Source organism: Halocalculus aciditolerans, assembly GCF_014647475.1.
GTDB classification, from domain to species: domain Archaea; phylum Halobacteriota; class Halobacteria; order Halobacteriales; family Halobacteriaceae; genus Halocalculus; species Halocalculus aciditolerans.
On record NZ_BMPG01000005.1, the window covers coordinates 1 to 53408 of the forward strand.

64 protein-coding genes and 3 tRNA genes (1 of these 67 running past the window's edge) are annotated in these 53408 nt (G+C 68.0%); 37 read left to right on the forward strand and 30 right to left on the reverse strand.

The features are described 5' to 3' along the window. Positions 1 to 390: 390 nt before the first annotated feature. Entirely contained in the window at positions 391 to 954 is a 564-nt protein-coding gene (locus IEY26_RS14860; RefSeq protein ID WP_188980349.1) for a GNAT family N-acetyltransferase, read from the forward strand. Between the two features lie 261 nt (positions 955 to 1215). Here IEY26_RS14860 and IEY26_RS14865 read toward each other — a convergent pair whose 3' ends face one another. The 3 genes from IEY26_RS14865 to IEY26_RS14875 all read right to left on the reverse strand — a co-directional run bounded on the left by IEY26_RS14865 (position 1216) and on the right by IEY26_RS14875 (position 4108). Further along, positions 1216 to 2508: an RNB domain-containing ribonuclease gene (locus IEY26_RS14865; RefSeq protein WP_188980351.1), complete on the reverse strand. Its 1293-nt coding sequence runs from the start codon at positions 2506 to 2508 to the stop codon at positions 1216 to 1218. Between the two features lie 184 nt (positions 2509 to 2692). Then, entirely contained in the window at positions 2693 to 3760 is a 1068-nt protein-coding gene (gene ygfZ / locus IEY26_RS14870) for a CAF17-like 4Fe-4S cluster assembly/insertion protein YgfZ (RefSeq protein WP_188980353.1), read from the reverse strand. 45 nt (positions 3761 to 3805) lie between these two features. Further along, positions 3806 to 4108 carry a DUF6432 family protein gene (locus IEY26_RS14875; protein WP_188980355.1) on the reverse strand — a complete coding sequence of 101 codons (303 nt, stop codon included), beginning with the start codon at positions 4106 to 4108 and terminating at the stop codon, positions 3806 to 3808. A gap of 129 nt (positions 4109 to 4237) precedes the next feature. Here IEY26_RS14875 and IEY26_RS14880 point away from each other — a divergent pair, with 129 nt between their 5' ends. Next, positions 4238 to 5416, forward strand: coding sequence for a DUF7093 family protein (locus tag IEY26_RS14880; protein WP_188980357.1), 1179 nt, complete (start codon positions 4238 to 4240; stop codon positions 5414 to 5416). A gap of 37 nt (positions 5417 to 5453) precedes the next feature. Further along, complete coding sequence (locus tag IEY26_RS14885; protein ID WP_188980359.1) at positions 5454 to 5846, forward strand: DUF5611 family protein; 393 nt, start codon at positions 5454 to 5456, stop codon at positions 5844 to 5846. A gap of 129 nt (positions 5847 to 5975) precedes the next feature. On the opposite strand, the gene IEY26_RS14890 is transcribed toward IEY26_RS14885, so the two are convergent. Continuing rightward, complete coding sequence (locus IEY26_RS14890; protein WP_188980361.1) at positions 5976 to 6332, reverse strand: cell division protein SepF; 357 nt, start codon at positions 6330 to 6332, stop codon at positions 5976 to 5978. A gap of 112 nt (positions 6333 to 6444) precedes the next feature. Between IEY26_RS14890 and IEY26_RS14895 the strand changes: the two genes are divergently transcribed. Next, positions 6445 to 7236 (forward strand): DUF1028 domain-containing protein, encoded by a 792-nt coding sequence (locus IEY26_RS14895; RefSeq protein WP_188980363.1) that lies wholly within the window; start codon positions 6445 to 6447, stop codon positions 7234 to 7236. Between the two features lie 87 nt (positions 7237 to 7323). Here IEY26_RS14895 and IEY26_RS14900 read toward each other — a convergent pair whose 3' ends face one another. Then, positions 7324 to 7803 carry an RNA-binding protein gene (locus tag IEY26_RS14900; RefSeq protein WP_188980364.1) on the reverse strand — a complete coding sequence of 160 codons (480 nt, stop codon included), beginning with the start codon at positions 7801 to 7803 and terminating at the stop codon, positions 7324 to 7326. A gap of 81 nt (positions 7804 to 7884) precedes the next feature. Here IEY26_RS14900 and IEY26_RS14905 point away from each other — a divergent pair, with 81 nt between their 5' ends. Next, on the forward strand, positions 7885 to 8193 hold the full coding sequence (locus IEY26_RS14905) for a DUF7562 family protein (protein ID WP_188980365.1): 309 nt from the start codon (positions 7885 to 7887) through the stop codon (positions 8191 to 8193). Positions 8194 to 8205: 12 nt separating this feature from the next. Here IEY26_RS14905 and IEY26_RS14910 read toward each other — a convergent pair whose 3' ends face one another. From IEY26_RS14910 to uvrA, 5 genes are all read right to left on the reverse strand, one after another. Further along, positions 8206 to 9303 carry a geranylgeranyl reductase family protein gene (locus IEY26_RS14910; protein WP_188980366.1) on the reverse strand — a complete coding sequence of 366 codons (1098 nt, stop codon included), beginning with the start codon at positions 9301 to 9303 and terminating at the stop codon, positions 8206 to 8208. Positions 9304 to 9341: 38 nt separating this feature from the next. Then, positions 9342 to 10028, reverse strand: coding sequence for an NAD(P)-dependent oxidoreductase (locus IEY26_RS14915; protein ID WP_188980367.1), 687 nt, complete (start codon positions 10026 to 10028; stop codon positions 9342 to 9344). A 47-nt stretch (positions 10029 to 10075) separates the two neighbouring features. After that, positions 10076 to 10738 carry a lactate utilization protein gene (locus tag IEY26_RS14920; protein WP_188980368.1) on the reverse strand — a complete coding sequence of 221 codons (663 nt, stop codon included), beginning with the start codon at positions 10736 to 10738 and terminating at the stop codon, positions 10076 to 10078. 96 nt (positions 10739 to 10834) lie between these two features. After that, a complete protein-coding gene (locus IEY26_RS14925; RefSeq protein WP_188980369.1) occupies positions 10835 to 11551 on the reverse strand; it encodes an HNH endonuclease in 717 nt (238 codons plus the stop codon). Between the two features lie 173 nt (positions 11552 to 11724). Beyond that, positions 11725 to 14682 carry an excinuclease ABC subunit UvrA gene (uvrA, locus tag IEY26_RS14930; RefSeq protein ID WP_188980370.1) on the reverse strand — a complete coding sequence of 986 codons (2958 nt, stop codon included), beginning with the start codon at positions 14680 to 14682 and terminating at the stop codon, positions 11725 to 11727. Between the two features lie 203 nt (positions 14683 to 14885). On the opposite strand from uvrA, the gene IEY26_RS14935 reads away from it, so the two are divergent. Both IEY26_RS14935 and IEY26_RS14940 read left to right on the forward strand, forming a co-directional pair. Beyond that, a complete protein-coding gene (locus tag IEY26_RS14935) occupies positions 14886 to 15458 on the forward strand; it encodes an LURP-one-related/scramblase family protein (RefSeq protein WP_188980372.1) in 573 nt (190 codons plus the stop codon). Between the two features lie 388 nt (positions 15459 to 15846). Further along, complete coding sequence (locus IEY26_RS14940; RefSeq protein WP_188980374.1) at positions 15847 to 16671, forward strand: hypothetical protein; 825 nt, start codon at positions 15847 to 15849, stop codon at positions 16669 to 16671. A gap of 542 nt (positions 16672 to 17213) precedes the next feature. Here IEY26_RS14940 and IEY26_RS14945 read toward each other — a convergent pair. From IEY26_RS14945 to IEY26_RS14955, 3 genes are all read right to left on the reverse strand, one after another. Beyond that, positions 17214 to 17687 (reverse strand): YbaK/EbsC family protein, encoded by a 474-nt coding sequence (locus tag IEY26_RS14945; RefSeq protein ID WP_188980376.1) that lies wholly within the window; start codon positions 17685 to 17687, stop codon positions 17214 to 17216. A 152-nt stretch (positions 17688 to 17839) separates the two neighbouring features. Beyond that, complete coding sequence (locus tag IEY26_RS14950) at positions 17840 to 18604, reverse strand: SDR family oxidoreductase (protein ID WP_188980378.1); 765 nt, start codon at positions 18602 to 18604, stop codon at positions 17840 to 17842. 194 nt (positions 18605 to 18798) lie between these two features. Then, complete coding sequence (locus IEY26_RS14955; RefSeq protein ID WP_188980380.1) at positions 18799 to 19539, reverse strand: SDR family NAD(P)-dependent oxidoreductase; 741 nt, start codon at positions 19537 to 19539, stop codon at positions 18799 to 18801. A gap of 59 nt (positions 19540 to 19598) precedes the next feature. On the opposite strand from IEY26_RS14955, the gene IEY26_RS14960 reads away from it, so the two are divergent. The 5 genes from IEY26_RS14960 to IEY26_RS14980 all read left to right on the forward strand — a co-directional run bounded on the left by IEY26_RS14960 (position 19599) and on the right by IEY26_RS14980 (position 22985). After that, on the forward strand, positions 19599 to 20048 hold the full coding sequence (locus IEY26_RS14960) for a universal stress protein (protein WP_188980382.1): 450 nt from the start codon (positions 19599 to 19601) through the stop codon (positions 20046 to 20048). Between the two features lie 66 nt (positions 20049 to 20114). Further along, positions 20115 to 20807, forward strand: coding sequence for a TIGR00266 family protein (locus tag IEY26_RS14965; protein ID WP_188980383.1), 693 nt, complete (start codon positions 20115 to 20117; stop codon positions 20805 to 20807). Positions 20808 to 20868: 61 nt separating this feature from the next. Beyond that, positions 20869 to 21831: an ROK family protein gene (locus tag IEY26_RS14970; protein ID WP_188980385.1), complete on the forward strand. Its 963-nt coding sequence runs from the start codon at positions 20869 to 20871 to the stop codon at positions 21829 to 21831. A 123-nt stretch (positions 21832 to 21954) separates the two neighbouring features. Beyond that, positions 21955 to 22326, forward strand: a complete 372-nt coding sequence (locus IEY26_RS14975; RefSeq protein ID WP_188980387.1) for a NifU family protein — start codon at positions 21955 to 21957, stop codon at positions 22324 to 22326. Positions 22327 to 22385: 59 nt separating this feature from the next. Beyond that, the gene (locus tag IEY26_RS14980; RefSeq protein WP_188980389.1) at positions 22386 to 22985 is read left to right on the forward strand and encodes a bacterio-opsin activator domain-containing protein; all 600 of its coding nucleotides are present in this window, start codon (positions 22386 to 22388) and stop codon (positions 22983 to 22985) included. Positions 22986 to 23068: 83 nt separating this feature from the next. On the opposite strand, the gene IEY26_RS14985 is transcribed toward IEY26_RS14980, so the two are convergent. The 3 genes from IEY26_RS14985 to IEY26_RS17700 are packed head-to-tail and all read right to left on the reverse strand — an operon-like array spanning position 23069 to position 25117. Continuing rightward, positions 23069 to 24457: a DUF402 domain-containing protein gene (locus tag IEY26_RS14985; protein WP_188980391.1), complete on the reverse strand. Its 1389-nt coding sequence runs from the start codon at positions 24455 to 24457 to the stop codon at positions 23069 to 23071. After that, positions 24454 to 24930 (reverse strand): DUF7532 family protein, encoded by a 477-nt coding sequence (locus IEY26_RS14990; RefSeq protein WP_188980393.1) that lies wholly within the window; start codon positions 24928 to 24930, stop codon positions 24454 to 24456. Before IEY26_RS14990 ends, IEY26_RS14985 begins: the two co-directional genes overlap by 4 nt. Positions 24931 to 24988: 58 nt before the next feature. Beyond that, positions 24989 to 25117 (reverse strand): hypothetical protein, encoded by a 129-nt coding sequence (locus tag IEY26_RS17700; protein WP_268239817.1) that lies wholly within the window; start codon positions 25115 to 25117, stop codon positions 24989 to 24991. Positions 25118 to 25228: 111 nt separating this feature from the next. On the opposite strand from IEY26_RS17700, the gene IEY26_RS14995 reads away from it, so the two are divergent. Continuing rightward, positions 25229 to 26257: a PrsW family intramembrane metalloprotease gene (locus tag IEY26_RS14995; protein ID WP_188980395.1), complete on the forward strand. Its 1029-nt coding sequence runs from the start codon at positions 25229 to 25231 to the stop codon at positions 26255 to 26257. An 18-nt stretch (positions 26258 to 26275) separates the two neighbouring features. On the opposite strand, the gene IEY26_RS15000 is transcribed toward IEY26_RS14995, so the two are convergent. Then, complete coding sequence (locus tag IEY26_RS15000) at positions 26276 to 26866, reverse strand: riboflavin synthase (protein ID WP_188980397.1); 591 nt, start codon at positions 26864 to 26866, stop codon at positions 26276 to 26278. A gap of 87 nt (positions 26867 to 26953) precedes the next feature. On the opposite strand from IEY26_RS15000, the gene IEY26_RS15005 reads away from it, so the two are divergent. Further along, positions 26954 to 27181 (forward strand): DUF7533 family protein, encoded by a 228-nt coding sequence (locus IEY26_RS15005; protein ID WP_188980400.1) that lies wholly within the window; start codon positions 26954 to 26956, stop codon positions 27179 to 27181. Between the two features lie 108 nt (positions 27182 to 27289). Here IEY26_RS15005 and IEY26_RS15010 read toward each other — a convergent pair whose 3' ends face one another. From IEY26_RS15010 to IEY26_RS17845, 3 genes are all read right to left on the reverse strand, one after another. Beyond that, positions 27290 to 28504 (reverse strand): M24 family metallopeptidase, encoded by a 1215-nt coding sequence (locus IEY26_RS15010; protein ID WP_188980401.1) that lies wholly within the window; start codon positions 28502 to 28504, stop codon positions 27290 to 27292. After that, positions 28504 to 30342 (reverse strand): UvrD-helicase domain-containing protein, encoded by a 1839-nt coding sequence (locus IEY26_RS15015; RefSeq protein WP_188980403.1) that lies wholly within the window; start codon positions 30340 to 30342, stop codon positions 28504 to 28506. Before IEY26_RS15015 ends, IEY26_RS15010 begins: the two co-directional genes overlap by 1 nt. An 84-nt stretch (positions 30343 to 30426) precedes the next feature. After that, positions 30427 to 30585, reverse strand: coding sequence for a DUF7563 family protein (locus IEY26_RS17845; protein WP_449405270.1), 159 nt, complete (start codon positions 30583 to 30585; stop codon positions 30427 to 30429). Positions 30586 to 30851: 266 nt separating this feature from the next. Between IEY26_RS17845 and IEY26_RS15020 the strand changes: the two genes are divergently transcribed. Further along, positions 30852 to 31574: a creatininase family protein gene (locus IEY26_RS15020; protein ID WP_188980405.1), complete on the forward strand. Its 723-nt coding sequence runs from the start codon at positions 30852 to 30854 to the stop codon at positions 31572 to 31574. Positions 31575 to 31646: 72 nt separating this feature from the next. Here IEY26_RS15020 and IEY26_RS15025 read toward each other — a convergent pair whose 3' ends face one another. Continuing rightward, positions 31647 to 32051 carry a DUF5790 family protein gene (locus IEY26_RS15025; protein ID WP_188980407.1) on the reverse strand — a complete coding sequence of 135 codons (405 nt, stop codon included), beginning with the start codon at positions 32049 to 32051 and terminating at the stop codon, positions 31647 to 31649. Positions 32052 to 32186: 135 nt separating this feature from the next. Next, entirely contained in the window at positions 32187 to 32531 is a 345-nt protein-coding gene (locus IEY26_RS15030) for a dihydroneopterin aldolase family protein (protein ID WP_188980410.1), read from the reverse strand. 153 nt (positions 32532 to 32684) lie between these two features. On the opposite strand from IEY26_RS15030, the gene azf reads away from it, so the two are divergent. The 4 genes from azf (at position 32685) to IEY26_RS15050 (ending at position 36433) form a co-directional block, all read left to right on the forward strand. Beyond that, positions 32685 to 33443 (forward strand): NAD-dependent glucose-6-phosphate dehydrogenase Azf, encoded by a 759-nt coding sequence (gene azf, locus IEY26_RS15035; RefSeq protein WP_188980412.1) that lies wholly within the window; start codon positions 32685 to 32687, stop codon positions 33441 to 33443. 523 nt (positions 33444 to 33966) lie between these two features. Beyond that, positions 33967 to 35238: an outer membrane protein assembly factor BamB family protein gene (locus tag IEY26_RS15040; RefSeq protein WP_188980414.1), complete on the forward strand. Its 1272-nt coding sequence runs from the start codon at positions 33967 to 33969 to the stop codon at positions 35236 to 35238. A 117-nt stretch (positions 35239 to 35355) separates the two neighbouring features. Continuing rightward, a complete protein-coding gene (locus tag IEY26_RS15045; protein WP_188980609.1) occupies positions 35356 to 36204 on the forward strand; it encodes a M48 family metallopeptidase in 849 nt (282 codons plus the stop codon). A gap of 4 nt (positions 36205 to 36208) precedes the next feature. Then, entirely contained in the window at positions 36209 to 36433 is a 225-nt protein-coding gene (locus IEY26_RS15050; RefSeq protein WP_188980416.1) for a hypothetical protein, read from the forward strand. Here IEY26_RS15050 and IEY26_RS15055 read toward each other — a convergent pair. After that, the gene (locus IEY26_RS15055) at positions 36430 to 37008 is read right to left on the reverse strand and encodes a hypothetical protein (protein ID WP_188980418.1); all 579 of its coding nucleotides are present in this window, start codon (positions 37006 to 37008) and stop codon (positions 36430 to 36432) included. The two genes, IEY26_RS15050 and IEY26_RS15055, sit on opposite strands and share 4 nt — an antisense overlap. Positions 37009 to 37707: 699 nt before the next feature. Further along, positions 37708 to 37780, reverse strand: a tRNA-Arg gene (locus IEY26_RS15060). Positions 37781 to 37913: 133 nt separating this feature from the next. Here IEY26_RS15060 and IEY26_RS15065 point away from each other — a divergent pair. The 4 genes from IEY26_RS15065 (at position 37914) to IEY26_RS15080 (ending at position 41506) form a co-directional block, all read left to right on the forward strand. Beyond that, positions 37914 to 38402 carry a hypothetical protein gene (locus IEY26_RS15065; RefSeq protein ID WP_188980420.1) on the forward strand — a complete coding sequence of 163 codons (489 nt, stop codon included), beginning with the start codon at positions 37914 to 37916 and terminating at the stop codon, positions 38400 to 38402. A gap of 68 nt (positions 38403 to 38470) precedes the next feature. Continuing rightward, positions 38471 to 39907, forward strand: a complete 1437-nt coding sequence (locus IEY26_RS15070) for a single-stranded DNA binding protein (RefSeq protein WP_188980421.1) — start codon at positions 38471 to 38473, stop codon at positions 39905 to 39907. A gap of 157 nt (positions 39908 to 40064) precedes the next feature. Beyond that, positions 40065 to 40496, forward strand: a complete 432-nt coding sequence (locus IEY26_RS15075) for a histone family protein (RefSeq protein WP_188980422.1) — start codon at positions 40065 to 40067, stop codon at positions 40494 to 40496. Then, complete coding sequence (locus tag IEY26_RS15080; RefSeq protein WP_188980423.1) at positions 40493 to 41506, forward strand: histone deacetylase family protein; 1014 nt, start codon at positions 40493 to 40495, stop codon at positions 41504 to 41506. Before IEY26_RS15075 ends, IEY26_RS15080 begins: the two co-directional genes overlap by 4 nt. Here the strand turns inward: IEY26_RS15080 and cca are convergent. After that, the gene (gene cca / locus IEY26_RS15085; protein WP_188980424.1) at positions 41503 to 42855 is read right to left on the reverse strand and encodes a CCA tRNA nucleotidyltransferase; all 1353 of its coding nucleotides are present in this window, start codon (positions 42853 to 42855) and stop codon (positions 41503 to 41505) included. The genes IEY26_RS15080 and cca overlap by 4 nt on opposite strands. A 94-nt stretch (positions 42856 to 42949) precedes the next feature. On the opposite strand from cca, the gene IEY26_RS15090 reads away from it, so the two are divergent. Next, positions 42950 to 43022, forward strand: a tRNA-Asn gene (locus IEY26_RS15090). Between the two features lie 275 nt (positions 43023 to 43297). Here IEY26_RS15090 and IEY26_RS15095 read toward each other — a convergent pair. Continuing rightward, the gene (locus IEY26_RS15095; RefSeq protein ID WP_188980425.1) at positions 43298 to 43723 is read right to left on the reverse strand and encodes a DUF2085 domain-containing protein; all 426 of its coding nucleotides are present in this window, start codon (positions 43721 to 43723) and stop codon (positions 43298 to 43300) included. 1 nt (position 43724) lies between these two features. Further along, on the reverse strand, positions 43725 to 44078 hold the full coding sequence (locus tag IEY26_RS15100; protein WP_188980426.1) for a zinc-ribbon domain and TM2 domain-containing protein: 354 nt from the start codon (positions 44076 to 44078) through the stop codon (positions 43725 to 43727). An 84-nt stretch (positions 44079 to 44162) separates the two neighbouring features. On the opposite strand from IEY26_RS15100, the gene IEY26_RS15105 reads away from it, so the two are divergent. From IEY26_RS15105 to IEY26_RS15120, 4 genes are all read left to right on the forward strand, one after another. Then, positions 44163 to 44237 (forward strand) — tRNA-Ile (locus IEY26_RS15105). Between the two features lie 177 nt (positions 44238 to 44414). Further along, positions 44415 to 44555 (forward strand): hypothetical protein, encoded by a 141-nt coding sequence (locus IEY26_RS15110; protein ID WP_188980428.1) that lies wholly within the window; start codon positions 44415 to 44417, stop codon positions 44553 to 44555. Continuing rightward, positions 44552 to 45370, forward strand: coding sequence for a hypothetical protein (locus tag IEY26_RS15115; protein ID WP_188980430.1), 819 nt, complete (start codon positions 44552 to 44554; stop codon positions 45368 to 45370). The genes IEY26_RS15110 and IEY26_RS15115 overlap by 4 nt, the downstream gene beginning before the upstream one ends. 216 nt (positions 45371 to 45586) lie before the next feature. After that, on the forward strand, positions 45587 to 46141 hold the full coding sequence (locus IEY26_RS15120) for a hypothetical protein (protein ID WP_188980432.1): 555 nt from the start codon (positions 45587 to 45589) through the stop codon (positions 46139 to 46141). 273 nt (positions 46142 to 46414) lie between these two features. Here IEY26_RS15120 and IEY26_RS15125 read toward each other — a convergent pair whose 3' ends face one another. After that, complete coding sequence (locus tag IEY26_RS15125) at positions 46415 to 47224, reverse strand: ATP-binding protein (protein ID WP_188980434.1); 810 nt, start codon at positions 47222 to 47224, stop codon at positions 46415 to 46417. 217 nt (positions 47225 to 47441) lie between these two features. Here IEY26_RS15125 and IEY26_RS15130 point away from each other — a divergent pair, with 217 nt between their 5' ends. The 9 genes from IEY26_RS15130 (at position 47442) to IEY26_RS15170 (ending at position 52389) form a co-directional block, all read left to right on the forward strand. Continuing rightward, on the forward strand, positions 47442 to 48041 hold the full coding sequence (locus IEY26_RS15130) for a DnaJ domain-containing protein (RefSeq protein ID WP_188980436.1): 600 nt from the start codon (positions 47442 to 47444) through the stop codon (positions 48039 to 48041). Continuing rightward, positions 48034 to 48261, forward strand: a complete 228-nt coding sequence (locus IEY26_RS15135) for a hypothetical protein (RefSeq protein WP_188980438.1) — start codon at positions 48034 to 48036, stop codon at positions 48259 to 48261. Before IEY26_RS15130 ends, IEY26_RS15135 begins: the two co-directional genes overlap by 8 nt. Further along, entirely contained in the window at positions 48258 to 48530 is a 273-nt protein-coding gene (locus tag IEY26_RS15140; protein WP_188980440.1) for a hypothetical protein, read from the forward strand. The genes IEY26_RS15135 and IEY26_RS15140 overlap by 4 nt, the downstream gene beginning before the upstream one ends. Continuing rightward, positions 48527 to 48841 (forward strand): hypothetical protein, encoded by a 315-nt coding sequence (locus tag IEY26_RS15145; RefSeq protein WP_188980442.1) that lies wholly within the window; start codon positions 48527 to 48529, stop codon positions 48839 to 48841. Before IEY26_RS15140 ends, IEY26_RS15145 begins: the two co-directional genes overlap by 4 nt. Then, positions 48838 to 49116 carry a hypothetical protein gene (locus tag IEY26_RS15150; RefSeq protein WP_188980444.1) on the forward strand — a complete coding sequence of 93 codons (279 nt, stop codon included), beginning with the start codon at positions 48838 to 48840 and terminating at the stop codon, positions 49114 to 49116. The genes IEY26_RS15145 and IEY26_RS15150 overlap by 4 nt, the downstream gene beginning before the upstream one ends. Before the next feature lie 279 nt (positions 49117 to 49395). Continuing rightward, on the forward strand, positions 49396 to 49650 hold the full coding sequence (locus IEY26_RS15155; RefSeq protein WP_188980446.1) for a hypothetical protein: 255 nt from the start codon (positions 49396 to 49398) through the stop codon (positions 49648 to 49650). Between the two features lie 126 nt (positions 49651 to 49776). Further along, positions 49777 to 50766, forward strand: coding sequence for a tyrosine-type recombinase/integrase (locus tag IEY26_RS15160; RefSeq protein ID WP_188980611.1), 990 nt, complete (start codon positions 49777 to 49779; stop codon positions 50764 to 50766). Between the two features lie 695 nt (positions 50767 to 51461). Continuing rightward, positions 51462 to 51884: a type IV pilin gene (locus IEY26_RS15165; protein ID WP_188980448.1), complete on the forward strand. Its 423-nt coding sequence runs from the start codon at positions 51462 to 51464 to the stop codon at positions 51882 to 51884. 1 nt (position 51885) lies between these two features. Next, a complete protein-coding gene (locus IEY26_RS15170) occupies positions 51886 to 52389 on the forward strand; it encodes a type IV pilin (RefSeq protein WP_188980450.1) in 504 nt (167 codons plus the stop codon). 183 nt (positions 52390 to 52572) lie between these two features. Here the strand turns inward: IEY26_RS15170 and IEY26_RS15175 are convergent, their stop codons facing one another. Both IEY26_RS15175 and IEY26_RS15180 read right to left on the reverse strand, forming a co-directional pair. Beyond that, complete coding sequence (locus IEY26_RS15175; RefSeq protein WP_188980452.1) at positions 52573 to 52923, reverse strand: TRAM domain-containing protein; 351 nt, start codon at positions 52921 to 52923, stop codon at positions 52573 to 52575. A gap of 45 nt (positions 52924 to 52968) precedes the next feature. Beyond that, positions 52969 to 53408 carry the end of a cation diffusion facilitator family transporter gene (locus IEY26_RS15180; protein ID WP_188980454.1) on the reverse strand. The gene runs 517 nt beyond the window's last position, so 440 of the gene's 957 nt are visible here — the last part of the coding sequence; its start codon lies off the right edge, out of view; its stop codon occupies positions 52969 to 52971.

Consider the following 53408-nt stretch of genomic DNA (forward strand, 5'->3'; position numbering starts at 1 on the left):
CCCTCTGTTTCCCCTGGAAAACCCGACGACTGACGGTATAGGGGGTCTCTCTATTCGGTTTCGTCTCCACTCGCACTCTCGGTGGACGACTGTTCTTCGTCGAGAGTCCTTGCGCCGCCCGACTTCATTTCTGTACTATGCGGCCGAAATTTACTAACTGCTCGATGGTGTATCTTAGTGTACGATGACCGGAATCGGCGTTCCACACACGGAGTACACGGAGATACAGATCGGCGGCTGCCAGCTCGAATACAACCCGGAGAACCCGGACAGCTACGTCCTCATCTCCTAGGGTATCTACTCGACGCTCGGCGTGGCAGTCGTCGTCGTGAAGCCCGCGTGATTCGTCCCGGCCCGTAGGTTCTTGGCGGCGCGGTACGCACTCCGCGTATGGATTCTGCCACCGTCCGCTCGGCGAACGCGGGCGACGCACGGGGCGTTCGACACGTCGCGCGCGCCGCTGGTCGCGCCGCCCGCGCCGACGCCGTCACCGACGCTACGCTCGACGACGTCTTCGACGACACCTACACCGAGGACGCGATTCGCACCGCCGTCCGCGAGTCAGCGTGCTACTACGTCGCCGTCCTCGACGCCGACGCCGCCAAGACCACCGACGTCATCGGCTTCATCCACGCCACCGTCGACCCCGACGCACCCTCCACCGCCACCGTCCACGACGTCGCCGTCCTCCCCGAGTTCTGGCGCGAGGGCGTCGGCGCGGCCCTCCTCAAAGCCGCCGAACACGCCCTCCGCGCCGCCGGCGTCACCGCCCTCACCGCCGCCCCGCTCGACGGCAACGAAGTCGGCAGCGCCTTCTTCCGCGGCCGCGGCTTCGACCCCGACGGCGACACCACCGGCTTCGGCGACGCCCCCGCCACGGAACACACGAAGGCCTTCACCGGCCCGCTCGAACCCGAACACGACCACCCCTCTCGCTCCTCCGAATCACTCTAAGCAGCACTCTTCACCCGCTAACCGCTCACGGTCCGAGAGAATACCCCGTCGCAGTGACACACGGCACCCGACGGTGCCCCATCAGTACGTGACTTCTCTCCCCGTTCACGAGAGTAACGCCCTCGCGAGCCGGAGGGGTTCAGCACTCGATCTCCTCTACGTTCACGAGAACGGTTCGCGTTCCGGTTGGCAGACGAGATCGAGTCAGTACTCGATCTCTTCGACGTTCACGAGAACGGAGTTCTCGTGAGCAGACGAGATTCAGTACTGAATCTCGTCGACGTCTTCGTCGACGACGATGCCGCGGTTGTTGACCTGGTTGGGGTCGAGGCCGACCTCCTGGAGGAAGTTCTTGTACTCGCGTTCGCAGGTCTCGCCGGCTTTCTGGCGTTCGCTGGCGTGGTCGCAGAGCTGGACGAGGTCCTCGGGGACGTCGTTCGTGTCGACGATCCAGTGGTTCACGAGGTCGCTCATCCGTCGGATTGGGCTCGTGAAGTGCCCGTAGATTTCGAAGTTGAGGGCGTGGTGGCCGCCGAAGGGGTCGTTCATGTACTTCGCGCGCGGCATGACCTTCATCACCGCCCACTGAATCTTCCCGAGTTGGCGCTCGGGAGCCTGCTCTAAGGTCGCGTTCACGGCCTTCCGCGGGTCGTCCCACGTCGACCCGGGGATTGAGACGCCGTCGAGCTCCTGGATCTCGCGGAGCGCCTCGCCCCACTCGTCGGGCGTGGGCTGCGGGTGGACGCGGTAGACGGCCTCGACGCCGCGGTTCCACATCAGCTCGTGCGTCACGGCCTTGTTCGCTTTCAGCATGCACTCCTCGATGATGGTGTGCGCGCGGTCGCGCCGCGGATTCAGCACGAGCGAGCCGTCCTCCTTGCGCTGTTCGTGCATGCGGTCGGCGATGTCGAAGACGAGCCTGCTCTCCTCGTGGAGCGCCGCGTCCTCGTCGTCGAGGCGCTCTTCCGCCTGCGTGTAGGTGAGGCGTTCGTCCGACTGGATGACGGACTTGTAGATCTCGATGTTCTCGAAGGAGAGATGCTCTTTATCGAGGTGCATCTCGACCGTGTGCGCGAGGCGGTCCTCGTTCGGGACGAGCGAGCACACGGACTCCGCGAGCGTCGGCGGTAGCATGTGAATCGTGTACCCCGAGAGGTAGACGGTGTTCCCGCGGTCGATGGCCTCCTCCCACATCGCCGATCCCGGGTGGACGTAGTGAGAGACGTCCGCGATGTGCACCCAGAGGACGTACTCGTCGTCGCGCTCCTCGACGCTCAACGCGTCGTCGAAGTCCTGGGCGTCCACCGGGTCCGTCGTCCACGTCGTCATCTCCCGGAGGTCCTCGCGCTCCTCGACCTCCGACTGAATCTCTTCTTGGACGCCGTCCGTCCGCTCCTCGGCTTCCTCGAGGACTTCGGGCGGGAACCCGTCCGTAATCTCGAACTTCTCGAAGAGGTCCTCGCGCTTGTTCTCCAGCTGGCGGCCCAGCGTCTCGGAGATCCGCACCGGACCCTGGCCTTCGGCCGTCCCGGCCGCGGCCTGCTCTTCGCTCATACCCCGAATAAGACGAGGCCGTAGTTAGTCGTGTCGCCGCTATGTGTCGAATCGGTCGGACGTACGCGGGGGAGCGCCGACGACTCGCCCCCTTTCCACCCGGAGTGTTCGTCCGGTCGGCTGTTTCCGCCGCGTTCCAAGTGTTCCGAAAACGGGCACACGAGAGAGAGTTCGACTCTGCCGCTCAGTCGTACTGTGGAGTCCGGCCGGAGCGACTCTCCGTCTCGACGAACGGGAGTTTCTCGATTGCGCCCGTCTCGCCGTCGCGGGTGACGTACGGGTCCTCGAAGGTGAAGGGGACGTAGGCGAAGGCGAGCGTGGCGTCGCGCATCGGGCTGTCTGCGACTCTCGTTATCTCGCCGTTCGTGTCGTCGAGCGGGCCGGGGGCGACGTCGCTGTCGCGTTCGAAGGAGACGCCGACGAGGCGTTCGCTCGGCCGGCCGCGGTTGTGGACGCGGGAGACGACTTCTTGGCCGACGAAGCAGCCCTTCTCGTAGTCCACGGCGGCGTCCTGGCCGGCGACGTTCGGAATCTTCCCTTCGAGCTCGGTGTCGAAGAGGGGGGTGCCGGCCTCCAGGGTGAGCGCTTCGTAGACGGTCCGGCCGAACGGCGTCGCGTTGAGGCCGTTCGTCACGAGCGTCGAGAAGACGGGTTCGGCGTCGGCGGCGGCGCAGAAGACCTCGTAGCCTTCGTCGCCGGTCGGGTCGTCGAGGCGCGCGACGTTCACGCCGATGTCGGCCGTGCGTCCGCGGACGAACGTGAAGGCGTCTTCGGGCGCGGTCGCGCCGTGCAGGACGCTCGCGACTTTCTCCGTCGCCTTCGGCCCGTGCACGCCGAACGTCCCGAACTGCTCGGTCGCGGCCTCGACGGAGACGTCCTGGATGAAGACCTTCTCGCTCCACTCGCCGGCGAGGTCGCTCGCGCGGCCCGGCGGCGTGAACACGAGCAGGGAGTCGGCCGTCACCCAGACGGTGAGTTCGTACTCGATGCCGCCCTGGGGGTCGAGGAGGAAGCACCGACAGCCAGCGCCGTCCTCGGTCGGGACTTCGTTCGTGACGGCGTCGTTCACGAACTCGTGGCGGTCGTCGCCGGAGACGGTGACGACGCCGTACGGCGTCTCCGTGACGCCGACGACGTTCCGCACGGCGCGGTGTGCGCGGTTCGAGCGGCCGTACTCAGCGGGGTACTCGCGTCCGCCGACCGTCTCGAAGGACGCGCCGTAGTCCGCGTGCGTGTCGCGGATGAGTGTCATAGTCGAACGTCGGGCGGCCGCGTGGATAAACCGACCGCTCCCGGCCTACAGCCCGAGTTTCCGACGCAGCCACGCGATGACGGACTCCTCGCCGCCGTCAGGCGCGGTGACGTCCTCGGCGACGACGCGGTCGGCCGGCCGAATCAGGGTCTCCTCGCCGTTCGACTCGGCGGTGATGAGGCCGTCTGACTTCAGCGCGCTCAGCGACTCTTCGAGGTCGTCGATGTCGGCGTCGACGCGCGACCGGAGTTCGAACACCGTCATCCCCTCCTCGCGTCGGTCGACGAGCGCGTCGAGCACCGCGACCTCGGTCGTGTCACGGTCCCGGTACTGGCGCTTCGCCTGCATACACGGTGGTAGCCGCCCGAGCGCCTTTACCGTATCCCCCGAGTGCGCCAGCCACGTCGCGTCTGCCGAATCACGGGCCGCTGAGTTGGTCGGTAGTCTTTTCCCGCCGGATAGGGTAGACACGCCGTAATGGGTCTCACATGCTCTCTCCTCGGTCACGACTACGGCGAGCCGGAGGTCGTCCGGAACCGCGAGGAGCAAGGCAACGAGGTGGTGGAGACGGTCCGCGAGGTGAAGACGTGTACGCGCTGCGGGAACGAACAGATAGTCAGCGAGAACACGGAAGTCCGCTCCATCCGCCAGCCGGAAGAGGTCGGCATCGACGAAGACACGACGCGGCCCGGCGACGCCACCAGCGACGCGGGCGACGACGACGCTGCGGCTGACACCGCGCAGTCCACGTCGGCCGACGAAGCGGCCGAGGCGGAGCCGAGCATCGAGGACCAGCGTATCGAGGCGGAGACGGACTGGCCCGACCCGGACGACGACGGCGGCGGGAGCGGGCGTTCGGCGTCGTCCGGCGGGACGCCGGAACCGTCGACGTCGGCGTCCGAGGGCTCGGCGGGCGGGGAGTTCGAACCGGCGCAGTCCGCAGAAGAGGACGACGGCATCATCCTCGAAGACACTGGCGAGGAGGAAGCCGGGAAGGAGCAGTGGTCGGAGCCCGCGGGCGCAGACGGCGAGAACGTCGGTGAACTCACCGGGGAGGAACCCACGCCCGACGGCGAGGACGTCGAAGTCATGACCGACACGACCACGACGACGGAGTCGACCCCGACCGACTCGACGCGGTCGCAGGAAACCGGTGGTTCGGCGTCGGCGTCGACGTCCGGGTCGCGTTCGACGAGCGGAACGGCCGCCTCATCGACGTCTTCGGGCGGTGACGGCGGCTGGCCGGAGGCCGCGGGCGTCGACGAGGGCTACGACGCCACGAACCCCGCGGACGACACCGACGACGGCGAGTCGGGCGTCTCCTTCGGCGGGAGTCTCACGCCGTCGCGCACGGAGGAGACCGCGTCCGCCGCAGCCGCCGACGAGGACGCGGAACTCCTCGGGTCCGACGAGAGCGACACGAGCGCGGCGCAGCCCGCGACAGCCGCCGAGCGCGTGGACGGCGACGCCGCGAACGCGGAGGGCGACGCCGCGAGCGCGGGGAGCCGAGCGGACCCCGGAGCGAAGCCCGAGGAGGTCCTCGTCTGCGGGGAGTGCGGGCACGAGGCCTCCCCCGAGCGGCTGTCGCTTCGCGCGGGCGACATCTGCCCGGACTGCCACCGCGGCTACCTCGAATCGCGGAACGTCCCTCGCTGACGAAGACGTTTTACCGTCTCCCCGACTCTCTACGCGCATGAAGGAGTACAAGATGCGACGCGGTGAGTACCTCGAAGAGCGAATCCCCGACCTCGAGGGGACCATCGAAGAGTACTTCGGCGAAATCACGGGCACGGAGGAGTACAAGGGCTCCGACCTCTACGTCGTCGGCGACCCCGACAACCCCGTGTTCAAGCGCATCGTCGCGGGCGCGGTCGCTTACTCCGGGAAGAAGGACAAACTCGCCGTCGAGTTCGAGGAGCGCGACGCCGCCGACGTCATCGCGGAGGGGAACGTCGACGCCGCCGAGGACGCCGTCTCCGCGAAGAACGAGTTCCTCCTCGAAGCCACCGGCCGCGACGCGAAATCCCGCCGCGAATCCCTCAAACGCCAGGTCGAGGACGACGAAACCCCGGACAACGTCTCGTAACTCTCGAACCCGCGGTCTCTTTCTGCTCGGTCGTCGCGGTCGATATCTCTGTGAACGCGGCGCGTTCCCTCCGAAAGCGAGAGCAGAAGCGGCAGTTCGGCTGGCGCGAGACGCCGCGCGAAGCGGGGGTTAGCGGTTGAGTTTCTCCCGGGAGATGGCCATGCCGGAGGGGACGATGATGAGCTGGTCGTCGCCCTTCTGGACGATGTCGCCGTCGACTTCGCGGGCGACCTGACGGAGTTCGTCCATGACGTGCTCGACGGTGTGGTCTTTCGTGCGGAGGCGGGTGATGTCGGCGATGACGATGTCGCCGTCGTAGACGGCGTCCTTGATGGCGATGACGTCTTCTTGCCCGCCGATTTCCGCGATGTAGACCGTGTTCCGGGCGTCGGCGGCGCTCTCGCTGCCGAGCATGTCGATGTCGAGTTCGACGTAGTCCTCGGTCGAGCGGCCGCGGCCGCCGAGGATCTTCTCCATGAATCCCATACGCGCTAGAACCCCGGCGGCGTCCATAGTTCTTACGTCGGGCGTGACGAGAAGAAACGCCGGCTGTGCCGGTTCGCGTGCGTTTTTACTCGCGGCCGGCGAGTCGGGGAGTATGACGTTCAGCATCTGCGTCCACGAGACCTACGAGGGCGACGACGGCGAGGAACACGACCGGTTCGGCGTCGCGGTGACGACGCGGCTCCCCGCGGTCGGGACGCTCTGCCCGTTCGTCTCGGAGAACGCGGCGGTGGCGACGCAGAGCCTCGTCAACGTCGACCTCGGCGAGCGAGGCGTCGAGTACATCGACGACGGCCTCGCCGTCGAGGACGCCCTCCAGTCCCTCCTGAACGCGGACGACGGGCAGTCCGACCGCCAGCTCCACGGCGTCGACGCCGACGGCTCCTTCGCGTTCTCCGGCGACGACTGCCGAGGCTGGTACGGGCACACGTCCGGCGACGGCTACACCGTCGCCGGGAACCTCCTCACCGGCGAGTCCGTCGTCACCGAGACGGCGGCGGCCTACGAAGCCGGTCGGGAGACGGACGCGCCGCTCATCGAGCGCCTCATCGACGCGCTCGGCGCGGGCCAAGGCGAGGGCGGGGATAAACGCGAAGACCTCCCCGTGCAGTCCGCCGCCGTCTGCGTCGCCACGACCGAGGACACGGACTCATACTACGACGACCTCCGCGTCGACGCCAGCGAATCCCCCATCAGCGACCTCCGGGAGACCTACCGGCTCGCGAAACAGGGCGAACGCGACGCCCTCGCGAAGTACGCCGACGAGACGGGGGACGGCGAGGTGGAGCACGGCAACGAGACAGAGGACGGCAACGAAACGAACGCCGACGAGAACGCGGCCGGCGCGGGCGACGGCGGCACGGATGCGGGCGGGAACGGGGAGTGAGTCGAAGAAGCGGGCGGAGTCGAAGAAGCGGGCGGAGTCGAAGAAGCGGGTGTGGGGATGAGGTCGCGGGCGTGAGCGGGGCGTGCGTTAGACGGTGAACTCGTAGAGTTCGTCGCCGACGCGGTGGAGGTTCTCGACGACTTTCCCCTCGCTCCCGGTCATGTCGTCGCCGCCGGTGAGGGCGCGGCCGATGGCGAGCGCCTTCCCGTGGGTCTCCTCGACGACGACGACGAGGTCGCCGGCTTCGATGCCGGCGTCGGCGTCGACGATGCCGGGGCGCATGATGTCCGCGCCGTCGCTGACGAACGAGATCGCCCCGGCGTCGACGGTCACCGTTCCCGCCTCGGGCGGGTACTCGTTCGCGCCCTGCACGGTGAGGAAGGGTTCGTCGTCGACGTACCACGCGAGCGGGTCGCCGTCGACGAGCACGACATCGAAGTCCTCGTCCGCGAACTCGACGAGTTCGTAGGCGTCGGCGTCGAGGCGGACGCCGAGGTGGGCGTCGATGGCGTCGTTGAGGTCGCTGACGTCGTCGCTCCGGAGGTGGTGGCGGGAAGACACCTTCATACTCGCCGTATCGCCGGTGTCGGGCATAAATCGGCCGGTCGGGGGCGAACCGCTAAGTACCGCCACCGCATAGGGTGTGGTATGCTGCGGCGTGGCGTGGATTCGGTGACCTGTATCGCATGTGGAACCAGCGTCGACGAAGCCGACGCGTACGAGTACCACAAGCACGGCGACCACACCGACGACCACAGCGGTGACCACGCGGACGACGCCCGACACGACCACGCCGGCGACCCGCCCGAGTACCTCTGCGCCGCGTGCTTCGACGACCTCTCCCCCGGCGACCGCGACGGCCTCGAACAGCTCCTCTGCGGCCTCCAGGCCGGCGACGTCACCACTCGCGAGTTCCTCACGCGATACGCCGACGCCGTCCAAGAATCGGAGACCTAGTTCCCTACTCGCTCAGCGTCCGAGGAACGCCTTCAGCTGGTCGACTGAGAGCGCGCTCGTCGGCTTGTCCATGTGGACGCGGATCTCGCCGCTCGTCGCCCACAGGCCCGCGCGCTTCACGGGGTCGGGGAGGTCGTAGGCCCGGCGGAGCCACTTCCCGAGTTCGATCTCTCTCCCTAACTCCGCGCGCCACGCGTCCTCGTAGCGCGCGAGCGTCCCCGGCGACGCCGGGTCGACTTCGCGCGCCGCGCAGTCGGCGGCCGTCATCCCGTAGAGGATGCCGCCGCCCGTGAACGGCTTCGTCATCCCGGCGGCGTCCCCGATGAGGAACCCGCGGCGGCTCGTCACGCGGTCCGCCGGGCCGATGGGGATGAGCCCCGAACACCGGTGCTCGATGCGCTCTGCGACGCCGTAGTCCGCGACGAGCGCGTCGAAGCGCTCCCCGACGTCGCCGCTCACGTCGGGCGCGGCCGCCAGCCCGTACTCCACGCCGGCGTCCCCGCGCGGGATACGCCACGCGAAGAACCCCGGTACCGTCAGGTGGACGTCGACGAAGTCGTCGTCGTCCGGCTCCGGGTCGAACGCCAGCACGCCGTGCAGGAACTCCTCCGGTTCGGGCAGGTCGAGTTCGCGGCGGACGCGCGAGCGCGGCCCGTCGCAGCCCGCGACCATCCGCGCCTCGGCCGTAAACACGCCGTCCGGCCCGCTCACGGTCAGCTCAACGCCCTCTGCGTGCTCTTCGACGCCCGTCACCGTGTGGTGCTCGCGGACGTCCGCGCCCGCGTCCCGCGCCGCGTCCGCCAACACCTTATCCAACTGCACGCGGTCCACGGCGTTCGACACCGGCTCCCCCACGCGGTAGAACGGATGCGGCGTCGACTCAGCGCCGCCGACGTGGAATCGCGCGCCCCGAATCTCGTTCTGGAAGAGGTCGTCGCGCGCCGCCTCGGGGACGTACTCCCAGACGTCGAGGCTGAGGTGGCCGGAGCACGCGAGCGGCGTCCCGAGCTCGCCCTGCTCGAACGCGACGACGTCGTATCCACGCTCGGCGGCGCGACGCGCGAACCGCGCGCCCGGCGGGCCGACGCCGACCACGGCGAAATCGTACATAGAGAGGAGAAGACCACGCGCGGGAAAAGACCCTTCGCCTACCGCCCCATCGGCGCGCCACCCGCGAGCGGCCCCGACGCGTGCGCTTTCGGCTCCATCCGCTCCGTCACGACCGGCATCCCGCCGACGTAGCTCGCCGACTCGGCCACCGACACGAGGAAACTCGCCGCGTTCTCCCGCGACACCGAGTCCCGGAAGCCGACGCGGCGGTAGCCGTGCTGGAAGACGCCGTCGCCCCGCCCGTCCGTCAGGCGCGCCGCGCGCACCACCGTCCAGTCGAGGTCGGCGTCGGCGACCCGGCCCGCGAACGCCCGCTCCGTCCGCACGCTCGTCCCGCGAACCCCACGGAGGGCGTCGTAGAGCCGGAGCGGGAGCGTCCGGTCGCCCGGTCGGTCGCGCGCCCCCGCGCCCGACAGCGCGACGAACCGCCGCACGCCGGCGCGCTCCATCGCGTCCGTCACCCGCACCGCCGCCACCCCGAGGTCGTCCGCCGACCGCCGCTCCCGCTCGACGAACACCACCGCGTCCGCGCCGTCGAGGGCGTCCGCGATTCCCGCTCCTCGATATGGGTCGCCGACGACCGCCCGCGACGCACCGAGCCCGCGCGCCTCGTGCGCCGCGTCCGCGCTCGGCACGACCGCCGTGACCGTGTGCCCAGCGCTCACTGCGTCCGACACCACCGCTTCTCCGAGCCGTCCGACGGCACCGAACACTGCGATACGCATACCGACTCACAGGCCGCCCGCGGAGAAAAAGCGTGCTGTCCGTAGCCCTAGTAGCCGAGCGTCTCTTCGACGAGGACGACCGTCGTTCGGCCTTCCGTGCGCTCGCGGTGGTAGACGAGTTCCTTCGAGATCGCGCTCGGCGCGCCGTACGCGTCCTGCGAACGCTCGTCCTCCAGGCGGTACGCGTAGTCCCGCAGGCGCTTTCGCGCCGTCTCGACGTCCTTCTGAATCTTGTTCACGCCGGCGACGACGAGGAGGTGCTTCGCCGCGAACGGGTACGCGCCCACGCGACTCCCGGACGCGTCCGCCGCGACGAGCGCGCCCGTCCGCGCAATCGCGTTCGCGCCGCCGAGGAAGTAGTCCGCCGTCTGCGCGTCACGGCGCGCCGCCGCCCGCGCCTCGTCGTCGTCGATGCTGAACACGTGCTCGTGGAGGTTCTCCCACTCGTGGTCCCCCTCGTGGAGGTGCTCCATGAATCCGATCTCCTCCAGCGTCGTCGAGTGCCCGTCCATGACGGACGCCCCGTCCGGAATCTCGTCCTGCACGAACTCCAGCGCCGCGTCCGCGTCCGCGACGACCTCGACCTCGAACCCGTGGTCCTCCAGGTTCTCCACCGTCTCCTCCAACTCGGCGTCGCTCGGGTGGCTGTCCCACTGGTTCGGTTCGACGTCCGCCGCTTCGAGATAGTCCGCCTTTCGCTGGTCTCCCATACCCGAGTGGAGTCTCGGCGGGCGGAAGAACGTGTGGGCCGCGGCGGCACGCGCCCGAATGAGTAACACTCTCGTCACCTGATTACGCCCGCGCCGTCACCACCACTCGACCGTCTCGTTCCGCGCCGCGAGATACTCGGCGTCGAGCGCGTCCTCGGGGACGTCGACGCGCTCGCCCGCCCGGTCGAGGAGGGCTCGGCGGAGCACGTCGCTCTCCGTCTCGAACGCCGGGTCCACCCGCAGCCGATACTTCGCGTCGAGCGTGAACACGCCCGCGTCGAACGCCGCGTGTTCCGTCCGGCTCAACGGCAGGACGTTCGACGGGTCCGCGCGGTGCTCGGGATACTCACTCCACGGCAGGACGTGCGCCACGTCCAAGAGCGCGTCGTGGTCGACGCCCGACACCGGACACCGGTGGCCGTAGCGGTCGAGCACGTACTCCCGAAACGCCGCCGGCATCGACCGCGCCCCGACCGCCGTCTCGTACTCCCGCGCGGAGTACGCACGCTTCCCCGACGGCTCTGACTCCGACTTCCACCTCGAACCCGCCTCCCGTCCCGCAGTCGCCTCCGCGTCCTCGACGTCGAGGTCGAGAATCCGATACGTTCCCGGCGCGTGAAAATCCACCTCGCCGCGGTCGCGTAACTCCTGCATCACTCGACTGAACGTCTGCGCCGGCGTCGACGCCTCCGGATACGCCTCCCTGAACGCCGGCAGCGCCACGTCGAGGAACTCCCGGCGCTCGACGAACTCCGTCCCCGTCTCCGCGCGATACCGCGCCAACTCCCGCCGAACCAACTCGCGCCACGTCATACCGCCCCGACGCGACGACGGGATCAAAACGTTTCGCCGCCAGAACCCACACCCTCTCCGACGGGGGCTCCGAACCGCGTTAACGCTCCACCGCGCGCCTCCCGTCTCACTCCGTTCAGCGGTCGGCGTTTCGCGGTCCTCGCTCGCGCCGTCGGCGCTCGTTCCGAACCGCGTCAGTCGTCTTGCGCCGGCGCGGGCGCTTCGGGCTTCTCGCGGTCGCTCCGCGGTCCCGCGATGTCGACGCGGGGGAGCTTATCGCGGAGGTACCGTCCCGTGTAGCTCTCCTCGTCGCGCGCGACCTCCTCGGGAGTGCCTTCTGCGACGAGTTCGCCGCCGGCCTCGCCGCCCTCGGGGCCGAGGTCGATGACGTGGTCGGCGTTCTTCACGAGGTCGAGTTCGTGCTCGATGACGACGATGGAGTTCCCTCTATCCGTGAGGCGCTGGAGGACCTCGATGAGCTTCCGCTCGTCCGCCGAGTGCAGGCCCGTCGTCGGCTCGTCGAGGAGGTAGAGCGTGTCGCCGGAGGACTTCTTCCCGAGCTCCTCGGCGAGCTTCACGCGCTGCGCTTCGCCCCCAGAGAGCGTCGTGGAGGGCTGACCGAGCTTCATGTAGTCGAGGCCGACGTCCATCAGGAGTTTGAGGCGGCGACCCAGTCGGGAGTCGGCCTCGAAGAAGTCGTAGGCCTCCTCGACGCTCATGTCGAGGACGTCGGCGATGGTCGCGTCCTTGTACGTGACGTCGAGGGTCTCGTCGTTGTAGCGAGAGCCGCCGCACTCCTCGCAGGGCACGTGGACGTCGCTGAGGAAGTTCATCTCGATCTTCACTGTTCCCTGCCCGCCGCACTCCTCACAGCGCCCGCCCTTCACGTTGAACGAGAAGCGGCCCTTCTCGTAGCCGCGCTGCTTGGCGAGCTTCGTGTCCGCGAACTTCTCGCGGACGTAGTCGAAGACGCCCGTGTACGTCGCCGGATTACTCCGGGGCGTCCGGCCGATGGGCGACTGGTCGATGAGGCGCGCTTTCTCGATGTGCTGCATCCCCTCGATGCCGTCGTGCTCGCCCGGCAGCACGCTCGTGTTGTCGTTCATCGAGCGCGCGAGCCCCTTGTAGAGGATGTCGTGCATCAGGGTGGACTTCCCGCTCCCCGACACGCCCGTGATGGCGGTGAACGCGCCGACGGGGATGTCGACGTCGAGGTCCTTGAGGTTGTGCTGGCGCGCCCCGCGAACCGTGAGCGAGTCCTCCCAGTCGCGGCGCTCCTCGGGCACGGGAATCTGCTTGCGTCCCGAGAGGTAGTCGCCGGTGACGGAGCCCTCGGTCGCCATCACTTCCTCGACGTCGCCCTGCGCGACGATTTCGCCGCCGTGGCGGCCCGGCCCCGGCCCCATGTCGATGACCTGGTCCGCGCGCCGCATCGTCTCCTCGTCGTGCTCCACGACGACGAGCGTGTTCCCGAGGTCGCGGAGCTCTTCGAGGGTGTTCAGCAGGCGGTCGTTGTCCCGCTGGTGAAGGCCGATACTGGGTTCGTCGAGGACGTAGAGGACGCCGACGAGCCCGCTCCCGATCTGCGTCGCGAGCCGAATCCGCTGGCTCTCCCCGCCGGAGAGCGTCGACGCCTCCCGGTCCAGCGTGAGGTAGTCGAGGCCGACCTCCGTCATGAAGCCGAGGCGCGCGCGGATCTCCTTCAGAATCTCCTCCGCGATCTGTCGCTCCCGCTCGTCCAGGGAGTCCTCGACGCCCTCGAAGTGTTCGAGCGCGTCCGCGATGCTCATGTGGTTCACCGCCGCGATGCCCGTGCCGTCCACGAGCACCGCGCGCGATTCGGGCTTCAGCCGCGATCCCTCGCACGCCGGGCACGTCGTCACCGACATGTAGTCCTCGATGTGCTCGCGCGTCGAATCCGAATCCGTCTCCACGTAGCGACGCTCCAGGTTCGGAATCACGCCCTCGAACGGCTGTTCCTTCCTTCTCACTCCGTTCTTCGTCTGCCGCTTGAACACCACGTCTTCGTCCGTCCCGTAGAGGAACGCCTGCTGAATCTCCTCGTCGACGTCCTCGAACGGCGTCGAGAGCGAGACGCCGAAGTGCTCGGCGACGCTGTCCAGCCGCGTCTGGTAGTAACTCCGGTTGTAGCTCCACGGTTCGAAGACGTGTTTGAGGGGTTTCGACTCGTCCTCGATCACGCGCGCCTCCGAGACCTCCTTCGTCTCCCCGATGCCCTCACACTCCGGGCACGCCCCGTGCGGGCTGTTGAACGAGAAGCTCCGCGTCTCTATCTCCGAGATGTCGATGCCGCAGTGCGTGCACGCGAGCGCCTCCGAGAACTCCACCACCAGTCGCTCGTCGTCCTCGCCCGCGAGGTCGCCCGTTGCGCGCGCCGTCGACCCGCCGAGTTCGACGTCCGCCGGCGGGTCCGGGAGGATGACCTTCAGGACGCCGTCCGCTTCCTCCAGCGCCGTCTCCACGGAGTCCGTGATGCGCGAGCGCGCGTCCTCCGAGACTTTCACGCGGTCGACGACGACGTCGACGGTGTGGTCGTAGTTCTCGTCGAGTTCGGGCTTCTCCACCGCGAGGTCGTAGGACTCGCCGTCCACCTCGACCCGCGAATACCCCTCGCCGAGGAGGTCGTCGAACAGGTCCTCGAACGCGCCCTTCTGGTCGCGGACGACCGGCGCGGCGACCTTCGCCCTCGTCCCCTCCGGGAGCTCCAGCACGCGGCGCACCATCTGCTGGGCGGACTGCTCGCCAACCTCACGCCCGCACTCCGGGCAGTGCGGCGTCCCCACCCGCGCGTACAGCAAGCGCAGGTAGTCGTGGAGCTCTGTCACTGTACCCACCGTCGACCGCGGGTTGTTCGCCGCGTTCTTCTGGTCGATGCTGATCGCCGGCGACAGCCCCTCGACCGACTCCACCTGCGGTTTGTCCATCTGCCCGAGGAAGTTCCGCGCGTACGCCGACAGCGACTCGATGTAGCGGCGCTGGCCCTCCGCGTAAACCGTCTGGAACGCCAGCGACGACTTCCCCGACCCCGAGAGGCCCGTCACCACGTTGAACGCCTCCCGCGGAATCTTCACGTCGAGGTCTTTCAGATTGTGTTCCTCCGCCCCGCGGACCTCGATGAAGTCCTCACTCATTGCTCCCAGATAGCGCGCGCGACAGTGAAGGCTTGTCGGTCGCCACACCCCGAACTCCCCCAGCGCCTCACCCTCCAGCACCTCACCACCTCCCCTCCCACCTCACTGTCTCCTCGCCGTCGCGAACGCCCGCACGCCCACGCCGCCTTTCCGACGCCAACACCACCCCCGTCTTTATCCCGCATCACGCGCCATCACGGAGTATGACCGACTACGACATCCGGGCGCTCGACCTCACCGACGACGAGTACCTCGTCACTCAATCCCTCGTCAGGAACAAGTACCGAGCCGAAGACACCCGGGGGAACGTCGTCCTCCGCGGCAAACAGAAGATGTTCAAGCTCAAAGAGGAGTTCCCCTTCGAGACCGGCGACGGCCGGCCCGCCTTCACGGTCAAAGCCGGCGGCATCCTCGACGTCGCCGGCAACTACGCCCTCATCGACGCTCAGACCGACGAACCCGTCCTCGTTCTCGACCAGAACTGGACCTTCCTCACCCACAAGTGGAAACTCCGCGACCCCGACACTGAAGCCCTCATCGCCACCATCGAATCCGAATCCAAACTCGTCGACGCCCTCCGCGCCATCAGCGACCTCTTCTCCGTCATCCCCCACAAGTACGAAATCCGAGACGCCGACGGCGACCACGTCGGCCGCGTCGCCGGCCAGTTCTCCCTCGCAGACAAGTATACCGTCACTATCGACGACGCCAGCGACGTCCCCAAAGAAGCCGTCCTCGCCGCCGCCATGGTCATCGACGCCATCGAAGGGAACTAGACACCCACTTTTTGCGCTGCGCTCGGCGCGCTTCGCGCGCTGTCGCTCGGCAAAAACTCGGGAAAAAGCGCTCCTCCTTCAGTCCGCTCGCTACACTCGCGCCCTTCGGTCGTCGGCCCGAGCGCTCCTAGCGTCGCCCTCGGCGAATCGGCGGCCGTCACGCGAGCGAACACAGTGAGCGAGTGTGACTCAGCGAGAGCTTGCTCTCGCGCGATACCGGTTCCTCACGGACCGCTCGGTCGCCGAACGCTTGCACCATTGGTTGTTCAGCACAGCCACTTAGTGGAACGAGATACTCTCTCTGCCTTCGTTTACACCAGCACATACTCGTAAAAGGGCGGCTATCACTGAAGCGTAAATTTAATTACAGCCACATTAAATATCCGATATGGCGAGTCTGATTCATCTGTTCGGCGCGGCCCACTCGGACCGGTATTCAAACATCAAAACGGAGATCGAAGAGCGAGTCACGGCAACCGATGCAGAGGCGGTTTGTATCGAAGCGCCAGAGGAACGGATCCGGGTCAGATACTGGTTACTCGCATTTCTCCGACTCCCACTAGTTGTTACGGGATTCGCTATGGTTGGATCTCCTCAACTTGCACTGCTTGCTCTTCGCGCTCGGAGCGTATTTCCGGGAGAAGTCCGCGCTGCACGAGAAGTTCATGCCGAGCACGGGATTTCACTTCACAAGGTTGATCCCCATTTCCAGCGTTACTTCTCAGCAGGCGGTCTCTGGTTCAGTATCGCCAACTGGGCTGTTCTGATCGGTCTCGCTGTCGTCTTCTCACCGATCCCGGTAGCGATTATCTGCGTCTTCGGAAACGTCGGGTTTTGGTGTCTTCGGTGGCTCGGCCAAGCATCAGAGCGTCTCGCCGTGATTAGTGCCCTCCCTGCTTGTGTCCTCTTTTATTATGCACTCTTCCAGATCACTTCGATCCCGCTCGTTCTCGTCGCGTTCAGTCTCGGAGTCGCTGGCCTTGTTATCGGTGCCAAGCTGACGGAAGAGGAACGCACCGATGAAATGGTTTCGCGGACACAGACTGCCATCGCCGAGCATGAGTACGAGAACGTACTCTATGTCTCGGGGAAAGGGCGCATCTCAACCCTCCGAGATCGTCTCACTGACTTGGATGATGTTGAGCTTGGATCGGTGTGGCTCAAAGATCGTTCGGAGAGCGGCGAACTCAAATATCCCGCTCCTGATGAATGACGGCTCGCCGTGCTATCCACAGTAGGACCCTCGCTGTGCAGGCTAGCGAAATTGGGGATGGAGTTCGTTATGTAGGCGTACACACCGACCTTTGCTGCGCTCCCTGCGGTCGCTTGCGAAAGCTCGAACACAAGCCGTCGTCACCCCCTTCGGGGGTTCCTCGGCCTCGCCCTCGGCGAATCGGCGGCCGTCACGCGAGCGAACACAGTGAGCGAGTGTGACTCAGCGAGAGCTTGCTCTCGCGCGATACCGGTTCCTCACGGACCGCTCGGTCGCCGAACGCTTGCACCATGGATTGTTCAGCACAGCCACTGTACTTACCGAGCCTCGGCAGCTGTTCGGCAACACGCCGATTACCTCCCTTACCCTATACTCCCGCCTGCTAACTCTTGTATGCCCGTCGACTGGTTCGAGGATGATCGTCGTCGGACCTCCGTTCAGACCGTCGGCGATGGCGACCCCGAGAGCCGCGTCTGACAGGCTCGGGAGCGAGGGCCGCGACGAGTGGGGGCAGGGTGTCGACGCGGAGAACGAGTGAACCGCTATTCTTCCGCGACGTCCGCGACGTCGGCCTCGGCGAGTTCGGCGAGTTCGTCGGGAGCGATGGGCCAGACAGTCGTCGGCGTGCCCGCTGCCGCCCAGACTTCGTCGTAGTCGAGGAGGGTCTCGTCCATGAGGACGCGGCAATCGGTGGTGTGGCAGATCGGGGGGACGCCGCCGATGCTCCACCCCGTGGCGTCCTTGACGAGGTCGGCGTCCGCCATCGAGACCGAGTCCGCGCCGACGGCGTCCGCGACTTTGTCCATGTCGACTCTGTTCGCGCCGCTCGTGATGCAGACGACGGCGTCGCCGTCGGCGCTGAGCACGATACTGGACGCGATCTGCGCGGTCTCACAGCCGACGGCGTCCGCGGCGTCCGCCGCCGTCTTCGTGCCCTCCGGGAACTCCGTCACCGCGGGCGTCACGCCGTATCGGTCCTCGGCCTCTGCGACGAAATCGCGGGCTCGCTCGTGCATACCCGCTCGGAGCGCGGGAAGCGAAGTAAAGATTCGCCCTGCCGCGATCAGGCGTTCGACTGGCCGCCGTCGACGACGAGGGCTTGCGCGCACGTTTTTCGGGCTCGCGCCGTCGCGCTCGCCGAAAAACCCGCACTACAAAGCGTGTCTCGTTACGTGTTCGATTGGCCGCCGTCGACGACGAGGGATTCGCCGTTGACGTAGCCGGCGAGGTCCTCCGAAGCGAGGTAGAGCGCTGCGCCGGCGACGTCATCCGGCTGGCCGAGGCGGTGCAGGGGCGTGTCCTCCGCGCTTTCCTGGGTCGCGATGGGAACGTCCTCGTTCGTCATCGCGGTGTCGATGACGCCGGGGTGGATGGCGTTCACGCGAATCCCTTCCGGGCCGAGTTCGTCCGCGAGCGAGTACGTCAGGAGGCGCACCGCGCCCTTCGAGGTGTTGTAGACGGAGAACGTCCCGGCCCCGCGGAGCCCCGCGACGCTCGACATGTTGATGATGGAGCCGCCGCCGGTTTCGAGCATCCGCTCTGCCGCGGCCTGCGCGCCGAAGAACACGCCCTTCACGTTGATATCCATCAGCTGGTCGAACTCGGCTTCGGTCACGTCGACGAAATCCTTCTGCCGGAAGATGCCCGCGTTGTTCACCATGACGTCGACGCCGCCGAACGCGTCCGCCGCCTCGACGGCGTCCGCGAGCGCGTCGACGTCGGAGACGTCGCACTCCACGTAGGTCGCGTTCACGCCGTACTCCTCCGCGGCGAGCTCGTGCGTCGGTGTCCCGCCTTCCCGCGGCTCCGGCTGGATGTCCGCGACCACCACGTCTGCGCCCGCCTCCGCGTACGCCTCCACGATAGCGCGCCCGTTCCCGCTCGCCCCGCCGGTCACGACTGCCGCCTTCCCGCTCAGGTCGATTTCCTTCATGAGTTAAATAAAGTACTCGAAACATTCGGGTGTTCGCCATGCGGGTGACGGGTTCCGGAACCCAAAGCGTATTACCAGACAGTCGGCCGTCCTCCGGGAGCCAGCCGCCACCCGCTTCGATATCCATCACGCACGCTTTTCCCGCTCGACCGCTCCGCGGTCTCACGGCGAAAACCTGCGCTAACAAGACCGCGCTAGACGTTCTCCGGGAGCCAGCCGCCGTCTATTTCGACATTCTCCCCGGAGATGTACTCGGAGTCTTCGTCGACGAAGAACCGGACGGCCTGCGTGACGTCGCCGGGCGTCGCCCAGCGGCCGCGCGGGGCGTCGTCCGGGAACTCGTCGGACGTCTCGACGACGTAGGGAGAGACGGCATTTACGGTTATTCCGTCCATCTCGGTGTCGCTCGCGAGCATCCGCGTGAACATGAGGACGCCGGCTTTCGCCGCGAAGTACGGGAAGTTCTTCGCGTTCACGAGCCCCTTCTCGCTGGATGCGTACCCGATGTTGACGATGCGCCCCCACTCGCGTTCGCGCATCCCGGGGAGCGCGCGTTTACTGCAGAGCATCGTCCCGAGGAGGTTCGTCTCGTAGACCCGCCGCCACGTGTCCGCGTCGAGTTCGCTCCAGTGCGACGGCGCGAAATCCCCGACGTTGTTCACGAGGACGTCGACGCTCCCGAGTTCGGCTTCGGCGGCGGCGAACAGGTCGTCGACGCCCGCCTCGTCGGTCACGTCGCCCTGCACGGTCGTCGCGGCGGGCGCGCCCGCGTCCAGCGCGTCCTCGGCGGTCGCGGCCGCCGCGGCGTCGCTGGAGTGGTAGTGGACGGCGACGGCCGCGCCGCAGCGCGCGAGCGACAGCGCGATACTCCGGCCGAGCCCGTCCGCGCTCCCCGTGACGAGCGCCGTGCGTCCCGCGAGGTCCGGTGTGAGCATGCCGGAGTTCTCTCCCGCCGACGACATAGGTTTAAGCATGCGGGGTCGGTGCTCTGCCTATGGCCATCGAGACGATCCTCCTCGCCGTCGGCCCGAACGACGCGGACCGCGCGCAGAAACTCGCCGAGACGCTCGTGGACCTCGCCGTCCCCACCGGCGCGAACGTCGTCCTCGCGCACGTCTTCACCAGCAGCGAGTACCAGACGACCCTCGAAAGCCTCGACGTGAACGACCACGGGGAGCTCACCGAGGACGAAATCGCCCGCCGCCACGCCACCATCCGCGACATCGGCCGCTCCCTCGACGACGCCGACGTCGAATACGACGTCCGCGGCCGCGTCGGCGAACACGGCTCCTCCATCGTCGCCACCGCCGAAGACGTCGACGCCGACTTCGTCCTCGTCGGCGGCCGCCGCCGCAGCCCCACCGGCAAAGCCGTCTTCGGCAGCACCGCCCAGGAAGTCATCCTCAACGCCCCCTGCCCCGTCACCTTCGTCCGCGGCGACTAACCCCATCGCTCGACTCTTCTCGCGTCCGAGGCGTACATTCATACTCGACGGCGACGGAGAACCGGTATGGACGCAGACATCCGTCACCGGCCGTCGTTCGCGCTCGCCGCAATCACGTTCGAACCCGGCGACGGCCTGCGCGCCGAAGCCGGCGCGATGGTCAGTCACGACGCCGGCGTCGCCATGGAAACCGCCGCACAAGGCGGCTTCCTCTCCTCGCTCAAACGCTCCGTCCTCGGCGACGAGTCCTTCTTCGTCAACACCTTCACCGCCGAGGAACGCGGCGAAGTCACCCTTGCGCCCGCCCTCCCCGGCGACATCGTCCAACACGAACTCGGTGATGGTGGTGGCCCCGAAACTCTCTACGTCCAGTCCGGCTCCTTCCTCGCGGCGAGCGACGACATCGAACTCGACACGGAGTTCGGCGGCGGCCGCTCCTTCTTCGGCGGCGAAGGCCTCTTCCTCCTCCGGCTGGAGGGCGCGGGCGACGTCTTCGTCTCCAGCTACGGCGCAATCGACACCGTCGACCTCGCGGAGGGCGAGGAGTACACGGTCGACACCGGGCACATCGTCGCGTTCGAGGACACCGCGAGCTTCGACGTCGAGCGCATCGGCGGGCTGAAATCCACGCTCTTCTCCGGCGAAGGCCTCGTCTGCCGGTTCCGCGGCCCGGGGCGCGTCTGGCTGCAGACGCGGAGTCAGGAAGCCTTCCTGAACTGGCTCATCCCGAAACTCCCCCAGCCGTCGAGTCAGTCGTGAGGTAACTACGGCCCGAAGAAATCTCTAGGGTTAAGTGGGCCGCGGGCCGCGACATACGTGTATGGCGTACTTCGCGGGCGTGGACCTCGGCGCGACGAATCTCCGAGCGGCCGTCGCGAACGACGCGGGCGAGGTGCTCGCCGTCGAGCGGCGCGCGACCCCACAGGGCCCGGCCGGCATCGCCGTCACCGAAGCCGTGCTCGACGCGGTCAGGGACGCCGCCGCGAGCGCGGGCATCGACACCCGGAACCTCGCCGGCGTCGGCATCGGCAGCATCGGCCCGCTCGACCTCGCCGCCGGCGTCGTCGAAGACCCCGCGAACCTCCCGCCCGCGGTCGAACGCATCCCCCTCGTCGGCCCGCTCCAAGAGCTCGCCGCCACCGACCGCGTCTTCCTCCACAACGACACCGCCGCCGGCGTCATCGGCGAACGCTTCTTCTCCGACCGGAACCCCGACGACATGGTCTACGTCACCATCTCCTCCGGCATCGGCGCGGGCGTCGCCGTCGACGGCCACGTCCTCTCCGGCTGGGACGGGAACGCCGGCGAAGTCGGCCACATGGTCCTCGACCCCGAGGGCCGCCGCACCTGCGGCTGCGGCCGCGACGGCCACTGGGAGGCCTACTGCTCCGGGAACTCCATCCCGAAGTACACCCGCGACCTCCACGACGGCGAAGACACCGCCCTCCCGCTCGACGACCCCGACTTCTCCGCGAAAGACGTCTTCGACAACCCCGACGACCCCCTCGCGCGCCGCGTCATCGAGAAGACCGCCGACTGGAACGCGATGGGCATCACGAACATCGTCGACGCCTACGCCCCCATCGTCATCTACGTCGGCGGCGCGGTCGCCCTCCACAACGAGGAACTCGTCCTCGACCCCATCCGCGACCGCGTCCAGGACCTCGTGTTCGCGAACGTCCCCGACATCCAACTCACCACGCTCGGCGACGACGTCGTCCTCAAAGGAGCCGTCGCGTCCGCCATCACCGGCGGCACCGGCGACCGCAGTAACGCGTACTGACGACGCTGCTCGTTCTTCCGACTGTCGAGCCCCTCTCTGTCGCCGTCCCGCGCTTCTCGCGGTCGCCGCGCTGCGCCGCCTGAATCCCACGGTTAACGTATCTGTAGCACGAACCCGCGTAGTATGAGTGAGACGGCGGACGGCGAGGACTTACATTCGCGCGTGGAGACGTGGCTGACCGCGCAGATGCCGATCATCCAGATGCACGGCGGGAACAGCGCCGTGCGGAAAGCCGACCCCGACGACGGCGAAGTCGTCGTCGAACTCGGCGGTGCCTGCTCGGGGTGCGGCATCAGCCCGCGAACCGCACACCGCATCAAGACCGACCTCGCCGCGGAGTTCCCCGCCGTCGAGGAGGTCACCGTCCGCTTCCAGGACGACGGGACCGCCGGCTGGGACGAACAGCAACCGGAGTCCGTCATGGGCATCGACCGGAACGAGGGCGGCCGCGGCGGCCGCGGCGAAGGCAGCCCCGCCTCCGACGCCCACTTCTAACGCGAGCGCCCGCCCCGGGTGGCGCTATTCTTTTATCCTATCGGGGAATACCGGAGGTCGTGAGTCTCGTCGCGACGTTCACCGTGCCCGGAGCGCAGTTCCTACTGACGCGTGCGCTCCCCGCCGACGACGTCCGGGTCGAACTCGACCGGGTCGAATCCCTCGGCTGTGACGCGCTCGCGCTCCACTTCTGGGTCCACGGCGACGTCGCGCCCGACACGTTCGCCGAACGCCTCGCCGCCGACGCCGTCGTGCGCGACGTCGTCGCCCTCGACACCCTCGACGGCCAAGTGCTCTTCCGCGCCGAGTGCATCCACGACGACAGCAGCCTCCTCGACCTCCTCCTCGACACCGACGCCGACGTCCTGACCGCCGCCGGCACCACGGACGCCACGCGGTTCGTCGTTCGCTTCCCGAGCGAACCCGCGGTCGACGCCTTCCTCACCGCGACCGAACGCCACAGGCTTCCTGTTGACGGCATCCAGACGTTCTCCGCCGCCGACGACTTCGACGACACCCGCGGCTTCGACATCGTCGGCTACCTCTTCGACCTCGGCTACTTCGACCCCTTCGACCCGCCGTCCCTCGACGACGTCGCCACCTCCCTCGCCGTCACCCCCGACGACGTCCGGGACGCCTACGACCGCGTCAAACCCTAACTACCCCGCCCTACTCGCTCGGCTTTTCCCTCGCTCCTCGAGGACGGGGGGTTAGCGCCGTCTCTCTCAGTTACCCCTCCTTCTCAGCCGAGTCGGTCCGCGAGCGTCTCCGCGACGTCGAGCGCCTCGTCCGCGAGCGCCCGCGGCATCTCCCCCGCTTCGACCGACGCTTCGAGTTCGTCCTCGTCGACGACTTCGACCCGGCCGTCCGCGTGCTTGAGCACGTCGACGTGGAGGTCGACGTACCGCACCGCGTCCGGGAAGAGTTCGAGCGGCGTGTTCACGTTCACGTACGTCCCCTTCACCCCGCCGTCGGCGTCTCGGTAGACCGTCGGATACCACCAGCGTCCCTCCACGAACCGCGTGACGGCGACGTCGCCCTCGCTCCGCGGCACGCCGAGCGCGTCGTACGACCCGCCCGCCGTCATCGACCGCTTCACCGTGATGCGGCTCGCATCCGCGTCGAGGCTCGTCACGTCACCGCGGCCGAGCACGAGCAGTCGGCCGTCCGGCTTCCCGTGCTGGATGGCGACCCGGTCGTCCTCGCGCGGCCCGAACGCGTCCGACACCGCCTCGAACGGGAACGCCTCCGCGTCGACGCCGACGCCCTCCGCGAAGTCCACCGCCGCGCTCGCCGCGCGGTCCGCGGCCTTCACGCGGTGGTGGCCGGGCATCGTCGCCACGACCTCCCGCCGCGTCTCGTCGAACGCGTCCCGCGTCGCCCGCCCGAACCAACACCACGTCGTCGCCGCCGGCGACGCGACCTCGGCCGTCGGGTCGAGCGTCCCCGCCAGCGCCGCGTCTAGCTCCGTCGCCGCCTCTGCGAGGTCGGCGAGCGCGTCGTTCAGGTCGTCCATGGACGCGTCCGCCGCCGCGTACCCCCACTCGACCGCCCAGCCGTCGGGCACTCCGGCGGGGAGCATCTCCGTCAGCTGCGCGAGCTCGCTGTCGCCGGGCGGCGTCGACGCCACCGCCGCGTCCCGCCCGCGGACGAGGCCGCCGAGCGACCCCGTGAGCCGGAGTTCCGTGTCGAGCACCGCGCGGTCGTCCGCCCACGGCGGCTTCGGCTCCGCGACCTGCACCCGCACCGCGTCGTCTTCCTCGACGTGCCCGTCGGCGTTGTCGAACGGCAGGTAGCCCTCGCCGACGCCCACGTCAACGATTGCGCCGCCGCGCGTCGTCCGCGTCACCACCCCGTCGAACACCGCGTCCTGCGGGAGCGCGGCCGCCCAGACGAACGTGTCGAACCCGCGCAGCGCCTCGACCGCGTCCGCGACCGAATCCGCGCCGCCGGTGACGCACACGCCCTGTCGGTCGCTCGTCGTCTCCACTGAGACGTCCGCCGCCGCCGTCGGAAACTCGCCGTCGAACCGCTCCCGAATCGGCGGCGACGCCTGCACCACCGCGTGCCCCGCGCCCCGCAACCGCGCCGTCCCCGCCGTCGCGTAGATGCCGCGAACGCGCGCTCTCACAGTGCCTCCCGCGACGCCGCGAACCGAACCCGGTCGTGCACCGTCGCCCCCAGCGACAACTCCACGAGCACGGGCGGCGCGTCCGTCGCGTCCGCGTCATTCCCGTCCTCCGCTTCGCGGCGCGCGGCTCGCGTGTCGCTTGCCCTCCCGCTCGCTCTGTCCGCGTCCTCCGCGGAGCGGAGGACGCGTGCGCCTTCCACGTACGCGCCCCACGTCTCGAATCGGAGGAAGCCGCGAATGTCCTGGCTGTGCGTGAAGAGGTCGCAGTAGTCGACGTCGTGTTCGGGGCGGTCGTGTTTCGCGTGCGTGAGGTCCATGTCGGAGTAGACGACGTCGTGTGCGTCGAAGAACGACTCGACGGCGTCCGCGGTCTCGCGGGCGTCGGCCGCGACCGCGTCCTCGATGCGTCGCAGGTCGTCGCGCGTGAGACCGGCGTCGCGGAGGTGTTCGCGTGTCCGCGCGTCGAACAACATTGGCGGTGCTTCGAGCGGGACCACTAAAACGTCGGCGTCTATCCGCGTCGGTGGAGAATCAGTCGTCGGCGGGCGTCGGCTCGGCGGTGTCGCCGCCGTCAGCGGCGACGCGTCGGTCGTCTCGGTCGTTCGCGTTCTCCGCGGGCGGCGCGGTGTACAGCAGGCCTCGGCTCGGACTTCGTGTCATACGATACCACGAGTGGCTCCACTACTTGAACCCCACCATTTAGGCATATTAACACGTAGGTATTTCCCCGGTTGTGTGAAGAACCAAGTCGGTGGCCCGAGAAGCCGGCGTATGCCAGACAGCCCGGACGCCTACGACCCCGTGCGTCGCGCCGCCGCCGACGACGCCGACCTCTACGACGTCGCCGACTGGGAGGACCGTTCGATAGTCGACCACGTCGCCACCCGCCTCCACGCCTTCCTCACGACGAACGTCGAATACATCCTCGCCGTCGTCGCCGTCCTCATCCTCGCCGCGCAGTTCGCCATCGTCGGCGTCGCCGCCGTCAGCAACCCCTTCATCGCCGTCTTCACGGTCCTCTCCGTCATCCCGGCGTTCTTCCTCGCGCTCGTCGTCTGGAAGATCGACGTCACGATCAAAGAGCCGCTCGACCTCATGGTCGTCACGTTCCTCCTCGGCTTCCTCTTCGCCGGGTTCGCCGCCGTCGTCAACACCATGCTGCAGGGCGTCTTCCAGGTCGTCCCGCTCGTCGGCATGGTCCTCTTCTTCTTCCTCGTCGTCGGCCCCGTCGAGGAAACCGTCAAATGGCTCGCCGTCCGCCTCTACGCCTACGACAGCCCGAACTTCGACTCCGTCGTCGACGGTGCCGTCTACGGCGCAATCGCGGGTCTCGGCTTCGCCACCGTGGAGAACTTCATCTACATCACGCGCCCCGCGCTCCAGGCGGCGAGCACCGGCGGCGGCCAGGCCGCCCTTCAGGCCGCCCTCGACACCGCCGCCGTCCGCCTCTTCGCCGGCCCCGGCCACGTCATCTACTCCGCGTTCGCCGGCTACTACCTCGGCCTCGCGAAGTTCAACCCCGGCAAGCGCGGCCCGATCGTGGTGAAGGGCCTCCTCGTCGCCGCCGTCATCCACGCCACCTACAACTCCCTCGTCGGCCACGTCGGCGTCCTCACGTACTTCCTCCCCATCGGCGGCGGCGTCGCCTACCTCCTCTTCGTCTTCGTCTACGACGGCGTCTTCTTCTACATCCTCTACCGCAAACTCGCCCGCTACCGCGAGAAGTACCGCGAGTACGACGCCGGCCGCGTCGACGACGACTTCGACGGCCTCACGCCCGCCGTCGAACGCGTCGACTAACTGCCCTGTGGCTCTCTCTCAGTACGAATCGAGGCGGTCGACGTACTTCGCGACGACGTCGACTTCGACGTTCACGCGGTCGCCGACGGCCCGCTCCGCGAGCGTGGTCTCGTCGTAAGTGGTCGGGATGATGGCGACGTCGAACGTCCCCGCGTCGTCGTCGACGGCCGCGACCGTGAGGCTGATGCCGTCCAGCGCGACCGAGCCCTTCGGCGCGACGTAGCGCTCGTAGCCGTCGGGGAGCGCGAACGTGAACGTCCAGTCCTCCCCCACCCGCTCGACGCCGACGACGTCCGTCGTCGTGTCGACGTGCCCCTGAACGACGTGGCCGTCGAGCCGGCCGTCGACGGGCATCGCGCGCTCGACGTTCACGCCGTCGCCCGCTTCGACCGCGTCGAGCGTCGTCTTCTCCAGGGTTTCGCTCGCCGTGAACACGCTGAACCAGCCGTCACCGTACTCTTCCACGGTGAGGCAGACGCCGGAGACGCTGATGGACTGACCATGCTCGAACGGCCCGAGCCCGCCGTCTTCGAGACGGAGCCGACGGCCGTCTTCGGTGTCTGTCACTCGCTCGACGCGGCTCGTCGCTTCGACGATTCCCGTGAACATCTACGTCTAACTATCGGGGAGCGTTCCATGACCGTTACGCTCTGCGGCGACGAGAGCGTTATGTGGCTCCGCGCCGGACAGAAGCGTATGGGAATCATCGGGACGCTCGGATTCGCGGGGATGCTCGTCGTCGCCGCGCCGCTCATCGTCTTCGGCGTCCGCCGCAGCCTCGCCGGCGACCCCTTCGGGTACGCCGCGCTCGGCCTCGCCGTCCTCCTCCTCACCGTCCCCACAGTCCTCCCCAACCCGCTCGACCCCGGCGACTACCTCGAAAAACTCGGCGGGACACTCGTCAAAGACCCCGACGAGGACTGAGGACTCGTTCTCTCGACCACTCCACGCTCACCGAACAATTCGACGCCCACCGGACTGCTCTCCGTTAGCCGGATACTCCACGCTCGGCCGCCAGGCCTTCGCCTCAGCTCAGCGCCGGACGCGCGGCGTGCTGCTCCGCGGGTAGTCCGTGAGGTTCTCGAAGCCGTCCTCGGTGACGACGACGAGGTCCTCGATGCGCACGCCGCCCTTCTCGGGGTCGTAAACCCCCGGTTCGACCGTCACGACGTCGCCGACCCGTAGCTCCTCGCTCGCCGTGAGCGACGGGGCTTCGTGGAGGCTCACGCCGACCCCGTGACCGACGCCGTGCGTGAACCCCGCGTCGAGGTCTGCGCCCGCGCCGAAGCCGTACGCGACGATCTCGGCCGCGCCTTCCTCGTGGACTGACTCGGCGGGCGCGCCGGCCTCGATGGCGTCGAACGCCATGTCCTGCGCCGACTCGACGGCGAGGTAGGCGCGGCGGTCCCAGCCGCCCGAGGAGTCGACGACGAACGTCCGCGTCAGGTCGCCGTAGTAGCCCTCGGGGCCGCGCGGCGAGACGTCGAGGAGCACCGTCTCGTCCGCGTGCACGGGAACGTCGCCGTAGAAGTGGAGGTCCGCGCACGCCCCGCCCGCCGCGACGACCGTGTTGTGCGCGTCGGAGACGCCCTCCGCGCCGAGCACGGCGTTCACCTCGCGCCGCAGGTACTCCGTCGTCACCGGGACGCCCTCGTGGACGAGGCGGTCGTCCGTCTCGCGCACGGCCGCTTCGGCGAGCACGGTCTCGGCGCGCGCCATCCCCGCCTGCGCCGCCGCCTGCACCTCGCGCAGCCGCTCGACCTCCCACGCCGACTTCACGCGCCGCGCCTCGGCGACGGCGTCCGTCGATTCGAGGGCGAACCCCGCGCGTTCGAGGTAGACCGCCGCGTCGTGCGGGAGCGACGCCGGAACGAGGACGGTGCCGCCGTCGAGGCCCGCGTGCTCCGCGAGTAGCTCCGCGGCCTGCGCGCCCGCCGCGTCCGCGGCGAGGTCGCCCTGTGTGAGCACCGTCCCAGCGAACTCCTCGCGCGCCTGCTCAGCGAACAGCGCGGGCGCGCAGAGGAACGCCTCCTCGCCCGCGTAGACGAACGGCCACGCCCGGTCCGGCCCCGAAAACCGCGTGAGATACCGGAGGTCGTCGTCGAACCGGTCGCCGACGGCGACGAATCCGACGGCGTCGCGCGCCGCGAGCTCCGCCGCGAGCGCGCCGTATCCGGGACGACTCGCCGCACGGTCGGGCGTCGCGCGACCCGAGTCGCCCCCGGCGTCGTCGCCGGTCGGCGGCATCAGTGGAAGTTGATGGGGGCGGTCTCGTCCAGCGTCTCGCCGAGCGGCTTGTCCGTCGGCTCGCCGTAGAGCAGCACGTCGATGGGGAGCGTCGGCGCGCCGTCGACGAGGTTCTGCATGATGACGAGGCGCTCGCGCGCCCGGCTCATCCCGACGTAGAACACGCGGCGTTCGTTGTCCGTGAGAATCGGCACCGGGTCCGTCTGCCGCGTGAACTCCTCGATGCCCTCCGGGAGGTCGTCGGGGTCCGCCGTCGCCGCCATCTGCTCGACGACCTTCTCGGTGAGGTCGGTGGCGACGAAGACGTGGTCGGCCTCACGACCCTTCGCGGAGTGAATCGTGCCGAGGCGGACTCTGTCGGGAGCCGTCCCCCGGTAGTCACCGGAGAAGTACGCGTCCACGCTGCGGCGCTGGTAGCGCGTCACCTTCCGCAGCATGTCCGCCGCGGAACTCGGCCCGGGGACGAACGGGATGATGTCCCGGACGGTGTCCGCGTCGACCGTCACCTGCGTCGGGTCGTCGATGCCGAGCTCTTCCTCGCGGTCCTCCACGACCTGCCGGAGGTCGCCGCGGTCGTTCGTCCCGAACGCCGACTCCTGCAGCATGTCGACGAGGCGGCGGGCCTGCATCCCGTCGACGTCCTCGCCCGCGTCCAGCGCCTCGACGGCGTTCACGTACTGCTGGAGGCGGTCCGTCCACATCCGCTGGTCCGTCAGCGCCTGGAACGGGATGCCCTCGCCGATGAACTCGTCGAGGAAGTCGAAGAGCTGGTAGCGCGCCCGGAAGAGCACCATCACCGTCTCGTCCTCCTCCTCCTCGATGGTCCCGCGGACGTTCCGCACGAGGTCGAGCATCGACGGGCTGTCCACGGCCTCCACCGTCCCGCCCTCCTTCCGCGGTTTCAGGTTCTTCTCCTGGCGGTGCTCGATGTGGCTCACCTCCTGCTGGACGACTTCCAGCACTTTCGACGGGAGGCGGTAGGAGTTCGGGAGGACGATGTCCTCCGTCACCTTCGTCTCCAGGAGGAGGTCGGGGTCCGCGCCCTGCCACGCGTAGACGACCTGGTCGTCGTCGCCCGCGATGAGGACGGACTCCATGTGCGGCCGCCACTCCTTGTACACCTCGTACTGGAGGCTCGTGATGTCCTGGAACTCGTCGATGACGAGGTAGTCGACGTTCGGGACGAGCGAGCGCTGCTGCACGCGCTCCAGCATGTCCGCGAACCCGACGAGATCGTTCTCGCCCTTGTACGTCCGCCACGCCCGAATCGCCTCGGGGATGTCGTAGCGGTCGTCGCTCGACGGCCACGTCGGCGTGTACTTGTTCCCCGTCTGCGCGTTGTCGTCGATGTCCGGCGGCAGTCGGACCTCCTCTTCGTTCCAGCGGAAGGGGACGTCGTACCAGTCGGCGACCTCCCGGTCCGTTCGCTGGAGCCACTGACTCGTCGCGATGACCTTGTTCCCGAGCGCGGTGGAGCGTGCCGTTCGGCGACTCCCCGAGGAGTACTCGTCCTCGTAGGGGATGCCGTACTCCTCGCAGAACGACTCCTTGTCCTTCTCCCCGACGACGTCGCCGCGGGAGAGGTTCAGGAGCTCGTACGCTTTCGCGTGCATCGTGCTGACGTTCCCGCGGAGCGACCGCGGCTTCGTGTCGAGGCGTTCCGCGAGGCGTTCGCGGACCTCCGCGGCGGCGGCTCGCGTGTAAGAGACGACCAGTACGTCCCGGACGGTGACGCCGTCGCGTTCGAGAATCTCCTCGACGCGGTCGAGGAGTGCGGTCGTCTTCCCGCTCCCCGGCCCGCCGAACAAGCGCGTGACCTCCGGATCCGACTCGGTCATTACACAGTTACACGGGCCGGTTCCCTATAAACGGCGTGACTTGCGCGTCGGATCAGACGCCGCCGCATCGACCGCTCCAGAGAATCAGGTTCGTCGCGTCGACCGGGCCTGTCGCACGTCCGCACCGTCGCGGATTTTATCCTCACAGTTCGGGCAGACACGCGGCTGTGCTTCGGTATCGGGCGTGAACACCCGTGCGTACGCGTCCGTCACGAAAGATTCGCAGTTCTGACAGTGCGGCATAGCTCCACCAGCACTTTCCTAGGCATCCTCTTAATAACACTGGCCGAACACTCTCCGGACTGAGGGGTTCGCTCGCGGCGACCGCCGCGCCCACCACGCGCCGCCGACGGCCGTCAGACACGGGTCCGGCGACCGCTCCGCGCCCCTCGCGTTCTCCCCCGCTGACACCCCGCGACCCCGTATTTCCGTTCGACTGTTAGGAAACACACACCCATTGATCCGGCCGACCAACCGGGTTCAAGGGACTCCCGCGCCACACCACGCCCATGCACCTCGGAGACGCTACCTGGACCGACGCCGCCGACGCCGACCCCGACGTCGCCCTCCTCCCCGTCGGCAGCACCGAACAACACGGCCCGCACGCCCCGCTCGCCACCGACGCCCTCACCGCCAGCGCCGTCGCCGACGCCGCCGCCGACCGCTACGACGGCGAACTCGTCGTCGCCCCCACCCTCCCCGTCGGCGTCTCCGAAGAACACCGCGACTTCCCCGGAACCCTCTGGCTCACCCCGGACACCTTCCGCGCATCCGTCCGGGAAACCATCCAATCGCTCGTACACCACGGCTGGGACCGCGTCATCGTCGTGAACGGCCACGGCGGCAACACCGACGCGCTCGCCGAAGTCACCGCCACCGTCTCCCGCCACGACGACGCCTACGCCGTCGCCTTCACCTGGTTCGACGCCGTCGGCGACCACTCGAAAGACATGGGGCACGCCGGCCCGCTCGAAACCGCCTTCCTCCGCCACGTCCACCCCGAACTCGTCCACGAGGACCGCATCGAGGACGCCGCGGCGGGCGCGAGCCCCCGCTGGGGCGACTGGGTCGCCGGCGTCAACCTCGCCCACGACTCCCACGAGTTCAGCGAGAACGGCGTCGTCGGCGACCCCCGCGACGGCGACGCCGAACGAGGCGAAGAACTGGAGACGCTCGCCGCCGACGCCCTCGTCGAACTCGCCCGCGCCGTCGCCGACCGCGACCTCGACTGACCGGCGGGCGGTGAGCGGCGGGCGGCGAGTACGAGCGTCCGACCGGTGGGCGTGAGCGTCCGACCGGAGGCGCTACTCGTCGTCGTCCGCGTGCAGGTCGTCGAGTTTCGACCGGAGTTCGGGAATCGTGCCGGTGAGTTCGGCGACGTGCTCGGAGACCGCCTGGAGGTCGTCGAGGACGGACTCGATCTCCTCGATCTCGGCTTGGAGGTCGCTGGCGTCCTCGAAGGCGTCGGCGCGCTCGCCGATGGTGTACCACTTCTTCGCGTCACGGAGGTGGGTGTCGACCTCGTCGGCGGCGAGCGCGGACTTCAGGCCGTTGAGCACGCCGAGCGTGTTGTCGGCTTCGACGTCCCAGACGGCTTTCCCCTCGGGGAGCGCGTCGCGGGCTTTCGCGAGGTGGGTTTCCACGTCCTCGCGCATCTCCGCCGCCGCTTCGCCGAACAGTTCGTCGTCGTCCAGGCTGGATTGGCTCATACTCACACACTTCACCACGATACCTTAAATACCTCCGCCCAAAACCGAAAGTGAACCCCGGTCGAATCGCCCGACGCGCCCACCCTCGACGCCGAACCGACCACGCCAGAGAGGACGCCGACTAGCGGGCGACGCTCAGTCGTCGACGGAGACGAGCCGCATCAGCGGGTAGCCGTCCTCCATCGCCATCGCCGCGGTGACCCGACACCCCTCGTGCTCGACGACGACTTCGACCTCCATGAAACGCCCCGTCAGCTCCGTGTACTCGGCCGGCGAGTCCGCGAGTTCGGCCGCTAGTTCGGCTTCGAGGATGTCGACCGTCACAGATTCGCAGAACGGCTGGTTCTCGATGCTCTCCGCGATGGCGGTTTCGAGCGAGCCCGCGGAGTCGGGGCTCACGGGCGTGCCCGCGAACTGGTGGTAGAGCGTCCCGAACTTGATGCCCGCCTCGAAACACGCCTGCTCCGGGTTCGTCGCCATACCCGTGCTCTCGCCCCCGTCGCGGAAAGCGCTTCGCGTCCCGGCCCGCGGCTCCCTTCGCTCCGCGCTGAACGGCCGTGGTGTCGGCGGAGTGACGGCTTCGCTGGCGGGAACCGCATCCTTCTTTGTAACGCTGTTCGAGTATCGAACCGAATGGTGTCGAGGGTCCTCCTCACGGGCGCGGGCGGGCGAGTCGGGCAGGCCATCCTCGACGGTATCGGGGACGACTACGACTGGCGACTCCTCGACCGCGACCCGCCCACCGAGAACCCCGACCACGAGTTCGTCATCGCCGACATCACCGACCCGGACGAGATGCGCGAGGCGATGCAGGGCGTCGACGCCGTCGTCCACCTCGCCGGCGACCCCCGCCCCGAAGCGCCCTGGGACTCCGTACTGCGGAACAACATCGACGGAACCAAAGTCGTGCTCGACGCCGCCGTCGACGCCGACGTAGACAAATTCGCGTTCGCCTCCTCGAACCACGCCGTCGCCCACTACGAGACGGAGCGAAAGCCCGACCTCTACCGCACGCACGACGAGTTCAAACTCGACGGCACGGAGCTCCCGCGACCCGGCAACCTCTACGGCGTCTCCAAGGCCGCCGGCGAGACCCTCGGCCGCTACTACCACGACGAACACGACCTCTCCTTCGTCTCCGTACGCATCGGTAACCTCACCAAAGGCCACCCGCCCATCGACTACGAACGCGGTCAGGCGATGTGGCTCTCCCACCGCGACTGCGCCCACCTCTTCGACTGCTGTCTCGAAGCGGAGTACGACTACGAAATCGTCTACGGCATCAGCGACAACGACCGCAAATACTACTCCCTCGAACGCGCCAAGGAGGTCCTCGGCTACAGCCCGAGAGATAACTCCGCGCACTTCGACGGCGACGAACGCGTCGAATAGCACCCTCTTCGGCGGCTGACGCATCGCCGAATCGCGTGCACTCCGGCGGCTGACGCACCGCCGAATCGCGTGCACTCCGGCGGCTGACGCATCGCCGGACAGCGTGACCCACGGCTCCCGTGGGTCGCCGTCGCCGGAACGCGACGCGTTCCGGTCGCGAGCGAGAACGGGGTTCTCGCCACCGTTCGCTCTCTCGCGGTTTCCGCGCGAGCCGCGCGAGTGCGGGCAGTACGTCACGCTTCGCGTGACGGAATGAGCGAACGGCAACGCCGTGAGCCAGGAGAAACTCGTTCCGACCGTGCTCACTCGGCCGCTTCGCGCGGACTCACGGGTCGCTTCGTTGTACGGGCGACCCACGAGTCGCCCGTACGGTTAGCGGGACGCGAAGCGTCCCGCGCTACTCCCCGTTCGTCTTCCCGCGGTTCTCACTCGGCCGCTTCGCGGCCTCGTTCCGAACCGCGTTATCGCTCCGAACCGCGTGTCCCCCCAAGACACTTACTCGGATATCTGAAACCCAGTCCGTATGCCCTCGCTCTCCAGACGCGCCGCCCTCCGCGCGGGCGGCGCGGCCCTCCTCGCCGGGTCCGCCGGCTGTAGCGGCCGAATCGATGGCGGCGACTCCACATCCGAAACGACGACCGCGTCCGCGCCCCCGTCGTCTCGCGGAGCGTGGACGTTCGAACTCGACGGGCCGGTCGGACTCGGTCCCGCGCTCCGCGACGAGACGCTCTACGTCGGGCGGGACGACGGCACGCTCGTCGCGCTCGACTCGGCGAGCGGCGACGAACGCTGGTCGGCCGACGCCGGACGGGGCTTTTTCGGTGGGACCGGCGGCCGCGGGGCGGCTCCGGCGGTCGCGGACGGCCGCGTGTACGTCGTCCCGGGCGCGCAACGCGGCGTCGCCGGCGAGGGGTTCCGGGCCGTTGCACTCGACCGGAAGAGCGGCGAGGAAGAGTGGACGTACTCGATGGACGAGACGTCCTTCCTCACGCTCCTCGGCGTCCGCGACGGGCGCGTGCTCGTCGCGTCCAGTGACGACTACCTCCAGAACGAGGGGGAGACGCTCGCCGCGCTCGACCCGGCGAGCGGCGACGAGCAGTGGACGGGCGAGGTCGGCGACCCCGACGGGTGGGCGGTCGGCGCGGGCGGCACCTACGTCGCGTCTTACTCGGGTGTTCGCGCCGTCTCCCTCGCTGACGGGAGCGCGCGCTGGTCGAGGACCGGCCATCCGAGCGACGATGTCGCGCTCACGAACGGAACGGTCGTCGCCGGGTTCGACAGTGACACCGGCCCGAACCTCGCCGGCTTCGACCCGGAGAGCGGAAGTGTCCGCTGGCGCGCGTCCTCCTCGCGGCGCGTCACGTCCTACGCGGCCGCTGACGGCGTCGTCTACGCGAGCGGGGAGCGCGCCGCGGCCTACGACGCCGCCGACGGGGCGGAGCGCTGGACGGCGCAGTGGGGCGGCGCGCTCCTCGGCCCGCCCGTCGACGGCCGCCTCTTCGTCCACGACCGCGGTTTCCTCCACGCCTTCGACGCCGCGACCGGCGAACGCCACTGGGGGACGGAGGTCGCCCTCGACGGCGCGCTCGCCACGGGGTCGTCGCTCGTCGCGTACGTCTCGAATTCGGCCGACAGCGCTGTCCCGCCGACGCTCGTCGCGCGCCGCGCCGCGGACGGCACGCCCGCGCTCGCCGTGACGTTCGACGACGCGAACGCGCTCCGACCGCCGGTCGTCGACGGCGGCACGGTCTACGTCGCCACTGCGGCCGGACGCGTCGCCGCCTTCCGCCCTTGAGTTCTCGTCGGCTACGCGCCACCACCGTAATACCCGGGGGGTGTCCGCGCGAGCGCACGACTCTTGTAGGACGGCGTCTAATGAGCGCGTATGAAGCATCCCGGGTTGAAAGCCCGCATGTTCGTGGTCGGCATGGCGCTCTTCGCGTTCTACGCGGTCGCCGTCGCCGCCGCGATGGTCATCTGGGGGACGAACGTCCTCCCGCTCGCGGTCGCCGGGAGCATCCTGCTCGTCGGCGTCCAGTACAAGATCGGCAAATGGTCGGCGTTGCGCTCCGTGAACGCCGAAGACATGAGCGAGGACGAGTACCCAGAGATTCACCAGCGCGTCGAGTGGCTGGCGAACGACATGGACGTCGAGAAGCCGCGGCTGATGGTCGCGAACATGGGCGTCCCGAACGCCTTCGCCGTCGGCCGGAAGGGCGCGGGGACCGTCGTCGTCTCCCGCGAGCTCATGCAGCTCCTCGACATGGACGAGCTCGAAGGCGTGCTCGCCCACGAGCTCGCGCACATCAAGAACCGCGACGTCGTCATGATGGTGCTCGGGCAGGGCGTCGCGTCCGTCGTCGCCATCGTCGCGCAGTGGGCCGTGCTCCTCACGGGCGACAACGACCTCGCGGACTTCTTCCTCGCCATCGTCGTCGGGAACATCGTGCAGTTCATCGTCATGCTGTTCGTGCTCGCCATCAGCCGGTACCGCGAGTACGTCGCGGACGCCGACGCGAAGCAGTACGTCGGCGGCGGCGAACCGCTCGCCCGCGCGCTGGAGAAGATTCAGCACGGGAACGAGCGCACGACGCAGGCGCAGTCGCAGCGCTCGCCCCGCGGGCGCGGCCGCCAGCAGCCCGGCGTCACCGACCAGGTCGGCGCGCTCTGCATCTTCGACGACGACGAGCGCTCGCTCGTGACGCGCCTCGTCGCCACCCACCCGCCCGTCGAGAAACGCATCCAGCGCCTCCGCGAGTAGAGCTGTGGACGCCCGCGCCCTCCTCACTGTCGCGCTCGGCGTCCTCCTCGGCGTCTTCCTCCTCGCCTTCCCGGACACCGCGTTCCGGCTGCGCGCCCTCGGCCGCGCGCCGACGACCGGCCGCGGCCGCTACGGCTCGGAGAACCCCGCGCCCGGCTGGGTCCGCTGGCTGATTCGATTCTTCGGCGTCGTCTGCCTCGCCGTCGCCGCCTCCATCCTCCTCGGTTAGTCGAAGAGCCCGGCGACGTCCGCTTCTCGCTGTCGCCGCCGCGCCGCGTGCTGTCGCAGCCGCTCGGCCGGCATCTTCCCCGCTGGTCCTTGGAGCGCGTCGAGGCCGAGGCGCACGAACTCGCTGCCCGACTCGCCCGCGTCGAGGTCCTCGCGGGCGTACGCGAACCCGGCTTCGAGGTCGTCGTCGTCGCGCGCCGCCGCCAGCGCCTCGCCCGCCCGGAGCGCCGCGTCCGCGTCGAGCGCGTCGAGCGTCACCGACTCGCCGCCGTCGCGGAGCGCGGGCGGCGCGCGCCGTTCGACCGTCTCCGGGTCCGCCGCGACCGCCGCCGCGAACGCCGCGAGCGTTTCGAGCGCCACCGCCTCTTGCCGTTCTGCCGCCTCGAAAGCCGTCACTGCCTCGTTCGCCGACTCCTCGACGGCCGCCCACGCGCCGCGCTCGGCGGCGTCGAGCGCGTCCGCCGCGCTCCGGACGCCCCGCGCGAGCGCGTCGTCCGTGTCGCCGAGCGCGCGCCGCGCGGCCTGCGGGTAGCCCGCCGCGAGCAGCGCCGCGCCCGCTGCGACTCGTTCGTCCATGGGTCGTGTTCGGTCGGCCCGCCGAAAGCCCTGGCGAACCCGCCGGCCAAACGTCTCACTGAACGGATGGTTACACGGTCGATCAGTCGTCGCCTCGACACATTCCGGCTACTTGACGGCTCTCCGGGGTCGTACTGTCAGCGCAGGGTTTTATTACGAAATCTCCAGTTGTGGATAGATGGGGCAGCACCGGGAGGCCACACTCGCGGTCTGCCGCGACCCGAACCACGCCACGCCGGCGTCAGGACCGCCCGGTTCCGGCGACACGCGCGCTGGAACGGGGAGAAAACCGCTCCCCCTGCGGAGCATCGCACGGTAATCAGGGGTCGGCGACGCCGACCGGACTCGGCTGGGTCACCCCGGTCACAGCCGTCGCCACACTGGGTCCCGCCAACACTTCCGTGGCCGCTCCACACCGCCACGGAGACTCTCGAAACGCGTAGCCGTATTCTCACCGCGGCGTCGACGCCACACAGCCACGTGAATCAGTAACTCCGACAGGCGCACAACTCCCGCGCTAGACGCTCTGTGCCGAGCGGGTACAGACAAAACGAATCGTCGAGCGCGGTAGTCCGGACGGAGTCCGCGCGAGCGATAGCGAGCGCGGGCCAGCGGGACCTCTGGTCCCGCGGAGTCCGGACGTGACTGAACGACACGAAGTGACGAGCGTTCCGCTCGTCACGTAGTAAAGTGAAGGAACGTCCGGACGGAGATTTGAACTCCGGTCCCTGGCTCCGCAAGCCAAGAGGATAGTCCACTACCCTACCCGGACTCATCTCATCGTAGTCCCGAGCTACGTAAAGCGGTTACGATTCGGTGGGGCGCGTGTGGGGTGTTGTGTTGGTGGTCAAGTGGTCGTGTGAGTGTGCGGAAGGAATAGTCGTTCGCGGGGCGTTCTTGGGAGTATGCAGCGTCGTGGATTCCTGTCCGTGGCGGCCGGTGTGGTGGCGGCTGGATGTGCGGGAGCGGGCGGCGAGACGGAGACGTCGACGACGAGCAGCGGGTCGCCGGTGGTGTCGTCGTCGCTCTCGGTGTCGGACGTGTCGTGTGGGGAGTCGGAGGGGGCGTCGGTCGCGTGGGGAGAGCGCGAGGTGTCGGTAGACGGGTCGTTGCCGGTGGCGAGTCCGTGCTACACGGCCGCCTTGGAGACGGTGTCGTACGATGCGGGGGCGGACGAACTGCTGGTTCGGGCGGGGGCGGCGCGGCGAGACGACGTGGACGAGTGCGTGCAGTGTCTCGCGGACGTAGCGTACACGGCGACAGTGGTGTTCGACGGCGCGCTGCCGGAAAGCGTGCGCGTCGAGCATCGGTCGCGGGAGGGGACGCGGACGGTGGCGGCGGCGTCCCGGGAGGCGAGCGTTCAAGTAGGGTGGGGCGGCGAGAGTGAGGTATGACGAGAACCGGCGGCGAGCGGACGATGGACAACCCTTATCGGCGCGCCCGGCCTGTGCTGTTCTAGAGTATGGGTGCGATAGAGGACACCTACGACGACCTCGACACCGACGAGGTCTCCCTGGAGGAGTTCCGGGAGGCCGTGGAGGCGAAAGTCGAGCAGATGGGGGGGCTCGCGGACGACGAGACGGCGGCGATGCTCATCGCGCACGAGCTCGAAGACGGCGAAGTGAACGGCGTCGCCGACGTCACGCCCGAGATGGACGAGGCGAAGTTCGTGGCGAAGGTCACGAGCGTCGGCGACGTCCGGACGTTCGAGCGCGACGGCGAGGACGAAGAAGACGGTCGCGTCGTGAACGTCGACCTCGCCGACGAGACCGGCTCGGTACGAGGAACGTTCTGGGACGAGGCCGCCGTGAACGCCGTCGAGGAGGTCTCGGTCGGCGACGTCCTCCGCGTGAAGGGCCGGCCGAAGTCCGGGTACAGTGGCGTGGAAGTGAGTATCGACAAGGCCGAGGTTGACGAGGAGACCGAGGTCGACGTGCAGGTGCGGGACACCTACGAGGTGGCGGACCTCTCGGTCGGCCTCTCCGACGTCGACCTCGTCGGCGTCGTCCTCGATACGGACGACGTGCGGACGTTCAGCCGGGACGACGGGAGCGAGGGGCGCGTATCGAACCTCGTGCTCGGCGACGAGACCGGTCGTGTGCGCGTGACGCTCTGGGACGACCAGGCGGACCTCGCGACCGAGTTCGAACCCGACGACGTCGTCGAAGTCGTGGACGGCTACGTCCGGGAGCGCGACGGCTCGCTCGAACTCCACGTCGGAAACAGAGGGACGGTCGAGGCGGTCGACGCGGACGTCGAATACGTCCCCGATTCGACGCCGATTGCCGACCTCGAACTCGACACGACCGCGGACATCGCGGGCGTCGTGCGCTCCGCGGACCCGAAGCGCACGTTCGACCGCGACGACGGCAGCGAAGGCCAAGTGCGGAACGTCCGCCTTCAGGACTCCTCGGGGGATATCCGCGTCGCGCTCTGGGGCGAGAAGGCCGACCTCGACATCGGCCCCGGCGACGAAGTGATGTTCGTCGGCGCGCAGATACAGGACGGCTGGCAGGACGACCTCGAAGCCTCCGCGGGCTGGCAGACGACGGTCATCCAGCTCGAAGACGGCGCGGCCGCGCCCGCCGGCGACGCGGGGGACGCGGAAGCGAGCGTCTCCCGCGGCGGGAACACCGGCCTGACCGCGTTCGCCGAGGGCGACGACGCCGGCGGCGACGAGATGTCCGCCTTCGACGACGGCGACAGCGAGGACGCCACCGCCGACGGCGAGGAAATCGAGTTCACCGGCGTCGTCGTGCAGGCCGGCTCGCCGGTCATCCTCGACGACGGCGAGGAGACGATGAGCGTGGACACGGACGCGGACGTCACGCTCGGCCAGGAGGTAACGGTTCGCGGGACGCTCCGCGACGGCCGGCTCGCCGCGGACGACGTCTTCTAACCGCGGTCACTCGGCTTCGACCGGAGCTCTTCGTGAGTGCCCGCCGACGACCACAGCCGCCCGGATTCGCGTCCGGATTCGCTGGACCGTGGCGGGCTCGCCGTCACCGGCTTCGGGTACGGAAAACGTTAAGGGTCGATGCGCCCCGTTTCAGGGTATGAGTGTCGAGCTCCCGTTCGCGCCGGTCGATACTATCATTCGGCGACACGCGGGCGACCTACGGGTGAGCGCCGACGCGGCCGAGGAACTCGCGCGTCGCATCCAGGACCGCGGCGCTGCCCTCGCCGTCGACGCGGCGGAGCACGCGACCGCCGACGGTCGGAAGACGCTGATGGCGGAGGATTTCGGCGTCGCCGACGTCCCGGACGCCGACGCTCTCGTGCTCCCCGTCGCGCCCGTCGACCGCATCGCTCGGCTCGACATCGACGACGAGTACCGCGTCGCTATGGACGCCCGCCTCGCGCTCGCCGACATCCTCGAAGCGTACGCGACTGACGCCGCCGAGGGCGCGCGCGTGCTCGCCGAGCACGCCGGTCGGCGCACGATTCAGGCCGAGGACGTCGCGACGTACTTCGAGCTCGTGGCATGAGGTTCGCGGTCAGCGACACCTGTCTCGCACACGACCCGGGCGACCGACACCCCGAATCCCCCGACCGCATCCGCGCGATCAAGCGCGGGCTCGCGAAACGCCACGGCGTCGACTACCGCGAGGGCCCGCCCGCGGACCGCGCCGACGCCGAGCGCGTTCACGACGGCGACTACCTCGACGAGATTCAGTCGTTCTGCGCGGACGGCGGCGGCCAGTGGGACCCCGACACCGTCGCGGTCACGGAGACGTGGGACGCCGCGCTCGCCGCCGCCGGCCTCGCCGTCTGGGCGGCCAATCACGCGCTCGACGGCCACCAGGACCGACAGACGCCGTTCTCCATCGGCCGGCCGCCCGGCCACCACGCCACCGCCGACGAAGCCATGGGGTTTTGCTTCCTCAACAACGCCGCCGTCGCCGCCGGCGCGGCCTTAGAGCGGGAGGACGTCGACCACGTCGCCATCCTCGACTGGGACGTCCACCACGGCAACGGGACGCAGGACATCTTCTACGACCGCGATGACGTCTCCTACTTCAGCGTCCACGAAGAGGGCCTCTACCCGGGCACTGGTGACTTCGACGAGACCGGCGCGGGCGACGGCGAAGGCTACACCGTGAACGTCCCGCTCGCCGCGGGCGGCGGCGACCCGGACTACGAAGCCGTCTTCGAGGACGTCTTCGCGCCCGCCATGGCGGCGTTCGACCCCGACCTCCTCCTCGTCTCCGCGGGCTTCGACGCCCACCGCCACGACCCAATCAGTCGCATGCACGTCTCCACGGACGGCTTCGGGATGCTCACCGACCGCGTGCGCTCGATGGCCGACGACGTCGACGCCGCGGTCGGCTTCGTCCTCGAAGGCGGCTACGGTCTCGACACGCTCTCAGACGGCATCGGCATGGTCCACGAGATATTCGACGGCCTCACCCCGATTGAGCCGGACGGCGACCCGACCGACGCCACCCGCGACGCCATCGACACCGCCCGCGACGCCCACCCCGACGTCTGGTCCTAGGGCTCGGGCTCGAAGTACGCCCGTAACTCGACGCCGAAGTCCCCCGCGAGCGGCGGGACTTCTTCGCCCGCGAGCACCTCGTAGTCGCCTGCGTCGACGATGCTCGCGACGTGTGCACCGAGCGCCACCGAACCGAGGCGCTTCTCGGCGAACTCGACCGCGGTCGCCACCTCGCGCTCGCGCTCGACGACGTAGCGGTCGCCGTCGATGAACGGCCCGAACACCGCGGGGTCGTCGGCGTACTGCTCGTAGAACCCGCGGGCGTGCTCGCCGACGGCGACCGGCGGGCCGTCGTGGCGCTCCACTGCGGGGAGTTCGGCGACCGAGAGTTCCACGAAGAGCACGCTCTCCGCGTTCGCCCACACCGCCGACCGCAGCACGTCGAACCCGTGACCTTCCAGGCCGCGGACGAGCCCGTCGCGCGACCGTTCGAGCTGCGGGTAGAGCTGGTCCTCCACGAGGTCCGGCGTCTCGAACCGCACCGCGAGCGCCGTCGTCCCCCGCTCCGCAAGCCACGCTCGGACTTCCGCTTCGCCCGCCGGTCCCACCGGCTCCGGGAAGAAGTACTCCTCGTCGGCGTCGTCGAGGAACGCCCGCGCGTAATGCTGGAAGCGCGCGACGTTCGCCGCCGAGACGACGGCCGCCACGTTCCGCTCCGCGTCCGTCGGGTCGACGACGACGAGCGGGTCGTCGAACGACCGCGTCCCGTGGCCCTCCGGGTCGAATCTTACTGGTGGGTTCCAGTCCGCCACCGCCTCCAGCGTCGCCACGAACCCCCCGTACTCCACGCAGAGCAGCTCGGTCAGGTAGCCCGAGAACCCCTCCGTCCGCAGGTCGCTCCCGTACGCCCCCGCGCCCTTCAAGAACTGCTTCAGCAGACGGACGTCCGCCGCCAGCGCCTCGTCCACGCGCGCCTCCAGATACTTCGTGTGGAACGGCGTCCGGTCCACCGCCGACTGAATCTCTGCCGCCGACTCAACGGCGTAACACGGCACGAGGTCGACGTCGAACCCCTCGAACACCCCCTTCACGTACGGGTGCTCCGCGTACTCCTCGTGCCCGTCCGGTAACACCGCGTGCCCGACCTCCAGTCCCAGTCGCTCCAACTCCGGCCGCGCCAACTCGGGGTCGAACTGAACGAACAAATCGATGTCGCGGTCCCCGCTCACCCACGTCCCGCGCGCCGTACTCCCCACCTGCACCACCTCGCCGTCGACGCCCAGGTCGTCGAGCGCGCCCCGCGCCCGCGCCGCGAGCTCGTCGGCCGCCGCCGCCAACGCCTCACGCTCCGCCGGCGACGGATCCACCCGCTCGCGAACCCGCGACAACACCGCATCCCGATCAGACATACCTCCCCCTTCCGCCCTTCTCCAGGAAAACGCACCGATTCACGCCCTCGAAACGAAAGCCATATCAAAATCACCCGAGTACGAAGCAGTGTAAGCCGCCGTAGCTCAGTTGGTAGAGCACCTGGTTGTTACCCAGGTTGTCCCAGGTTCGAGCCCTGGCGGCGGCGCTCGTTTCCTACGGAAACTCACTTCGCAGGACGCTGCGCGTCCCGCGCGCCTTCAGAACGCTGCGCGTTCTGAATACGGCGCTCCTCTCCCTTCGGGAGAGTCCGCTCAGCGAGACGCGTAGCGTCTCGCCCGAGTCCAGAAACTCGTAGTCTGGAAACGGCGCTCATTCTCTTTGGTCGACTCGCGTAGCCTCGGCTATGTGAATCGCTGATTCGCCCGGTTCGAGCCCTGGCGGCGTTACCGAGACGCGAACCTGATTCTCCGTGCCGTCCGCTCAGTCTCGGTGTTCGAGCCACAGCGCGGTGGCGGTGGTGACGCCGTACCCGGCGGCGACGGCGAGCGTTCGCAAGTCGCCGTCGACGAGTCGGACGACGCCGCCGGCGACGGCGACGCCGAGGAGGACGCCGGTGAGCGTGCGGCGGTGATTGTTCCCGTCGCGGCCGCCGAGCGCGACGGCGCTCCAGTCGAGTAGCGCGGGGAGCGGGAGGACGGCGACGAGTGCGAGCGGCGCGGCGAGAAGCCGGCCGGCGAGGAAGCCGGCGGCGACTCCGGGGTAGATACCGAGGCAGCGCGCGCAGACGTCGACGCGGCGGCCGCGCGCGGAGAACGAGTGGCAGTGGTCGTAGGGCGGGTCGTCGTGCGCGAGGAGGTAGGGTCGGGCCGCACGCAGCCCCGCTCGCACCTCCGCGGCGAGCCCCATCTTACTGGGCGTACCGCCGGCGGAACTCCTCGTCGCTCTTCGTGAGGTAGATGATTCCCTCGATGAACCCGACGAGCGCGGGAATCGCCGTCCAGAAGAAGCAGAGGTAGAGGATGCCCATCTTCGTCTGGCCGAGGTAGAACTTGTGGACGCCGATTCCCCCGAGGAAGATGGCGAGCAACGCCGCCGCGATGCGGTCGGGGCCGTCGTCCGACGCCGAGGCCTGCCGCACGCCACACTCCGGGCACACCTCCGCTTTCGCGTCGATCTCCTCCCCGCAGTTCGAACAGTACTTCGTCTCACGCGCCGCCCCGCCGGCGTCGCCGGTGTCGCCGCTCGTCGAATCCTCCGACATACCCGAACCGTCGACGCCTCGACCGATAAACCCTCGGTCGATAACCACGCCAGTTAACTCGACCCGCCGACTACGCCGAATCGAGGGCCCTTAGCTCAGTCTGGTGAGAGCGCTCGGCTCATAACCGAGTGGTCGTTGGTTCGAATCCGACAGGGCCCATAACGAAAACGCCCGTTCTGTATCTGTATCGAAAACACCGAGTAGACACACCCAAACGGCCCGTAGAACCGGTAATAGGACTCGGTCTCCTAGGGGGTTTCTGACGAATGTCGACCGGTTAGCGGTCGCGAGGCCGCGCCGTCCGGCGAAATTTGTAGTCGAAACGGGGTGGTCTGCGTGAGCGAAGCCGCGACCTCAACCGGGGAGTGCGAACTCTGCGGCGCATCCCACGGCGTCGTCGACGCCGACCTCCCGAACCGGGAGCGCCCCGTGCCGCTCTGTCGCTCCTGCCGCAGCCTCTGGGGTGATGCCCTGTGAGCGACGACATCCGCGAGCTCGTCGAGGACCTCGCCGCCGAAGTCGAGGAACTCCGTGAGGAAACCGAGGACCTCCGCGAAGAGAACGCGGAGATTCGAGACGAAAACGAGCAGCTACGCGAGCGCGTCGACGAGCAGGAGCAGACTATCGAAGCGCTCAGCGCCCGGTTCGAGGCGCGGAGTGAGAGCACCTGGAGCGCCGTCGCGGAGCTCCAATCCCGTGAACTCGAGAAGGGCGCACACCTCCGCTACGACAACGTCTCCCCGTTCGAGTACGACCTCGACGTCGCCGAGGGCCGCCTCGAGCGCATCGAGAAAGACGAGGGGAAGTTCGCTCGCCTCCCCGGCGGCGACGATCCCCTCGGTCGTGGTGGCGAGACGCGCCTCGCTCACGCCGACCTCCTCCCCATCCAGCAGCTCGCGCAGATGGACGACGACATGCTTCGCGGGCAGGTGGGGAGTCTTCCCTGCCGTCTCGCCGCGAAGGCGTGGAGAGAGCGCCGTGAGGACAACTGGGGCCTCTGGTCGGACGGGAGCGGTGACATCGACCAGTGGGCCGACGCCTCCGACCTGAAGTCGTGGATCCGTCGCGAAGAGAGCGGTATCAGCGACGAGTACGCGAAGAAACTCGTGTCCAGGACCATCGACGCGCTCCTCGACCTCTCGAAGAACCGTCTCGGCGTCACGAAGCGCACTCACCGGAAGGACGGCCTCCGGTACAAGGAGCGCCGCATCGTCCTGAAGAGCGACGTGAGCATTCCCGGTGAGACGCCCGAACAGGAGGACGCTCCGGAGACAGGAGTCGTCCACGGTTGACCACGTCCCCGGGGCCCGAACAGGGCCTCTCTCGTCGAAAGACGACAAACCTCTAACAACACAAACCTAACGCGGCTGGCACGATACGGTGTTAGTGTGGTATGACTACCTGAGGGTAAATCCTCTCGAACGGCGTCGACGGCAGTAGGCCGGAGACCCGTGAGGGAGGTTGTACGGTGGACGACTCCTGTCCCCGGACATGCGGAATACATCACGATGCTCGAGAAACCACGTCCCGTCTCGTATCGCTCTCGAACGCTCGGAACACGCCTCGCGGTCGCGTCGACCTGCCGTCGACTCGTCGACGTCCTCTCCCCCGTTCGAGTCGCGGCCCTCCTGGTCGCCGCGCTCTGGCTCGGCCCGCTCGTCCTCGTTCCGATCGGCGTCGCCGTCGCCCTCCAGGAGGGACCGCCGGTCGTCGAGCCCGTTCGCTTCGACGTCCTCCGCTGGCTCCGCGCCGACCCACTACGCGCGGACGCGGTCGCCATCCTCGCCGTTCACGGACTCGCCGACGGACTCTCGACCGTGCTCGCCGACTCCTTGGGTCCGTTCGGCAGCGCCGAGAGTAATCCACTCGTCGCGCAGCTCCTCGAGGCCGGCCCGGTCGCGACAGTCGTCGGACTGACGGGGGCGGCCGCACTCGTCGCCGCGATCTACCCGCGCGCCGCCGGCCACCGGCACGTTCCCGACTGGTTCGGGAGAGCTCTCGTCCTCCTCGGCTCGCTCGTTGTCGCGAACAACGTCGCCGTCGCTCTCGGTTTCGGCGTCTAACCTCGGTTTCTCCGCTCTCGCCCCTCGTAGAGCAGGGTTTCTGGAACGCTTCCCCTACCCTGTCGACCTCGAAAACACCGCTCCGCACGTTCGATTCGATGAAAATATCGTTTCCGACGAAAATCGGGGGTCGGTCAGGGTCGTCCGTCCGAGGTTCTCGGCCATGGAGGGGGCATATAGTATAGATATAAGCCGAGGTGGGGGTGGGGCGTGAGCGTGGACACGGAGGAAAAGCGAAGATGGCGTCGGGGTCGGAGTGGGTTCGTGTCCGCGTTAGTTGCCGTCGGCGTCCACGAGGTCTCGATGGTCGCCATCCTGCCACTCGCGAACGCGGTCGCCGACCCAACTCTTGCCGTAAGGGACGAGAGCAGCGGCGTCGCGGTAGTTCATGCCGTCGTCGTCGTTCCACGGCTGGCAGGCGCGGAGAGCCGTCTCGATGGCTTGCTGTTTCGCCGCGGCCTTCGCGGCTTCGTCTGCCGACGGTGCATCGTCGTCGGCGTCGTCGGCGTCGGTGACGACGCGGAACGCGGACGCTTCGTGTTCGCCGTAGGTTTCGGCGGTGTCGGTGAGTCCGCTGAAGGAGGCCTCTTCGGTGAACGAGGCGGTTCCGCCTTCGCTCGTAAGGAGTTTCACTTTCGTGGGGTCTTCGCGCGAGGGTTTCTGGAAGGCTCCGGTGGCGAGCCGGCGAATGTCCTTCCCGGTGTCGTTCTCGGTGTGGCCGATGAGGAGCGCGGAGCCCTGCTTGGGGTAGTCGTCGCCGTCTTCCTCCTTCCGGATGTACTTGAGGAACTTCGCCATCGCGGTGACGGCCTTCGAGTCTTCGCCGGAGCTCGAGATTGACTGCGCGACTTCGTCGAGGAGGAGGAGCGTCGGGCCGTCGATGCTCCCCATGAGGTCGCGGGCGGCTTCCGAGTCTTCGGCGTAGCGGTCGGCGCGCGCCCAGCTCGTGATGTTGGTGATGACCGTGCCGCCGGTCTTCGCTCGCCAGGCGCTCGCGACGTCGATGGCGGTCGCGGTCTTCCCGCTCCCGGGCGGGCCGAGAGCGAGGTAGATCGCGCCCTCGTCGCGGAGGGCGTTGCTCATCGCGTCGATGGCGTCGGCTCCGTCGCCGGAGTTATCGGTGAGGCCGATGCCGCCCTGGAGGACGGAGACGTTGCCTTCGTCGCTTCGTCGCTTTTCCGGGAATCATCGCGGACATGTTCGGCGTCACTTGGTGGTGGGCGTACCCAGTTGTCGCCCTGGTACTCGTCGCGTCGTGGTTCACACCGCTATTCGTCGAGACCGCCCAGAGGTGGTGCGCGTGAGCGACGACTTCCAGTGGCCGGCCGGGTTCGACCGAACGCCCGCGTCGGACCGCAAACGGTACCCCGGCGGCTTCGAGGTCTCGCGCACGACCGCGTTCGAGAGCATCCTCGAGGAGCTCGAGAAGTTCGACGCGGTGAACGTCGACGTTCAGACGACGGTCCCCCACACGGCGCGGAACCCGAATGTCCCGTACAAGGACCGCGACCCGGACGACCCGGCGGTCGTCGTCTACTTCGACAGGGACGGACGCCGCTACGCGGTGCCGTGCGACCGTTGGAACAACCTCCGCGACAACGCGCGGGCCATCGCGAAGTACCTCGACGCGAAGCGGGCCATCGAGCGGTACGGCGTCGCGACGCTCGAGACGGAGATGAGCACGCAGGCGCTCCCAAGCGGTGACGATGACGTCGTCGTCGCGGGCGACGGACGGCGGGAGCCTCACGAAGTGCTCGGTGTCTCTCCGAACGCGCCCGAGAGTGTGGTCGAAGCCGCGGCCCGTCAGCTGAAGAAGGAAACGCATCCCGACCAACCCGACGGCGACGAGCAGGCGTTCAAGAGCGTCGTCCGGGCCGAGGAGGTGATGCTCGGTGAGTGACTCCGAGAAGAGCGCCGACGTGGTGGAACTCTCGCAGGAGCAGATCGACGACCTCGCCAACGGCGGCACCGCGTGGATATCGACCGACAAGCGCTTTCTCGCCCTCGCTCACGAAGACCGCTTCTCCCAGGTTCTCGACGAGGTCGCCGACGCGGCCAGCGAGGACGAAGTCGTACTCGAGCGCATCCGCGAGAAGTCCGGGGAGGTGAACGAGGCGTGAGCGGAACTGAACGCCGAAGCGGGAGACGCATGAGAGCGCTGTCCTATCTGCTCAACGCGGGCCTCGTCGCGGCCGCTGTGGTCGGCGACTACGTCACTGCCGGCCGCCACCGAGGTCGTCGCGAGCGCGACGTCGACGCCGGATGCGAGGTCATCACGGAGGAAGAGGAGTGTGGCGAGCGCGACGGCGTGGAGGCCGTTCCGCTCGGCGAGGACTTCGAGATAGCCGCGTGCCCCGAACACGCTCCCGGAATGGTGATCTATCAATGAGCGACGAGCATCGCGATGTCCACGTGCACGCGGACCTCAATGCGGTCGAGCACAAGCTCGCGGCGAATCTCCCCGCCGACGAGGTTGCCTTCTGGACGGTCAACGGGATGCCCCGACAGACGGGAGCGGGAGCGCGGATCGTGTTTTCGACCAACGACCGCGTCGTCGCGGAAGGCGAGATCGTGGACGTGGTGGACGGTCGAATCTGGTTCGATGGCCTCGAGGAGACGGACGGAGAGGTCATCCCGGCTATCCAGCCACCGACTCGAGGGTTCAAGTACGGTCCTGCGGTCCAGGAGGGGTCGCCTTGAGCACCCAGAAGACGAAGCCCGAGGAGGCGACGAAGCGGAGTATCGCCCTCGAAGCGGCGATTCGGACTGCGATGGAGCAGGAGCGCTCGCGTCGCTGGCACCCGACGGTGAACGTCCCGGACGTTCGGGAGCGCCTCGAGGCCAAGGTGTCGGATCGGACCATCCGGCGCGCCCTCCAAGACGCGCGCGCCTTGGGCTGGGTGTCGAAGCGCCACGACCGGTCGACGAAGTTCGAGCCGGGCGAGAAGGCGGAGGTGTTCGGTCCCGATGAGTGACGTCGACGACGTCCAGGCCACGGCCACATCTGGCCGGAGTGTCGTCGACGTCGACGGCCTTCAGTCGCATCCGGACGTTCCGCGTCGACGCGCATCGGACGCATCCGTCCGTTATTCGCGAGCTCCCGGTCGGACACATCTGGCCGTTCCCCGATATCCGGGCCCGGCCACATCTGGACGGAGCTTCGTCGACGCCGGCGAGCCCGGAAACATCTGTCCGTTGTTCGCGAGCTCCCGGTCGGCCACATCTGGCCGGTCTCTCGACGAACGGAGGTCGCGATGACTGAGTCCGAAGAGCGCGGAAGCTACGAGCGTCACCGGCCGGATCTCCCGCGTCGCTACACAGTCTCGAAGGCGGATGGGTCGAAGGTGCTCACGCTCGCCGCGCCCGTCCTGGACGCAATCGACGCCGACCCCGGCGACGAGGTTGTCGTCCGCCGGACTGACGACGGCGAGGTGGTCCTCGAGGTCGACGACCGCGACTTCGTGCCGGCGACCTCCCTCGCTCCCTGGCTGGGGTGTGACGATGAGTGAAGACGTCCACGCCCGTCGCGTCGCGGAACAACTCCGGCAGGCACAGCGCGAAGCTGAGGCCGCTCTCGAAGAGGAGGACGACGAGTGAGCGACCTCGAACCCCTCGAACCGGAGACGGCTACCCGGATGTACATGGAGGCGCGGAGCGACGAACTGAGCGAGGGAACGCTTCAGGGCCACAAGTACCGCCTACAGGCGTTCGTACAGTGGTGCGAGGAGGAGGGAATCGAGAACCTGAACGACCTCGGCGGCCGCGACCTCTACGGGTACCGCATCTGGCGGCGAGAGGGAAACGGCGAGGACCGGGACCCCATCGCGCCAGTGACGCTCCGCGGACAGCTCTCGACGATTCGCGCGTTCCTCCGGTTCTGTGCTGAAGTGGACGCCGTTCCCGAGAGCCTCCGCGAGAAGGTTCCGCTCCCGACAGTGAGCGGCGGTGAGGACGTCTCCAACACGACGCTTGAGCCCGACCGTGCCGAGGAGATCCTCAACTACCTCGAACGCTACGAGTACGCGAGCCGGAAGCATGTCACCCTCCTCGTGATGTACCACACCGGTGCGCGCGTCGGTGCGGTCCGCGGACTGAACCTCTCCGACATCTCTCTCGGAGACGACCCTGGGATCCAGTTCGTCCACCGTCCCGACCAGGGCTGCCCGCTGAAGAACAAGGAGAAGGGCGAACGCTGGAACGCCATCAGCGTCCGTGTCGCGCGGACACTTCGCCACTACATCGACGGCCCTCGGAACGAGATTTACGACGAGTACGGAAACGAACCGCTTCTCACCACCTCGCAGGGGCGCCCGCACCACACGACGATTCGGTCAACGCTCTACACGATCACCCGGCCGTGCTGGCGGAACGCCGAGTGTCCCCACGACCGCGATCCCGACGAGTGCGAGTATACCCAGTCGGAGCAGATGAGCTCGTGCCCGTCGGCCCGCTCCCCCCACGACGTTCGGAGCGGACGCGTCACCGCGTACCGACGACAGGATGTCCCCCGCCGCGTCGTCTCCGACCGCCTCGACGCGAGCGAGGGCGTTCTCGACAAACACTATGACCGCCGTAGCGAGCGTGAAAAGGCCGAACAGCGCCGCGACTACCTTCCCGACATCTAATCATGAACCACGAAACCAGACCCAGTTTAAGTAGCCGAGAAGCGCCTTCCGACAGGGCCCACGTCTCCGAACGAAGTGAGTAGCGCAGCCCATCGGAGTCGAAGCAGGGAGCAAATCGGAGAGTCGCGACCGTGGTTCGAATCCTCCCGGGCATATCCCGAAGACACTCATCCTGTAGCGGTACGGAAACCCACGGGGAGACCCGCTTATCCCTCACGCACTCCGGAATCACTCTCGGTGTCTCGGGCGATTGCTGGCCCAGGTCGTCCGGCGAGTACGAACGCTGCGGTGCGTCCCCGAGCGTCGACGTCTCGCCGTCGAGCAGCGCCCGGTCGTGTCACCGTCCGGTAGTCGGGGAGTAACTGGGGCTGGCGGCCTTTTTGCGACTCACTCCGCGGCGGTTGATAAGCCCGCCCGGTACTCAGAGCGTTCGGAGTGTCATACTTCATCGTTAGTTAGCGGCGCTCTCAGGCGCTTGCTCGTGAGTCAGTGTGTCACGGAAGATGGGTTTTCGCTCCCGAATCCCCCATCGCATTTATTAACCTGTCCGGACTACGGACTACCTAAGAACACGTTACCGTAGGATACCGGAGAATGGTCGAGGGGCACCGAAACGCCCTCACCCGTCTGTAACGATTCAGACGGCATAAAGACTCCGCGTGGACTGCCCATGCGTGTTCCGAACCACATTAACAATGTCCAAACGCACACTCTCACTCGACTTCGATGTCGACGAACGCGGTGTCTCCCCAGTCATTGGGGTCATCCTGATGGTCGCTATCACCGTGATTCTCGCGGCCGTCATCGGCGCGTTCGTCCTCAACCTCGGCAGCAACCTCGGAAGTACTGGTCCCAACGCACAACTCTCTGCGAGTTGTGCTCCTTCTTCGGATGGAGTCACTATCTCTCACAAGGGCGGTGACCCTATCAAAGTCGATGAGGTCACGCTTCAGTCGCCCAGCAGTAATGCGGACTTCAGCCCATCGAGCCCGTTCTCGGTTGGTGACAAAACGACGATAGTCTCTAGCGGTGATGTTAGTTCGGGAGACACGGTTACTGTAACGCTCGTCCACAACCCTTCGGAATCCATCCTCATCGACACCGAGGTCAACTGCTAAGATGAAACTCAATTTCGACCTTAACACCGACGAACGTGGTGTCTCCCCGGTTATCGGGGTCATCCTGATGGTCGCTATCACCGTGATTCTCGCGGCCGTCATCGGCGCGTTCGTCCTCAACCTCGGTAGCAACCTTGGACAGACTGGCCCAAGCACGCAACTTTCCGTCTCCGACGCTTCTGACAATTTCGATAGCAGTAACACGCTTGCCGAAATTCAGCACAAGGGCGGTGACCAACTCAAAGCCAGCGACCTCAAAGTCGTTGTCACGCCCCCCGGAGAAAGTGCCGTAAATATCGATCCTGTCTCAGCAGGCGCATCCAGTAATCTGAAAGTTGTACAGACGGCTGGCGGATCAACCACTGCTAGCTCACTCTCAGTGGGCGGAAGCTGGTACATCGTCGCAACTGGCGGGAGCTACCCGACATCCGGCGAGTACAATATCCAAGTCGTCCACAAGCCGTCGCAGTCCATCCTCATCGACACGGACGTCACGATTAACTAAACGACAGTCCCGTCTCGGCACTCCATTTTTCTGACGCACTACGCTCGCCAGCGAGATCCACTAGTCCCTCGTACGTGGCGTAGTACTACGCAGCCCTCGTCGATTCGTTCGAATAGGCTGCACTACTCGTCTAAGTCGCCGTCGCGCGAGGGTGCCGAATTTCTCGTTTCCGCGTCGCTGGTGCTATGCTCGGCCTTCGTATTGGGCGTCGGCAGAGGTGTTGTTGCGGTTGAAGGAGGTGACGGTGGCGCGGATGGCGTCGCCTTCGTCGACGGCGTCGGGGACGTCGTGGACGAAGAGGACGAAGCCTTGGACTTTGCCGACGGCGACGCGTTCGCCGGAGTGGTGGTCGGTGAACTCGGTGACGCCGAGGTCGTAGGTCTGGCCGAGGTCGACGGGGGCGTCGCGTTTCTGGGCGGCGTCGTGGGCGTTCTTGGAGGCGCGTCTGTCGGCGGTGCGGCGTCGCCAGAGGACGGCGGCGAGGAGGATGACGAGGAGGGTGGCGATGCCGATGCCGACGAGCTGGTAGTCCATACGGTGGGTGTCTCGCGGGGCGTAGTTAAGCGTTCCAGCCGTCGGTCACTCTTCGGTCTCGGTGTTGTCGTTGTCGGTGTCGGTGCGGGTGGCGGCCGGGGGGCGGCGGGTGGTGTCGTCGGCGTCTTTCCATTCGTCCATGCCGGCGGGGTCGAGGTGGACGTGGGCGTCGGCGACGGCGGGGTGGGCGAGGACGTTTCGTCTGACGTCGGTTTCGATGTCGTGGGCGTCGGCGAGGGTGTGGTCGGCGTCGATTTCGGCGTGGAATTCGACTTCGATGACGGGGCCGGTGTAGTAGGCGGTGAAGTCGTGGACGCCGTGGACGTCGGGGTGGTCGGTGACGCGGTCTCTGATGGCGGTCTGGACGTCGTCGGGCGGGGCGCTGGCGGAGAGTTGGGCGACGTTCTCGCGGCAGAGGCGGCCGCCTTCGTAGACGACGAGGAGGCTGACGAGGCCGCCGGCGATGGGGTCGAAGACGGGGTAGC

Coding starts and splice junctions, on each gene's coding strand:
- IEY26_RS14860 (WP_188980349.1), top strand. CDS start 391: ATGGATTCTGCCACCGTCCGCTCGGCGAACGCGGGCGACGCACGGGGC.
- IEY26_RS14865 (WP_188980351.1), bottom strand. CDS start 2,508: ATGAGCGAAGAGCAGGCCGCGGCCGGGACGGCCGAAGGCCAGGGTCCG.
- ygfZ (WP_188980353.1), bottom strand. CDS start 3,760: ATGACACTCATCCGCGACACGCACGCGGACTACGGCGCGTCCTTCGAG.
- IEY26_RS14875 (WP_188980355.1), bottom strand. CDS start 4,108: ATGCAGGCGAAGCGCCAGTACCGGGACCGTGACACGACCGAGGTCGCG.
- IEY26_RS14880 (WP_188980357.1), top strand. CDS start 4,238: ATGGGTCTCACATGCTCTCTCCTCGGTCACGACTACGGCGAGCCGGAG.
- IEY26_RS14885 (WP_188980359.1), top strand. CDS start 5,454: ATGAAGGAGTACAAGATGCGACGCGGTGAGTACCTCGAAGAGCGAATC.
- IEY26_RS14890 (WP_188980361.1), bottom strand. CDS start 6,332: ATGGGATTCATGGAGAAGATCCTCGGCGGCCGCGGCCGCTCGACCGAG.
- IEY26_RS14895 (WP_188980363.1), top strand. CDS start 6,445: ATGACGTTCAGCATCTGCGTCCACGAGACCTACGAGGGCGACGACGGC.
- IEY26_RS14900 (WP_188980364.1), bottom strand. CDS start 7,803: ATGAAGGTGTCTTCCCGCCACCACCTCCGGAGCGACGACGTCAGCGAC.
- IEY26_RS14905 (WP_188980365.1), top strand. CDS start 7,885: ATGCTGCGGCGTGGCGTGGATTCGGTGACCTGTATCGCATGTGGAACC.
- IEY26_RS14910 (WP_188980366.1), bottom strand. CDS start 9,303: ATGTACGATTTCGCCGTGGTCGGCGTCGGCCCGCCGGGCGCGCGGTTC.
- IEY26_RS14915 (WP_188980367.1), bottom strand. CDS start 10,028: ATGCGTATCGCAGTGTTCGGTGCCGTCGGACGGCTCGGAGAAGCGGTG.
- IEY26_RS14920 (WP_188980368.1), bottom strand. CDS start 10,738: ATGGGAGACCAGCGAAAGGCGGACTATCTCGAAGCGGCGGACGTCGAA.
- IEY26_RS14925 (WP_188980369.1), bottom strand. CDS start 11,551: ATGACGTGGCGCGAGTTGGTTCGGCGGGAGTTGGCGCGGTATCGCGCG.
- uvrA (WP_188980370.1), bottom strand. CDS start 14,682: ATGAGTGAGGACTTCATCGAGGTCCGCGGGGCGGAGGAACACAATCTG.
- IEY26_RS14935 (WP_188980372.1), top strand. CDS start 14,886: ATGACCGACTACGACATCCGGGCGCTCGACCTCACCGACGACGAGTAC.
- IEY26_RS14940 (WP_188980374.1), top strand. CDS start 15,847: ATGGCGAGTCTGATTCATCTGTTCGGCGCGGCCCACTCGGACCGGTAT.
- IEY26_RS14945 (WP_188980376.1), bottom strand. CDS start 17,687: ATGCACGAGCGAGCCCGCGATTTCGTCGCAGAGGCCGAGGACCGATAC.
- IEY26_RS14950 (WP_188980378.1), bottom strand. CDS start 18,604: ATGAAGGAAATCGACCTGAGCGGGAAGGCGGCAGTCGTGACCGGCGGG.
- IEY26_RS14955 (WP_188980380.1), bottom strand. CDS start 19,539: ATGCTCACACCGGACCTCGCGGGACGCACGGCGCTCGTCACGGGGAGC.
- IEY26_RS14960 (WP_188980382.1), top strand. CDS start 19,599: ATGGCCATCGAGACGATCCTCCTCGCCGTCGGCCCGAACGACGCGGAC.
- IEY26_RS14965 (WP_188980383.1), top strand. CDS start 20,115: ATGGACGCAGACATCCGTCACCGGCCGTCGTTCGCGCTCGCCGCAATC.
- IEY26_RS14970 (WP_188980385.1), top strand. CDS start 20,869: ATGGCGTACTTCGCGGGCGTGGACCTCGGCGCGACGAATCTCCGAGCG.
- IEY26_RS14975 (WP_188980387.1), top strand. CDS start 21,955: ATGAGTGAGACGGCGGACGGCGAGGACTTACATTCGCGCGTGGAGACG.
- IEY26_RS14990 (WP_188980393.1), bottom strand. CDS start 24,930: ATGTTGTTCGACGCGCGGACACGCGAACACCTCCGCGACGCCGGTCTC.
- IEY26_RS17700 (WP_268239817.1), bottom strand. CDS start 25,117: ATGACACGAAGTCCGAGCCGAGGCCTGCTGTACACCGCGCCGCCCGCG.
- IEY26_RS14995 (WP_188980395.1), top strand. CDS start 25,229: ATGCCAGACAGCCCGGACGCCTACGACCCCGTGCGTCGCGCCGCCGCC.
- IEY26_RS15000 (WP_188980397.1), bottom strand. CDS start 26,866: ATGTTCACGGGAATCGTCGAAGCGACGAGCCGCGTCGAGCGAGTGACA.
- IEY26_RS15005 (WP_188980400.1), top strand. CDS start 26,954: ATGGGAATCATCGGGACGCTCGGATTCGCGGGGATGCTCGTCGTCGCC.
- IEY26_RS15010 (WP_188980401.1), bottom strand. CDS start 28,504: ATGCCGCCGACCGGCGACGACGCCGGGGGCGACTCGGGTCGCGCGACG.
- IEY26_RS15015 (WP_188980403.1), bottom strand. CDS start 30,342: ATGACCGAGTCGGATCCGGAGGTCACGCGCTTGTTCGGCGGGCCGGGG.
- IEY26_RS17845 (WP_449405270.1), bottom strand. CDS start 30,585: ATGCCGCACTGTCAGAACTGCGAATCTTTCGTGACGGACGCGTACGCA.
- IEY26_RS15020 (WP_188980405.1), top strand. CDS start 30,852: ATGCACCTCGGAGACGCTACCTGGACCGACGCCGCCGACGCCGACCCC.
- IEY26_RS15025 (WP_188980407.1), bottom strand. CDS start 32,051: ATGAGCCAATCCAGCCTGGACGACGACGAACTGTTCGGCGAAGCGGCG.
- IEY26_RS15030 (WP_188980410.1), bottom strand. CDS start 32,531: ATGGCGACGAACCCGGAGCAGGCGTGTTTCGAGGCGGGCATCAAGTTC.
- azf (WP_188980412.1), top strand. CDS start 32,685: ATGGTGTCGAGGGTCCTCCTCACGGGCGCGGGCGGGCGAGTCGGGCAG.
- IEY26_RS15040 (WP_188980414.1), top strand. CDS start 33,967: ATGCCCTCGCTCTCCAGACGCGCCGCCCTCCGCGCGGGCGGCGCGGCC.
- IEY26_RS15045 (WP_188980609.1), top strand. CDS start 35,356: ATGTTCGTGGTCGGCATGGCGCTCTTCGCGTTCTACGCGGTCGCCGTC.
- IEY26_RS15055 (WP_188980418.1), bottom strand. CDS start 37,008: ATGGACGAACGAGTCGCAGCGGGCGCGGCGCTGCTCGCGGCGGGCTAC.
- IEY26_RS15065 (WP_188980420.1), top strand. CDS start 37,914: ATGCAGCGTCGTGGATTCCTGTCCGTGGCGGCCGGTGTGGTGGCGGCT.
- IEY26_RS15070 (WP_188980421.1), top strand. CDS start 38,471: ATGGGTGCGATAGAGGACACCTACGACGACCTCGACACCGACGAGGTC.
- IEY26_RS15075 (WP_188980422.1), top strand. CDS start 40,065: ATGAGTGTCGAGCTCCCGTTCGCGCCGGTCGATACTATCATTCGGCGA.
- IEY26_RS15080 (WP_188980423.1), top strand. CDS start 40,493: ATGAGGTTCGCGGTCAGCGACACCTGTCTCGCACACGACCCGGGCGAC.
- cca (WP_188980424.1), bottom strand. CDS start 42,855: ATGTCTGATCGGGATGCGGTGTTGTCGCGGGTTCGCGAGCGGGTGGAT.
- IEY26_RS15095 (WP_188980425.1), bottom strand. CDS start 43,723: ATGGGGCTCGCCGCGGAGGTGCGAGCGGGGCTGCGTGCGGCCCGACCC.
- IEY26_RS15100 (WP_188980426.1), bottom strand. CDS start 44,078: ATGTCGGAGGATTCGACGAGCGGCGACACCGGCGACGCCGGCGGGGCG.
- IEY26_RS15120 (WP_188980432.1), top strand. CDS start 45,587: ATGCTCGAGAAACCACGTCCCGTCTCGTATCGCTCTCGAACGCTCGGA.
- IEY26_RS15125 (WP_188980434.1), bottom strand. CDS start 47,224: ATGAGCAACGCCCTCCGCGACGAGGGCGCGATCTACCTCGCTCTCGGC.
- IEY26_RS15145 (WP_188980442.1), top strand. CDS start 48,527: ATGAGCGACGAGCATCGCGATGTCCACGTGCACGCGGACCTCAATGCG.
- IEY26_RS15155 (WP_188980446.1), top strand. CDS start 49,396: ATGACTGAGTCCGAAGAGCGCGGAAGCTACGAGCGTCACCGGCCGGAT.
- IEY26_RS15160 (WP_188980611.1), top strand. CDS start 49,777: ATGTACATGGAGGCGCGGAGCGACGAACTGAGCGAGGGAACGCTTCAG.
- IEY26_RS15165 (WP_188980448.1), top strand. CDS start 51,462: ATGTCCAAACGCACACTCTCACTCGACTTCGATGTCGACGAACGCGGT.
- IEY26_RS15170 (WP_188980450.1), top strand. CDS start 51,886: ATGAAACTCAATTTCGACCTTAACACCGACGAACGTGGTGTCTCCCCG.
- IEY26_RS15175 (WP_188980452.1), bottom strand. CDS start 52,923: ATGGACTACCAGCTCGTCGGCATCGGCATCGCCACCCTCCTCGTCATC.